The organism is uncultured Aquimarina sp., from assembly GCF_947500065.1.
In the GTDB taxonomy this organism is placed as follows: Bacteria; Bacteroidota; Bacteroidia; order Flavobacteriales; family Flavobacteriaceae; genus Aquimarina.
Genome location: NZ_CANMQT010000005.1, coordinates 57,316 through 114,986 on the forward strand (window position 1 = coordinate 57,316; position 57,671 = coordinate 114,986).

Consider the following 57,671-nt stretch of genomic DNA (forward strand, 5'->3'; position numbering starts at 1 on the left):
TAATTGATAATACTACAATTATAAAAGTTAATTTTTTTGTCCATTGTTCATTTAACTTGAATTTTGGAAAATGAAATTTAACCGCGTAAAACGAGAACGCGCAAGCGTATGGAATGGCAATAAAAAACAGGTATTCTTCTAAAGGAAGCTTATTTATATATATGCCTGAATTATACATTGGGTTAAAAAACCAACATCCAATATGTGTAAAGATAATATCCCAAGTAACAAAAACCACCATCGTTATTAAGATTGCAGGAAGCAGATATTTCCAACGCTTATATAGTTTAAGATTTTTTTCGAAACTCAAAGCTAGAGGTCCAGCAAGTGAAATAATAAGTATAATTAAATAGAGTGACATAGTTCGTGATTTTCTGGTGTTCTATGCCAGTTTAAGCTTCTTACTGATGTAAATAGAGCCTAATGACCATATCTTAACTCTATTAGGAATTCGAATTCGCTCATTAAGTAATTTCTCGACAGGAGTACTCTCTATCTTTGTTGTAAGTTTAGTGTAATAAAGATAGGCTGCATACACTCCTTTTTTTGAATTATCAGGCAATTCTTTGATTCCTAATAAAGCAACTCTGAAATCTTCGTTAATATCATTAATGATTTTGTTCTTGATATTTTCAGTTAGTTTATTATCCCTCAAGATTGGGAAGTAGATGCGATGTAACTCATTGGTATCATCATTGATATCACGCAAGAAATTTACTTTCTGAAAAGCAGAACCTAAACGCATAGCAGCAGGTTTTAAATCCTGATAACGTTCTTCATCTCCATTAACAAAAACCTTAAGGCACATTAGCCCCACTACATCAGCCGATCCATATATATACGCTTTAATCTCATTATCATCGAACTCTTTCTTTGATAAATCACTGCGCATGCTTTTTAAGAAAGCTTGTATTAATTCATCATCAATATTGTATTTACGAACCGTTATTTGAAATGAATTGAGTATTGGATTCAGGCTTATACCTTGGTCATAGGCGCGATAGTAATCTTCTTCAAAATTTGAAAATAAAGTGGCTTTATCGTAATCGTGAAATGTATCAACAATCTCATCCGCAAAACGCACAAAGCCATAAATACTATAGATGCAATCTCTTATTGATTTATCAAACAGTTTAATACCCATTGAAAATGAAGTACTATAATTTTGTGTAACAATTTTACTACACTTAAATGATACATCATCAAATAATTCCTTCATTTACTCCTTTTTAAATTTTTCTAATGCAATTTGATGATAATACAATATCATAATCATCACTACTTAAAAACATTACTTCAATCTATTCACCTGTATAAGAGGTATATGTCTGAAGAGCTAGTTACGCATTAAAACTATTTAATTCTTCTTACTTAGTATGTTGACAAGTTAATATCGTTTGCAAAAGTAATCATCTTTTTCAAACTCGCCTACTTTTTAAATAGGCAATTACACTATCCTATAAACCTCTCTTAGTGTGGTTTGGTCATCTTTATAGTTTAATCATAAAATGTTGGAATTACTTATTGTAAAAAATATTCCTCTAGGCATAAATAACATTTTATGACAAAACATAGCTATCCTTTAAGTCCACGAGGTTTGTTATATTTAATGCATGCTATAAAAATAACTTCATAAGAATAATTGAAATAAAAGGTTTCTCACAAAAAAAACAATAAATTGAACTTGACTATTAAAAAGTAATATAATGAAAACTAAAATAACTGAACTGTTTGGTATTGAACATCCTATCATGCAAGGAGGAATGCACTATGTAGGGTTTGCTGAATTGGCTGCAGCTGTTTCTAATGCAGGTGGTATTGGAACAATAACAGGATTAACCCAAAAAACTCCAGCTGATTTAGCAAATGAAATTGCAAAATGTAAAGACCTGACCGATAAACCTTTTGCAGTAAATCTAACATTTTTACCGACCGTTAATGCACCTGATTATCCTGGTTATGTAAAAGCCATTATTGAAGGAGGTGTAACAGTTGTAGAAACTGCAGGACGTAATCCTCAAGAGGTTCTGCCATATCTAAAAGGTGCAGGAATTAAGATCATTCATAAATGCACTTCTGTAAGACATGCCCTAAAAGCTCAGTCTATTGGTTGTGATGCTGTCTCAGTTGATGGTTTCGAGTGTGGTGGTCATCCAGGAGAAGATGATATTCCGAATATGATTTTACTACCACGTGCTCAAGAAGAATTAGAAATTCCATTTTTGGCTTCCGGTGGAATGGCAGATGCTCGCTCTTTGGTAGCTTCTTTAGCTATGGGTGCTGAAGGTATAAATATGGGAACCCGCTTTATGGCGACTCAAGAAGCACCTATCCATGAAAATGTAAAACAAGCCATTTTGGACGCCACTGAATTGGATACACGTTTAGTTATGCGACCGTTAAGAAATACAGAACGAGTAATGAACAATGCAGCCGTGCAGCGATTGCTAGAAAAAGAAAAAAAATTAGGAAAGAACATCCAATTTGAAGATATCATTGAGGAAGTAGCAGGCGTATATCCCAAAATTATGATTGACGGAGATATGGAGATTGGAGCATGGTCTTGCGGGATGGTAGTAGGGCTGATTCATGATATACCAACCTGTAAAGAGCTAATTGACCGTATTATGGAAGAAACAAACAACCTAATTACCAAAAGATTGAACGGTTTACTTTGAGTTAAATAAAACATACATCTGAATTGGAGGTAAATTTATTTTTTTCGAGAATCTAACATTGAATTTGGACATAAAAAAACAAACTTATAAACACTAATTATTAAATTATGCTAATCGATATTAACCCGAAATTACCAATGCGTAACAAAAGTGTTACCAGGGAATATTATATAAATAAGTTGGGGTTTCAAGAATTTGGGAGTGCTGACTTTGATGGTTATTTGATGATGGAAAAAGATCAAATTCAAATTCACTTCTTTGAATTTAAAGAACTGGATCCTAAAGAAAATTATGGCCAAGTATATATTAGAACTGATAACATTGACAACTTTTACCAATTATTATTAGACCATAAAACGAGTATTCACCCAAATGGTAAATTGGAAATCAAACCTTGGGGACAAAAGGAGTTTTCTGTTCTTGACCCGGATAGTAATCTATTGACATTCGGACAAAGTCTTTAGAAATAAAAAACGAATCACTGATACGCTTTATAATTAATTGTTTCTGTAATTCATTATAGAAATCACTTGCTAATGAACATTTCTTAAGGAACACTAAATAAATATGACAAACTATAAATTAATCATAATAGTATTTAGCTTTTTATATTTAGGAAGTTGTGGCATCCATAATAAATCCTATTCAAAAAATAAAAATTGGCTTGAGGGTACATGGACCGGAATAGCATTTCAAATTGACCTCTCTGAAGACAATCAATGGACAATTGAATTAGATATAGACATAGAAAAAGAAACTTACAACATCTCATATCCCAGCTTGAACTGTTCAGGGAATTGGAAACTGATAAAATATTCAGAAGACCAAGCTACATTTATGGAAGTAATTAAAAACAACACATCAGTTTGTATCGAACACGGTATCATAATTCTTTCCAAAATTGATAATGAGCGAGTTTTATATAGTTATTTTTACAATGATGGGGTTAATAGTGATGGCAAAAAAGCTACTGCTTTTTCTACATTAGAAAAAAACAAATAGTAGCTAACAACACCATATAAATAATAGTGTCTATGAGATACCTCTCTTTATAGCTATCCATTGCGTAATATCAATCACCCAAACATTTTTAAGTATTTTTTATCATTCGAATAATACCCAAACATGAAAAAACTAATTTTGCTAGTATTAGGTATAGTGCTAACATCCTGTTTAACTGCTCAAAGCACTACAATTAAAGCCCCTAAACTAAGTCCATTTCAAAAAACTCAAACAAAAATTGGTATTGTCGATGTTTCTTTAGAGTACTCTCGTCCATCCATGAGAGGAAGAAAAATATTTGGTGACCTTGAACCTTTTGACAAGATCTGGCGAACTGGTGCAAATAAAAACACTAAAATAACTTTTTCTGATTATGTAGTAATTGAAAACGTACAATTAACGCCAGGCACATACACTATTTTCACAAAGCCCAATCCGGATACATGGGATATTTATTTTCATACTGAATTGGATGAATACGGTGTGCCGGATATCGTTAAACCTGAAAATATTGTTGCGAAAGTTACTGTTCCTACCTTTAAATTAAATAAAGACGTAGAAACTCTGTCAATAACATTTGATAACATGACTGGAAACTCAGCTATGTTGGGAATTGCATGGGAAAGAACGTATGTTTCCGTATTGATACAAATACCAACAGATAAAATATTAAAAAAAATATTAAAAGAAGATAAGATTTCTCTCGCTAAAAAATATGCTACATCCGCATACATTTATTTTGACTTAGAAAAAGATAATAAAAAAGCTCTGGAAGCTATTAATAATTCAATAAGTATTCGTGAAAATGGTATAACCTTTGAAGAGTTATTAAAAACTGCTGACCTGCGAGATAAAGGATTACTTGCTAACTATTCTATGAAATCAGAAATACTTATAGATTTAAATAAGAAGGAAGAAGCGCTCAAATATGCCAACAGATCATTAATAATCGCTAATAAAATTAGTAATGAATGGTGGATAAAACACAACACTAAAAACATAAAGGATTGGAGTAATGATTAAAATGATATACAACAATTTGTTTTTAGGGGATTTCAGCGAAAAAACCAAGAAACATGTAACAATCCAAAAGATTAGAAACTAATTTAGTGTATTATCCAATCTTTAAAATTGTGTAAATTACTTTCATTAACAAATATTAAAAAAGAATAAAACCTATGAAAGTCCACATAGAAACAGAGAGATTAATTATAAGAGAGCTAGAAGAATATGATACGAAAGGGATTTTTGAGCTCGATTCAGATCCGGATGTTCATGAATATTTAGGAAAAAAGCCCATAAAGACAATGGAAGAGGCAAAACAAGCGATTGACTTTATAAGGAATCAATATCTTGAGAATGGAATTGGACGTTGGGCTATTATTGATAAAAAAACAGAAGATTTCATTGGTTGGACTGGATTAAAATATAAACAAAGATTAAGAAAAGATTTTAGTTACTATGACTTAGGTTATAGACTCAGGAAAAAATATTGGGGAAATGGAATTGCTACCGAAACAGCGATCGAATCTCTTAAATATGGATTCGAGAAATTTAATTTGAAAGAAATTGGTGCAGCAGCAGATGTTAATCATGTAGCCTCGAACAAAATTCTAAAAAAAATTGGTCTAAAATTTATTGATACTTTTGACTATGAAAGTGTGACTCATAATTGGTATAATATTAAAAAATCTGAGTTTGTTTAAAAGAATTTATCAAATCATTGCCAACCTGAAGGTCATCAAAAAACTTTTATACTTGATGAAGATGGACTTGTGATTGAATTAATTGATTTAATCGTTCAAGATGCTATTTATAAAAAACATGTAAATTGATTGGCTCAAACACAGTTAACCTACTCATAAGCAACAAGTTATAACTCTTCATAATTAGAGAAGTTAAAATTTATAAGAATTACAAAAAATACACAAGATAAAATATGTATATCAAGAAAATTTTAATAATATTTTTAATCTCATTATTAATATTGAACTGTAAAAAGGATGAAGATCTACTAAATGTTCCAACAGCACAGTACGCTCATTTTTCGGTTGATGATGTCATATCTGCATTACAAGATGTATCAAACGAAAATTATGAAAGTATATTCGATCATCCTTTTTTTTCTGTTTGGAAGGGTCTTCACGATAATTACGGAGCTACAGTTACATTTAATTTATTCTATTCTAAACAAGGATTTGATTTATCTCAAATGACAGAAAAATTTAAAGCTCAATTTATGGAAAATAGTTATTGGTTAAAATTTTCATTTCATGCAGGAGATGTTAATGAAAATTATAACTCTTCTGAAAATAATGCAAATGCCATAATTCATTATAACAATACATATTCTCAAATTATTAGGTTTGCTGGCCAGGAATCTCTTGAAACATTTTGTAGGCTTCACTTTTTTAGTGGAAATAAAGACTTATTTATATCTCTTAAACAGACAGTATATGGGTTAAATGGTATTCATACAGCAGACGATTTTAGAGAATTAAATTCTGGTTTGACGCAACAAGAATTGGACAGTATAAATAAGCATAATAAATATTATGATGCTATAAATAAGCTTTATTATATTCGTTCAGAACGGAGATTAGATAGAGAAACAATAACCGAAGTCACTCAATCATTTCAAGATAATATCAGTAGTACTTCAGATTCCAAAATTTATAATTACTTTCTTCACGAAGCCACGGCAGTTAATCAATCTCCTGTTTTGGATAGCTTATGTAAATTGATAGTAGCTGAAGGTATAAAATTTGACTTTCCAAGTAATAACATACCATAACGATGTATAAAAATAAATGGATTGCCTAATTTTAAAAACCCTAATAACATAATTCTTCACAACAATATCATTTTCTAGGGTTTTCTAATTTAAACAAAGTGGATATAGACAATGAAATAATAATTCGTGAAGTGAATGTAAATATTAAGAGAAAAAGTGGCTTGAAAAGAAACATTGAAAAATCAAAAAACAACGAAGATTCACTATTGAACATGTTGAATAAATCAAAAAAAAACCAGATAAGAAACAAACGCATAATACTATATATTTCATTTAACAAATAGTTTATCTTTACTATCACTACGTGAAAACAATCACAAAACTGAACATGTATTTAACATTTTTCATCATTCTATAAATATGCTAATCAAAAAATATACATCTAATTGGATTACAGAATTTGAAGATTTAAAGCAGCAAATTAGAAGTGGTTTAAGCGGAATTAAGTACCAAATCGAACATGTAGGAAGTACATCTGTTCCAAATTTGGACTCAAAACCTATAATTGATATTGATATTATCTATGAAACTGAATTAGAGTTTAAAGAAATTAAAGCAGGATTGATTAAAATCGGATATTATCATAACGGAAATCAAGGAATTGAGCAACGAGAGGTTTTCAAAAGAACAGGTGAGGCTTTAACAAACAAAATGTTAGATAATATAACTCATCATCTTTACGTGTGTCCAATCGAGAGTAAAGCATTGGAAAGACATATCCTATCCAGGAATTTTTTGAAAAAAAATGATAGGGCTAGATTGGAATATCAAAAAATGAAATATGAATTAGCAGAAAAAGCCAATCAGGATAAAAAACGATATGCAGCATTAAAAGAATTGAATGTTAATGATTTTATCGATGCAATTATTGAGAAAGAAAAAGCGAACATTCAGCATCAAGCATAATATCATAGCAATCAGTAAATAACTACTACATCTAATATAGCATCTGTGTTAAAGTCTACATCCGTTTTTATAAGTTTAATCTTAATGAGTTTGATAGGTTGTTCAGATCAAAAAACTGAATATATTGAATTAGATTTTGAAAATGATTTAATCCCTGAAGGAATTGCTATAGACAGTAGGACAAAAAAAGTATATCTAAATAGTTTAAAAAACAACAAAATAGTATTCAGTGATCTTGATGGTGATAATCCTAGTACATTTCTTAAATCCAAAGAGCATGGCTATTTATCAGGTTTTGGGATGACGATCAAAGGTGATACCTTATATGCTCTTAGTAACAAACTTACCGGACAAAGTAATACATCAGTCTTACTACTTCTGCAGCTCTCTACAAAAACGCTTATTGATTCATATACCATTACAGATAATGATTTTCGTTATTTAAATGATTTAACAATTAGTACCAAAAATGAAATTTTTATAACTGACTCTGAAAGCAACAAAGTATACAAAATAAAAAGACCTTCTAAAAAGATAGAGATTTATCTCGATTCTGAAGAAATAGCCAATTCAAATGGCATAACCATTTCGAGTAATGATAAATACCTTTATTTGGCATCGACCAAAGGAATACGAATTGTAGAAATAGATACTAAAAAAGTATTGAACGAAGTGAACAAGGAGTTTTTAGGCATAGACGGATTAAAATTTTATAACAACAATCTTTATGGTATCGTTAATGTACATTCAAGAGATACATCCAAAAATGGCCTTTTCAAATACAACCTCAACAATAATGGAACGGGAATCCTAGAGAGTAAAAAAATAGTTGAATTCAGAGAAAATTTTAATATTCCCACAACCCTTGACATATGTGATGGATACATCTATTTTGTAATCAATACTCAATTGGACAATTTTGACGGAAATACGAATAAAGTTCTAGATTTGAAAAAATTAGAATCTTATAAACTTATGAAAATCAAAGCGCAATAAAACATAAAACACATAACAAGATATATCTGATCATCGTTGATTAGTGATTGATCTAATGGTTGTTGCATTTTTATAAGGCATAATACTTACTTTGAAAGAAAAATTAGCAACCAATTCGCAAATAAACCGAAAAGCATGGTAACATTTTGCAATGTTACGACACATATATCAAACGTTATAATAAATTAAGACCCTAAAAAACAATGAAAAATCATTACCTACTTACAATTTTATTATTCTCAATTGTACTCAATCTATTCGGTCAGGAAAAAAAGTTTTTAGCAGATATAAATGGAGATCAAAAAGATGATTTCATAACTATATCTAAGGAAGAAGGTGAATTAGTAATACGACAAAACTATATAGGAAGTAGTGATTATGTTTTTACTTTTCTAAGTGAAATAGTGTTTAGTCCTTCCATCAATTTTGACTCTTTCACTGTTGCTGATATCAATGGAGATAATAGAGCTAATTTAATCTTAATAAAAAATACACCCGCTGGTAAGGACTTATGGTATTTTGAAATATTACCCGAACAATTCCCATATATTGAACATACTTTTATTCCCATTTCTGAAAGTAATAACACCAAACAAGTATTTGCAGACATCAATAATGACAATAAAGAAGAGTTAATCCTAATCAAGAACTCTGGTTTAGATAAAGAACTCTGGACATATAATTATAGTAATGGAGAATTTTTATATCAGGACAACTCGTATACCAAATTTACTGACGCTTATTTTAAAAAGGAATATTTTGCTGATATAACAGGAGATGATAAAAAAGATTTAATATTTGTACAACATTATAATAATGATCAACGTGTTTGGGTTTATAAATCTGACGGAGTTAAGTTTGATTACTTAGCTTATACCAATTTAGTTGGTCAAAAAGGAAAGGAAATCTTTTTTCTAAATTCAAATACAATTAAAGATAATTTTTCAGATTTAATTTTAGCTGGTAACACACCTGAAGGTAAAAAGCTTTGGCTCTACGAATCTGATGGAGCTAGATTTAACTATGAAATAACGAATACACTTGCAAATCATAATGATAAGCTTCTCTCATTTGGAGACTTAAATAATAATGGAACAGACGATTTAATAGTCAATGAGGGCACAAACGTTTGGGCTTACCATAATTACGGAAATGTTTTTACTTATGAAGAACCTTCTTATTTGAACTTTAAATCTATCCCTCCGAATAGAGAAAATGAGGAGTTTTCGATATCAGAATGGAAAAATGCAGGTTACCAATCTAATATTATTCCGATCCCTGAAGATACTTGTTCAAATTGCATTGTTAAGATGCCTGATCCAGTATTGCATTCAAATCAGAATGATTTAAACCTTAAGGAAAAATTGATTGAAGCTGCAAATCTTAAGATTCAATATCCTAACGAATATATTACAGTACAATTTCAAAAAGGAACATACCATCTTTCTGACACAATAAATCTAGGAGATGAAGTCAAAATTGATAACAATCAGTATAATCTTTCAAAGATTATTTTAAAAGGTAAAGGCACTGTAGCGGACAATAATTCAAGCTATACCGAAATTATTTTTGATATTAATGTGGATTCATCTGGTATACCTAATAATAACAATTACGTCCAAATAACTAATGGCTCAGAAGTAGGTGTAGAAAATTTATCTATCAAATATGAGCCATCAAATACTATAGAATGTTATGTAAACTTAAAAGGATTTAGATTAATGGAATTTAGAAAATCCAACAATTGTTGGGTAAAGAATGTTGAGTTATCTGGGGTTTATAATGTTGGGATAAGCCTTGCTTGTTCAAATAATATCGAAATTAGGGATAGCTTTTTTCATGATGCTTCATGCTTTGGTGGCGGTGGACAAGGGTATGGTGTTGCTATTTCTGGAAAGGATTGCACAGATAATTTAGGAGGAAAGTATAATAAAATAGAAAATAATATTTTTAAAAAATTCAGACACTCAATGCTATTAAACCACAATGCAAAATATAATGTTTTTGGATATAACTATTCAAGAGAAAAATCTGGTAATGACTTAGGTGACCTAATTTTACATGGAGGTAATCCAAATGCCAATTTATTTGAAGGAAACTATGTTGAGTACATTGTTTCTGATTATCAAAGTGGAGAAAACAGAAATGGGGAAAATAATACGATTTTCAGAAATTATGTATATAAAGAATCTGATGACTTAGGTAATATCTACTTAGATCATACTGAAAAAACAAACATAGTTGGTAATGAATATAAAAATGTCATCTTAGTCGATTCTCTCTCTGAAAATACTGCTTATATAATGTATGATAATAACTACAAATTATTTAATGGGGATGGAACAATATTAAAAACATACAATTTTTTAGCAGATCGGTCATTATACTTGAATGAAAAACCTAGCTTCTTTAGCGGTTACAATGAAGTTTCATGGCCTGCTATAGGTCCTATGACAATTGATCAAATAACCGTTAACCAAAATATACCCGCAAAGCTTAAATGGGAAAATTATTACAGTTCCAAAACGAAAAAAATAATTCAAAATAATTCTTCAAGTTTATTATCCGATACAATTGACTTTATAGTTTCACCAAACCCCAGTAATAGCGGTATTTTTTATTTAGAAATGAATAGTAAAGAAATAACTCAAGTAACACTAGAAGTTAGGTCCTTATTAGGAGAGCTTATAATTGATAATAAACATAGAATAGATAAATCAAAACCTAATTTGATAAAAATAGATATAAGTAATAACCAAAATGGAATTTACATTCTAAAGGTAAATAGTGGAAATAATAGCTATTACAAAAAAATTGCTAAGAAATAAGAACTTGCTATAACACAAATGTATGAAGCCATAATGCCTTAACAGGGCATTAAGCTTCATATACTAAACGCTGTGTGTAACTATATCTAACTCATTAAAATTACTCTTTTTCTAATTTTGCAAAACCAACTGTTTTTCTATACGCATCAGGTGAAACACCTACTTTCTTTTTAAAAAATCGACTAAAGTAAAACTCATCCTGATACCCAAGAGCAGCCGCTATCTGTTTTACAGGTTTAGAAGTTAAATAAAGTTCACGTTTCGCTTCTATTACAATTCTATTGGTGATTAATGAAGTGGGAGTTTGGTTTAAATATTTTTTCACTATTCCTGCTAATGTTTTTGAACTAATACATAAAATATTAGCGTACTCCTGTGGCGAATGTATTTTGGAATAATTACTTTCAATAGTATCCACCAGATTTTGCAAAACTTCTGATTGACTATTTGTGAATTTTAATACTGCATCTTTATCAAACTGTTTTTTTTGCCTAACCGCTTCTATTAAAAAGACCTTTAAAAAAGCTACCAAAACTTCATGTTGAGCAATCGAATTTCTATTCATCTCATTAGAAATTTGATGTATAAGGTTAAAAAACAATTTTTCCTCAAATATTTTGAAAAAAGGGAGTCCATGAAAATTACTAAAGAGCACACCTTCAGTTTCGATCTCATTCTGATGTCTATAGGTACAGAAAAAATCCGGATGAAAATTTAATAAATATCCAGAGCAAGCTTTTTCAGAAGTTAACATAAATGGCTGATAAGGAGATAAACAAATCATGTGATTTCCTTCTAATTGATACTTTGAAAAATCTACTGTTACATTAAGATCACTACAACTTAACAATAGTATTGAATAGTAATTTTTTCGCTGTAAATGATCAAACTGATTGAGATCTTTTAATTCCTCTAGTCTAAATGCTAGTTCACCATTTTGCTTATCAATAATAATTTGGGCCATAATTTACTTATTATTGGTTCTTAATTTTTAAATAATTTAGAATCGAAAAGAAAAGAGTGCTATAATATTATAACACTCTTTTCTAAAGGTAAGAATTATTTTGAAGCTAAAATGTCAATTTTTTGGATTGCAGAAGGCTGAAAACCTTCTAGGATAATCGGAGCATTTTCCATAAGAGCAGCGGCTATTTTTCCTGTAAGGTGCGTATCTCTTCCTTTATCTTCTCTAAAAGTATCGAATATAGCATAGGTAGATTTATCTAATTGGATAGCATACCAAGATAGCGTTTCAGGCTCGTCGCTTACCAACTGTTTACCAGCTTGAAGAAAATTCTCTACTGCCGCAGATTTTCCTTCTTTAGCTTTCAAGAGCACTAATAATCCTTTGTTTTGCTCTCCATTTTTATGATTAGAAGCAATGAGATTAGACGGTTGTATACTCACTTTAACATCGAAATCTTCTAACAAATCATCTGCATTTGCTAATAAAGCTTTCGCTACTTCACCTGTTAAATGCGCTTGCCTGCCTTCATCATTTTCAAAAGTGTCAAATATTCCGAAAGTACGATCGTCTATTTGAAATGCAAACCAAGATTCTGTTTGGGGTTCGTTGTTAACTAATGCTAATCCTCCTTGTAAAAAATCTTTAACTGCTTGCTCTTTTCCTGATTTAGCTTTTAAAATTACTAGTAATCCGATGTTTTCTTTTGCCTTGTCTTTCATGTTATTATTTTTAGATTTAGAAAATACTTGAGTAGAAAACCCTAGAAGTATTGCTAGGATTATTAATTTTAATGGAACTGTAGTTTTCATGATTTCTTGAATTTTGTTACAGTGCAATATTAGAGAGATATAAGAGGCCAAGGAATGGACATTCTTAACTAAGGCATGGACAATTTTCTAAAGTGATAAAAGCTACATCTTTAAACTTAACCTATCGTATGTATTCAAGGTATATTACTCTATAATTTCTTAAAAGAGATTGTATATAATTAAAAAAGTATACCGGAACAAAATAGTGAAAGTGTATGATATCGTAATTATGGAATTAATAGGAAAGATGATTGACCATAAACAAAACCAATGTAGTGGCTATAAGGAATTTGATAAACTTATAGATAACCCTAAAGTAATTTAAAAAATTGTATACAAGGTAGTTACTATAACACCTCTACCATTATTTAAAACAACAGACAGTACTTGTTTTTCTTCTTTGACTTTAAAATTAAATGGTGGAGCCAATATGTCCAAACCGCTTTGTTTTTTAAGTCTAATTCCTTGTCCCGAAATGATATCCTTATTAGGTACAAAATCCCCTTCAGGTATATGTTCTGTCAAAATAATGTATTTAAAATTTGTCAATTTACTTAGTACATTCTGTACTTCATTATTGGATAAATGCTGAAGTACTTGTCGCACTATAGCACAATCTCCAGAAGGCAAATCATCCATTGCAATATCCAAACAGTAAAATTCTAAATTTGCTTCTTTAAATTTTTCTTTATTATGAGTTATAAGGTCTGTTACTATATCAACCCCAACATACTTCTTAGTATGTCTTACCAATTGTTTTCCCACGTTAAAATCTCCACAGCCCAAATCGCATACCACAAGAGAGCTTGTAAAAGACGTTAAGAATGATGATAAAACATCGATATATGGACGTACTATCTCTGGATGGTGAGACCCTGAACCTGAATAAAAATCAGAATTATTACTACCCCAAAGTTTCTTTTCATACACCTGCTCCATAGCATCTTTAGTTGGCCAAGGTTCTTTTTTTCTTTTAGCGTTGCTTTCTTTATTTTTCATACACTTATGTGCCAATAACATACAATTACAGGGAATTCAAATTTATTCTTAAAGCAAACCTACAAATTATATACAATAACATACATATAGTAGAATTGTATGATGTAATTTATTCTTATTTTAGAGTATAAGAAACTGAACAAATACTTTCCTGTTCTGGATATGAAATTCTTTAGATTTCTTCAGTACGAAACTTAGATATATTGTTATCAATCATTATGAAAAGATTGATTTAAATACTTTTTATTGAACTAAAATCTTCTAAATAAAATATGAAACATACACCTGAAGATGGTTTCCCATATTATTTTGACTTAGTAAAGGATACAGATTGTATTCCACTTTTTTCTTCTTTATCAACTATTTCATTTCTTAATTCCATCAATGAAGAAAAAGCTACATATCGCTATGCAGCGGATAAATGGAACATAAAGCAAATTATCGGACACATTACTGATCATGAAAGAATAAAGATATTTCGTGCATTTTTACTAAGTAGAAATGAATTAGTGCAACTCTGGGGCTACGATCAAAACTTCTTAGTAGATAATAGTCGTTTTGAAGAGTTAACTTTTATACAATTAATAACAGATTTTATAAATGTAAGGAAAGCATCTATTAGTTTTATTGAGGCATTGTCACAAAATCAATTGAATACAAAAGGAATGGCTCAGCAATATGAAATCACACTCGAAAGCTTTCTTAAGTCTATTGTTGGTCATGAAATGCATCATATAAACATTATCAAAGAAAGATATTTCTCATAAATACTAAGAGTACGTTTTTCCTCTTATTTGGGCTATAATGCTAGATAATGAATTAGATAGATTTTTTTTTAAATTTGAAGAAACCAATGATTATATGATATTTGAAACACATCAACTGACTCCTCCAATTGGCGATTACATTGAATCTATATTTCATTTTAAAGATTTTATACCTGATCATTCTATCGAACGAGTTGTGCCAACAGGACATGTATTTATCATATTCGAATTAGATGATATTCTTAGAAATACATTTGACAACTCCACATTAAAACCTAAGAACACCTTCACAAAAGCATGGATATCTGGTATCCATAAAAACTACATATCCATATCTGCGCATCAAAAATCAGAGATGTTTGTGATTCAATTTAAATCATTCGGAACATATCCCTTTTTTCATTTCCCTTCGGAAGATTTGAGCGAAAAAATTCTTTCTGCAGAGGAAGTTTTTGGAGAAGAACTCATACAACTAAGAGAAAACTTATTAAAACAAAAAACATCTCAAAAAAAATTTAGTGTGGCTGAAAAATGGCTAACAAAAAGGTATAATGAATCCAAAACTCCATCTAAAGAATTACTTTCTATAATAGAGAGACTACAAAAAGAGCCGGTAACAAATTTTAATAAAGTAATTGAAAGTTATCCTTATACTCAAAAGCATCTCATAGATCAGTTTAAAAAATACGTAGGAGTAACCCCTAAATATTACCAACGTATTTTACGTTTCAACGAAATTCTACAGCAAGTTCGACAAAAAGAAAATATATCCTGGTCCCAGATTGCTTATCAATGTGGGTATGCTGATCAATCTCACTTTATCAAAGAGTTTAATCACTTTTCTGGTTTTAATCCACAAGAATTTATCAAACAAGAATTCGACAAAGATGAGCCCAATTTTTTTCCTTTAGATAGAGAAGGTTAATTTTTTACTATCCAGCAAAAAAGTATTTTCCTAAAATTGTTCTTTTAAAACAGACACATGGATATAGCAGCTACTTTTGGAGCAATTAATTGGATATCGGTAATAATAGCCACATTATCAACTTTTTTATTAGGAGGCATTTGGTATGGCCCTCTATTCGGACGCACTTGGATGACTTTGTTCAACTTTACAGAAGATGATCTTAAAAAGCGAAGCATCCCTAAAACATCTGGAATTTCATTACTACTAGCTTTTATTGCTACTATCATTTTGGAAATGTTTATTGGTAAAGAAGCCACAGCTATATTCGGGACATTAGCAGGTTTTTTTGCAGGATTTGGTTGGGTTGCTACATTTTTAGGGATTTTATACATTTTCGAAATGCAATCTTTAAAAGCATATCTAATCAATGCCGGATATTGCGTATTATCATTAACTTTAATGGGTGCTATTTTAGGCACTTGGTAAAATCAACTATATGGATCAAGCACTACAAACAATGATTAATAACATGCCTGAAAAAACAGGTAAATCTTTAGATGAATGGAAACAAATTTTAAAGAAAAAATCATTTGGAAAACATGGAGAAGCAGTGAAATTCTTAAAAGAAACACATGGAGTCACTCATGGTTTTGCCAATACTATTGTTACCCTATCCAAAGAATCAAATGATACTCCTGATGATTTAGTAACAAATCAATACAAAGGCAAAGAAAACCTAATTTCTATTTATGAAAAATTGCTAACTATTGTAGACTCCTTGGGTAGTGATGTTATTAAAACTCCTAAAAAAACAAGTGTAAGTATTATTAGAAAAAAACAATTTGCATTGATTAAACCAGCGACTAAGACAAGAATTGATTTGGGTTTAAAACTAAAGGACAAGCCCACAACAGAACGACTTCAAAACTCTGGCCCTTTTGGAACTATGTGTACCCATAGAGTACAGTTACAATCGATTGACCAAGTAGATACAGAGTTAACAGAATGGTTAAGAGAAGCTTATAAAATGGCCGAATAGTATATCTATTCCACACTCATGTTATAGTTAATGTATTCATCTATTGTTTTACATAAATAGCAGTAAAAGGTTGTTTTAAACTTTATATTTTATTTATGATATAATTCATCTCATAATATGAATTAATCAAGATATTGCCACTGATTATTTATATTCTTAAAACAAAATTCACATGAACATTACATTAGAACAAGCAGAAAAAATTATTACTGCTGCCAAAGAAAAATCGATTGCCTTAAATACTAAAATGAATATCTCTGTAGTTGATTCTGGAGCAAATCTAGTCGCTTTTGCTCGTATGGATGGAGCTTGGTTAGGTTCACTGGATATTTCATTAAAAAAAGCAAAAACCGCTCGCTTCTTTGATATGAATACTGGTATCATTGGAGAACTATCTCAGCCTGGAGGTTCTTTATATAATATAGAACATTCTAACGGAGGCTTGATAACCTTTCCAGGTGGAGTTCCTATTAAAAACGAAAACGATGAAATTATAGGTGCAATCGGAGTAAGTGGTAGTACTGTAGAAAATGATCATGCTGTAGCAGAAGCTGGTGCCACTGCATTATAACAATCTAAAAAAATACGTGTAGGTTATCATCTAGAATTAAATTTTGATAATCTACGCGTTTTTAATTGTAGTACTCATCTCATTACTTGTTATTCTTAACATAAGCAGTATGAACAAAACCGCTAGCGATACCCAGTCAATTTCCAAAGAAATTCATTCCGAAATTAACGGAACGTTGAAAATTACCTGGATACATGGAAAAAAAGTTTTGAATAGTGAAACTGCGAATTACTCTTACGGTTCATTACAGCGAGTTTTAGATTATGCGTTATCCAATATCTACTTTGATAGTAAAGCAAATATCCTCTTACTAGGAATGGGCGGAGGAAGTGTTATAGATACCTTAATAAATCGATATAATCATAGAGGCTCTATTACTGCCGTAGAAATTGATCCTGTTGTTATTGAGCTAGCAGAAAAAGAATTCGATATTAAAGAAAATAAAGATCTGATTATTATCTCTGAAGATGCAATGGATTATGTGGCTAATTGTCAGAAAACCTATGATTTAATCATTATAGATCTTTTTATTGATCTAAAAGTGCCTAGTAAATTTTATAAAATTTTATTTTGGGATCAACTCATCAAATTAATAAAACCAAAAGGAAATGTTCTTTTTAACGCAGGAGTTAACTTAAAAGAGCGTAGTAAAATTGATAGTATTCAAAACCATTATCAAGATGAAATAGGATTTATCCAATATGATAATGTACAAGGAACCAATACTATAGTTATTGGACACAAAACATAAACATTTGATATCCCCAAAACTGTTGGGAGCAAAAAATCTTTTGAGAAGATAAATTATTTATATAATTTAGCATTATAAGAATTATAGTAATCTCATTCTGATTACCAACTTATCTCCTATCGTAAGGAAGACATTGGGGAAATAAGTTTGATTCTTTTACAGAAAACCTCTGTATACCTTAACTAACTTTTTGTTGGTGTGGTGTACAGAGGTTTTTTTATACATCTATCCTAAAATTATAAAAAACATACGTATGAAAAAATTTGTAATTATTTTGGTAGTACTCATCCTGTCTTTATTAGCAACTGCAGTGCTCTTTCCTTCTTTATTATTTAGTACAGCAATTGGTCAAAAAATAATGTTATCTATTGAAGGGGATCAGGTTGCGAGGTTTTATTTCAAGGAAAACCAAACCACAAAGGACACCGTTTACATGACTGGTGTTATTTACGCTAATACATTAAGAGATATTAAAGAAACATTAGATACCAATCCTTCACTAACCACAATAGTGATGGAAGAAGTTCCTGGTTCTGTTGACGATCATATTAATCTTTTAGCGTCTTTAGAAATAAAAAAACACGGAATCAACACCTATATACCCAAGAACGGAATGGTAGCCTCTGGTGGAACTGATATGTTTCTAGCCGGAAAAAAAAGAGAAGCACATCATAGCGCAAAACTAGGAGTTCATTCTTGGGCAGGTGAGGATTCTGTAGCCTTAGATTACCCAAGAGATCATGAAGAACACAATAAATATCTAAACTACTATAAACAAATAAGTATTCCTGAAAGTTTTTATTGGTACACCCTAGAAGCAGCGCCTGCAGATGACATCCACTGGATGACAACAACAGAAATAAACAAATATCAAATATTTACATCTACTCTAGAAAATATCGATTTATTAGAAATACAAAAAAAACTAGCTTCCGATAATTTTAAAGGAAGAGGAACTGGTTCAAATACTGAAACACAAGAACTCATTAAAAATTATTACGACGCTATCAATCTTAAAAAATTTAATGATAGTTATAGCATTCCTTTCATTTTTAATGATGAAAAAACAAAAAAAGAAAGACAAGCTACCAATATCATTGGATATATACCTGGCAAAATCCATAAAGATAAATATATCGTCATTGGAGCTCATTATGATCATTTAGGTATCATCAATGACACAATTTATAATGGAGCTGATGATAATGCTTCAGGAACTGCAGCTTTACTCTGCCTTGCGAAATACTACACTGACAATCCACCTAATCATTCTATAATATTTGCTGCTTTTGATGCTGAAGAACAAGGGTTATTTGGTTCCAAACACTTTGTAAATAACCCTCCTATTCCTATTGAAAATATTAAGCTAAATATAAATTTTGACATGATTAGTCGTAATGACAAAAACGAGATTTATGTAGTAGGTACTTTTCCATATCCACAGTTTAAACCTATTATTAAAAAAGTAGCTTCAACCAGTGACTTAAAAGTTTCATATGGTCATGACGATCCTGAAGATAAGACAAAAGATTACTGGATGTATTCATCAGATAACGGATCTTTTTTTGATAAAGGAATCCCAAATATTACATTCAGTGAAGAAGATCATCCTGATTACCATAAAGAGACAGATGATTTTGAAAATATAAACCCAGAATTCTATACAAACGTCTATCATCTCATACAAAATTGTATAACCGAGATAGACAAAAACTTTCCTGTTTCTGAAAAATGATACACGTTAAAGATATAGAAAAAGCTTATCAGAATATCAAACACGATGTTTATAAAACACCGATGATATTCTCTCCAGAATTAAGTAACATTTCTGGCGCAAAGGTGTATTTAAAAATGGAACAGTTACAGCATACAGGATCTTTTAAAATACGAGGTGTATTAAACAAAATGTATCACATTGATAAAGAAAATTTCAACAAACCATTTGTTGCTGCTTCCACAGGTAATCATGCTGCAGCATTTTGTTACGCTTCAGAAAAACACGCATTTAGAGGTACATTGTTTTTACCCGAGAAAACCAATGAATCCAAAATAAAAGCTCTAGAAAACTACAAGAACATTGAGAAAGTTTTTTATGGTAAAAACAGCATGGAAACGGAAAGAAAAGCTACCACTTATGCTAAAGAAATAGAAGGAATACTTGTACATCCATACAATGATATTGCTATTATATCTGGGCAAGGAACCATTGGATTAGAAATTATCAATCAATTGCCGAATGTAAATACAATCTTAGTTCCTATTGGTGGAGGTGGTTTAATTTCTGGTATTGCATCTTATTTTAAGACTAATGATAACGTTGATGTTATTGGCTGTCAGCCCACAAATGCCTCAGAAATGTATCTTTCTGTAAAACAAGGCCGTATTGTATCTCCAAGTACTCTCGAAACAATTTCTGATGCTACGGCAGGTGGTATTGAAGAAGATGCTATTACATACACTATCTGCAAAAAACTAATTACACATTTTGAACTTTCAGAAGAAGAAGCTATAAAAAAAGCTGTCGCATTTATGATAAAGTATCATCAAACAATCATTGAACCAGCCGGTGCTTTGCCAGTTTCTATACTATTGAATACTAAAAAATTTGCTAACAAAAATGTGGTTTTGGTGCTTACAGGAAAAAAAATAAATACTCTTTTATTAACAGAAATTTTAAATAGCTATGGCAACTATTATTAATATCCAAGATATCAAATCAATAATCAAAGATATTGATATCGTTACAGCAATCGAACAAGGTTTTATTCAATATAGCAATGGTAATACTGTTGTACCTCCTGTTGGAGAATTACTTTTTGAAAAACCCAAAGGTGAAGCCCATATAAAATATGGATACATCAAAAATGATGACTACTATGTCATTAAAATTGCTTCTGGTTTTTATGATAATCCAAAATTAGGTATTCCTTCCAGTCAAGGATTAATGTTATTGTTTAATCAAAAGACTGGTCAATCAGTAGCTGTGTTACTAGATGAAGGGTATCTAACGGATATTAGAACAGCGGCTGCAGGAGCTGTAGTGGCAAAATATTTTGCTCCAAAAAACATAAAAGCAATAGGTATCATAGGAACAGGTATTCAGGCAAGATTACAATTACAATATTTACAACAGTATACTTCTTGTAAAACCGTATGGGTTTGGGGAAGAAATACAGAAAAAGTGCATACATATATCTCGGAAATGGATAAACAATACGATTTTCATATTGCCGTAGATCCGAAAGAAGTTGCTAAAAACTGTAATCTTATTATCACTACTACACCTAGTGCATCTCCCCTTCTTATGACACAAGATATTCAACGAGGTACTCATATCACAGCTGTAGGTTCTGATACTGAAGATAAACAAGAACTGGATAGTGAATTACTAAGAAATGCTGATGTAATTATTGCCGATAGTATCTCACAAAGCAAAACAAGAGGAGAAATATATCAAGCAAGAAAAGCTGGTGCAATTACTAATGAAGAAATTCTTGAATTTGGTTTAGCCATTCAGGACTCCTCTTTACAACGAACTAATGACAAACAAATTACCGTTGCAGATCTAACCGGAGTAGCAGTACAAGATATTATGATCGCAAAAGCGGTATACACGAACTATATTAAAAAATAAACAATCATGAATATTCCAATTTTTGAACTAGAAAGAGTGCAATCATTATTTGAAAACACTGTAGACTATAATCTAACCGAAAGTGGCTTTCATCCATATACTCTTAACGAATTATTAGATAAAGATCAAATCAATACACTTACAAATACAGTTTTAGGTTATGGTCAAACCAATGGTTCTATACCCTTAAGGCAAAGAATCAGTGCTTTATATAATGGAGCTAATGAAGAAAACGTATTAGTAACTAACGGATCTTCTGAAGCTAATTTTATTGCTTGTCATACTTTGCTAGAAAAAGGAGATGAAGTGCTAATGATGGTTCCTAATTACATGCAAATATGGGGAATCGCAGAAGAAATGGGATGTATTCCAAAAGCATTTCATTTAAAAGAAGAAAATCAATGGAAACCGGATTTGATAGAATTAAAATCTTTAGTAACTCCACAAACCAAAATGATTGCAATATGCAATCCTAATAATCCAACAGGTTATATATTAACTAACACCGAAATGCAAGAAATTGTAGCTATTGCAAAAAGTGTAGATGCATGGGTATATTGTGATGAAGTGTATAGAGGTGCCGAACTTGACGGAAATACCATAGAAAGTTTCGTTGGGATGTATGACAAAGTAATGGTTAATGGCGGCTTATCAAAAGCCTATGCCTTACCAGGATTACGATTAGGGTGGCTTATTGGTCCAGAAAAACTAATTGCAGATACTTGGGCATACCATGATTACACTTCCATTACAGCTGGAATTATGAGTCATTATATTGGTGAAATCGCATTACGTCCAAAAAAACGGCAAGAAATCTTAACCAGAAATAGAACCATGCTCAATGAAAATCTAGTTGTTGTAAAAGAATGGTTAGATCAATATGGAGATTTATTCGAATATGTTGCTCCAAAAGGTGGTGGAATGCTATTTATTAAATACAATTTAGCTATTAATTCTACCGAATTAGCAGAATGGCTTCGCACAGAAAAAAGCGTTTTTATTTTAGCAGGTGATTGCTATGGAATAGATCATCATTTTAGAATAGGTATTGGTGAACGCAAAAAATATATTCTGGAGGGATTAGAAAGAATAAAACAAGCTCTTAAAGAACGTTTTAACGTATAAGAATAATTCTAACTCTTTTCTGCAAATGAGTAATTTTTATGTCTTCTAGTAGTTTATAATTTCTGTATTCATTAAACCTGATAGGTTATTAGTACCCTATTAGGTTTTTTTATGTTCATTATTAAGAATCTAATTTATATGCATTGTTTTTCAAAATTATAAACAAATAAGTTATTTTTAAACTTTGGAAACCCATCCTAACTATGACCGCACAAGATCTCACTGATTGTCACGAAAAAATCAAACCATACATTCATAGAACTCCTGTTTTAACTTCACGTCTTCTTAATCAAATTTCAGGAGCAGAGCTATTTTTTAAATGTGAGAATTTTCAGCGAATGGGAGCTTTCAAAATGCGTGGCGCTACTCATGCAATTTTACAATTATCCGATGAACAAAAATCAAAAGGAGTGGTTACACACTCTTCTGGTAATTTTGCTCAAGCCTTATCACTTGCTGCTCAAAGTTTAGGAATCAAAGCATATATCGTAATGCCTTCTAACGCTCCACAAGTAAAAAAAGATGCAGTTAAAGATTATGGGGGACACATTATAGAATGCCCTCCTACTCATAAAGATCGGGAAGAAACTGCGAATAGAATTCAGGCTGAAAAAGGCGCTACTTTTTTGCATCCATATAATGATCACAATGTTATATTAGGACAAGGAACTGCTGCTTTAGAGTTACTTGAAGATTATTCTGATTTAGAATACATATTTTCTCCTGTCGGTGGTGGCGGACTAATTTCTGGAACAGCTCTAGCCGCAAACTTCTATGGTAGAAACTGTAAAGTAATCGGCGGAGAACCTTTTGAAGTAGACGATGCTTATCGTGCATTACAAAGTGGCAAACTAGAAATTAATGAAACCACTCATACAGCTGCAGATGGATTAAAAATGCCTTTGGGCGATCTTACTTTTCCAATAATTCAGAAGTATATTTCAGAAATTATCAGAGTAGATGAAGACGAAATTATATCCTCCATGCGATTGATTTGGGAACGTATGAAAATCATTATAGAACCTTCCTGCGCAGTTCCATTAGCTGCTTTGCTTAGAGAAAAAGAACGATTTCAGAATAAAAAAATTGGAATTATTCTATCTGGAGGGAACGTTGATTTGGGTAATTTACCTTTCTAATAATATTTTAATACATTTTTAACAACCTTTGATAACTACTATAAAACAATAGGTTACGCGCCTATTCTCCTAATCAATTAGTTAAACTACTAACTAATTAGTTGCGTAACTAATCAATTAGTAGTAGGTTTGCTATATCAAATTTCAAGATCATGCAAAAGTTAGCCAAAAGAGAAGAACAGATTATGCAGAGTTTATGGAAACTAGAGAAAGCTTTTATAAAAGAAATTATCGAAGAACTACCAGATCCTAAACCTCATTATAATACAACTGCGACTATTGTGAAAATTTTAGAAGAAAAGGGGTTTATAAGTCATAAAGCGTTCGGAAATAGTTTTCAGTACTATCCTTTGATATCAAAAAATGATTATCAGAAAGACGTTTTAGGAGAGGTAGTCAATAATTACTTTGACAACTCACCACTAGCTTTGGTTAAATTCTTTGCCAAAGAAGAAAAGATAAATACCGAAGAATTAGAAGAAATTATTAAACTCATTAAAAACAATAAGTAATGGCATATATCATCTACAGTTCAGCACTTATAGGGTTATCGTATCTTATATACATGTTATTCCTTTCTAAAGAAACTTTTTATAACCTAAACAGATGGATCTTATTAGGTTTAATCGTTGTATCATTTTCTCTGCCTTTTGTTTCAGTACCAGAAAACATTTCTTTCAGAACCACTATTTTCCAGAAACCGGACGTTGAAGTTACAACAACCGAAACTGCTGAAATACCTATTGTTAGAAATGAGGTAAAAAATTCCACATCTAAAGATATAACATCTCCCGCTTCAGAAAGCGTTGCAAGTACTATTACTCCTTCTATAATTTCTTTAGATTGGAAATCAATAATTATCTATGTCTATATTTTAGGGATTATGGCCTTTGGGGTTAATTTTTTAATCCAATTAAGTGTGTTGTTGTATAGAATGATGCATTATCCAAGCATGGAAGTGGATACTTATAAAATAGTGGAAACAGATACCAATCATGCGCCTTACTCTTTCTGGAATAGAATATTTATAAATCCTAATCAATATAATCCAGATACTTATTTACAGATCTTGAAACATGAACAAATGCATATTGCTGGCAAGCATAGTCTGGATATGTTACTGGTAGAATTATTAGTTACTATGCAATGGTTCAATCCCTTTGCCTGGTTATATCGAAAAGCCATTGATAATAATCTCGAATATCTCACTGATAACGGCATGTTAACCAGAGGAGAGAACAAAGAAATCTATCAAATGAATTTACTAAAAGTATCAACCCCAGATATGCCAACAGGTTTGGCAACAAGTTACAATCAATCATTTCTCAAAAAACGAATAATTATGATGAATTCTAAAAAATCGACTGCAAAATCAGGATGGAAATACCTAATCATTATTCCATTACTGGCTGTAACCGCATTATCCTTTAATCCGGTTAGTGTTAATCCATCAATTCCAGAAATTGATGAATCTTATTCCAATGAATTGGAAACTCCTTCTGATGAACATTTTAAAGAATCTAAATTTAAAAATGATTTCACAAAAGGGGTTTGGGATGCAGAAGTTGGAGGAGGAAAACTATGTGTTATGTACAGAAGTGCAGAACCTCTAAAACGAAGTTTTTGGTCAATAACACGATGTTATGATCCATCTTACTTTGCTAGTTTCCCTGCTGGTGATAAGCAAAAGCTTGAAATCACAAGAGATGCAGGAAGTATGACTTATACAGGAGAATTCCAAAATGGAATCGGAGATGGAAGATACACTTTTGTTCCTAATTCAAGTTTTAGTAGTGCCTTATCAAAACAAGGATTTACGGTAGATAATGAAGAACTTGTTCATTGCTTTCTTACTGATTTTGACAATCAATATTTAGCATATTTAAAGAAAGAGAATCTTTCCTTAAGTCAGGATGATTTTGAAAACATCATTCATAAAGGGCTTTCTCTTGAAAAACTAAAAATGTATCGAAAAGAGCTTTCTGCATTAGGATACAATGACTATACAATGAAAGAAGTAAGTAAGCTAAATTTATTTGATGTTGATGTTTCTTATATCAAATTCATTAATAAAGTTAACGGACAAAAAACCACATTAAGAGAGATTACCAAAGCCAAAATCCATAATCTATCCCCAGAATTTATTAAATCATATTCAGATAATGGTTATAAAAAGATGTCTTTAGATGATTATATGAGATTAAAGATTCATAATGTTTCCCCAGATTTTATCGCCAACTTCAAAAAAAGTGGGTACACAAACATTTCTGTCAAAGAAGCACAAAATCTAAAGATTCATAATGTGACACCCAAATATATTCAATCTTATCAAGATATTGGATACAAGAACATTACATTAAAAGAGGCTAAAAACTTAAAAATTCATAATGTATCACCAGAATATATTAATAGTTTTAAAAAGGCTGGATATCCTAACATTACATTAAAAGAGGCCAAAAACCTAAAAATACATAATGTAACTTCAGACCTTATACAATCTTATAAGGATGCTGGACAGACCAATATTTCTTTAAAAGAAGCTATTAAATTAAAAATACATAATATCTCTCCTGCTCAGGCAAAAGCAGCTAATCATAGCCATAACAGTCAATCTAGTTCTACAAGTAGTTCGGGAAAAGCATATCAGGATGTTCAGGGAACACCTGGTGATTTTATAAAACAATTTAAATCACTTGGCTATGAAAATGCCTCTGTAGATGACATCATTTCTCTTAAGATTCATAATGTTACTCCAGATTTCATAAAAAAGTATCATCAGGCAGGATATAAAGATATTCCTTTGGATAAAGTTGTTGCTTTAAAAATTCATAACGTAAGTCCAGAATTTATTGAGACATTCAAAAAAGCTGGTTATAAGAATATTTCATTAGAAGAAGCGATGTCTTTAAAAATTCATAATGTATCTCCTGATGCAGCTTCAGAATATGTGAAAATTGGATATAACAATCTTAGTATCGATGACCTTATGTCTTTCAAAATCCATAATGTATCACCAGAATATATAAAAGAGTTTAAGAAAACTAGATTCGGAAATCTTCCTCTGGATGATATTATGGCATTCAAAATTCATAACGTAACCCCAGGATTCGTAAAATCTTTCGAAGATTTAGGATATACAAATATCACTGCAGATCAAGCATTGAGTCTTAAAATTCATAACGTAACTCCCAAATTTGTGAAATCATTGAAAGATGAGGATCCTAATATATCGCTTGAGCAAGCAACCAGAATAAAAATTCATTTTTAAGTGTTTATTATAAACTAGCCAACAACTAAGTACTTAAATTAAGTACATTCATCAATCACTAAAAAGCTACTAGTTTAATTAAATTAGTAGCTTTTTTACAAATATAAAAGATCCATAAAAACACCTATACTATAAACTTATTAAAATGAAGCGTCTATATACGATACTACTAGTTTTAGCAATGATCTTTAGCTGTCAAACTAAAAAGAAAGAAATTAAAAATGATACCCAAAAAGTCTTGTCCGAAAAATCGATAAAAAGATTTGTTAAAGGCCATACATTAGTCTCTAACAAATTACCAGAAGTTGAAATTAGCATCAACAGCGAATTTAAATTTATTGGCAAATTTGATTTCGAAATAATAGCCTCTTCTGATGAATATTCAGAAGATATGCAAGGAAAATCAATAGCGGCTGGTGAACGATATGTATTTGCTTCAATGGATGAAAAAAAATCGATAAACAAGCTTTTTATTGTTCAGTTTGAAGGTTTTTTAGCTGAAAATAATCTGATCTATAACTATGATTTCAGTACTGCTGACTTTATCGGAGAGAATAAATATCGTTACAACACTTGGTTTTATGATAGTAAAAAATCAGCTCAGGAAAACCCAAACGGAGAAGGCGCTAAAACAAGAGCTTTTTTAGAAGAGAAAGGTTATGTATTAGAAGATCAATTTATGATGTCTCGTTTTGTAGGGTTAGCAAGTAAGGACAGAAAAAATGAAATTATTATTTTTTACCAAGAAATGCTCAATAAAACTACTGGATATTCCTTAGAAAAGTATGAGAATTCTATAAGTGATGAAGAAGCTAAGTTCATCCGAGATTCATTTATTGAACGCTCGAAAAATAGTTTTAATATCACTAGAGGATAAAAAACTACACTAATCGTTCTGAAAGTTATTTGATGTTAGCATTAAAAAACTGCATTTACTCTAAATAGTTATGTAAACCTATTTGTCTATGTATTCTGAGTGAATTATCTTTTTCTCTACGCCAATATGAAATCCCATTTCCTGTAGTACTCCCAGAAAATCCTGGGACTGTCCAATCTACATAAAATCCACCGTATTTGATGTAACCATTTTCTACTTTATCATATGCGTACGTCATCAACTCAAGAGAATCTATTTTCGCTGGATTATGATAATATGCTTTATAGTGATCTAACAAAACAGATTTTCCTGTTTTAATAGTATCAGCAAACGGCAAATACATTGTATCATCTGTATATGAATCAGCAGTTTTCTCCGGAACTCTATCTATTACATTATTTTTCCCCAAAACAATATATGCTTCTAATTCTCTTGGTATTGTAATGGCTTTGGGGATAGAAGTAGTAGCTTCTGGAACTAAGAATACCGTAGGGTCATCAATATGTCGTAAATATCCAAATGATTCTGCACGTAATTTTATTTTTCCATGTGTATCCTTTTTCCAGACATTAAAATATTTACCTTCTAACTGTTGGGAGTTTTCAAAAATCTTGGTAAATAACCCTATCTCAATAATTCTGTTAGTAAATTCTAAAACATCTATTGTTTGCCTATGATATTCTTTAATATTCTGTCTAGCGAATACGGTATCATAGTATATTTTAATATTGTTATTATTTACTATTAAAGGATTGTAATCCGTCATTAGCAAAGACTCTTTATCATATAAATCGCTTATTACTTCAAACGATCCTGTCTTTGTAGCATTAATTATTTTTTGATTGTATTCTTGTAAAAGATTTTCAACTGTTATTGCCTGTTTAGATTCTTCTTGCTTTTTCTTTTTGGAATCTTCACACGCTAATGATAGCAATAATGCAAGCGTTATAACTATATATTTTCTCATTGTTTTGATTTTTATATCTGCTTTAGTTTTTAATCAATATTACCTATTCAACTGGATTTTGCTTAAGAATCCATATTAAAAATCACTTTCCAGATTTTTAAAGAATTATCTTTTATTCTTCGAAAAACAAATAGATTTTTAGTCTTAAAACTATTTGTTATATTCTGGTTAAAGGGGTAAAAAAATCCAGTCACCTTGCCATGCATTACAACTATTCGATCATAAGAATGTATCTCGATTATTTCATGTTTCATGTCCACACAACCAAAACGTTTTTCATTTTCAATATGCTGAACCAATGAGTTTTTGTCAGTAATTATTGTATGATTTGGAGCCATATGCACTAAATCATCCACCCATACATCCATTTTATCTTCAGTAGATATACTAACATCATCCAATGTTTCTAAAATATACCGTATAGTTTTATAATCTTGTTCTTTAGAAAAACATTTAGTACTGTCATTATTTTTACATTGTATAAATGGTACTAAAACTATCATTCCAATCAATAAGTGTTTACATTTCATTTTCTGTTTTATTTAGATGGTAAACGTATAAACGTACCTCCATAAAATGATCCCGTTGGTTGATCTTTACTATTATATTGTGTCGATTTCAAGATATACTCATTTTCAGAAATCCACGTATATGTATATAATCGATAGGTGTTTTTTGCTTCTCCTTCAAAAAACACTTTAATATGTGCATTACCATTATTTTCTATAGTTCCTTCTCCTACTCCACTTCTGGATGGATAAAAACTTGATAATTGTTGTAATTGATTTTTCTCCTGATTATATACCCAAAGTATATGCCCTCTTGCACTCGTTGCATCTACCAACCATAATAAGCTGTTATTCGTGTTAATAACAGTACATTTAGAATAATGATTTGGAATTTTGAGTTGTTGAATCCCAATGTTATCATCCGATTGTTGCCAAGTATCATTTTTTAATGTCCATTCTCCAATAAATTTCTTAAACGGATTCTCTTTATGCTTTTCATATCTAAAAAAATGCTTTACAATATTTTTCTTTCCTAGTTTTAGTTCTAATTTTCTAGCTTCACCTTGCTCCCATTCTACTTCGTTAAGAACATATTTAAAATAGACATTTGTATCTTTTTCTAATTCAAAAATGATGGATGTAGTATATATACCATCTCCATCTGCATCTTTTAGTTTGACCCCTTTTACCCAAGTTAAAGGTGCTATACTTCCACGAATACCAATGTTAAGTATTGCATCTTCTTGCTTAAGAATAGAATCAGTTGAAACCTGAAAAGTAATCGTAGTTTTCTTCTGAGAAAAGCAAACTAAACTAATCAACATACTGAAAAAAAGTAATTTAAACTTTACAGATTGTTTCATAATACGGCTCAATAGGTTATGTTAATAATTATAATCATATGTAGCTATTTGTCTAACAATCTTAAGAGATCCATTAGATTGTCTTCTCCATATTTTGATGCCTTTTCCTGTACTTATTCCAGAATAATCATCATTTCGCCAATTGGCTATATGGCTAGCGTAATTGACGATATAAGTACCTAAATCATCAATATGATTGTTTCTAATATCTAATTTTTCGAAAATGGGAAGTTCTGCAACGTGGTATTTCAGAAATGTGTCTAATGACTCTTTATCTAGATACATAGGTTTATAACTAAACATGGATATGACATCGTTTGTATATAATTGTGACCATAATTTATGATCTCCTTGCGATATAAACTCTTCCATGAATCGATTCAATGCTGCCAATTCAAAACGTATATCATTGTTAATAGGTAGATGTTCTTGATATGCTAATACAGTACCTGGAACATTATTAAATTTTAGATGCTCCGTAAAGTCTGTATGATGATTATAATTCCATATCTCAGAAATCAAAGAAAATTTTCCTTCTTCCTTTTCCCAAATATCCATGTATTTCCCTTTGAGTTCTTTTATCTGTTTTGTGCTCTTTAATTGAATTTTCATAGTAAAAGTACCTAACACAGAAAATTGAGATCCCAAATCCAGTATTTCTAGGTTTTCTCTTTTATATTTCAAAATATTAAATCGTTCAAAAAATGCTTTATGATAAATCGATGCATTTTCTTTACCCAAAAGTGTTTTTTGAAAAGCAGGCATCAAACGTATATCTTCAGAATAATAACTAACTATGATTTCGGGATTAGCTGTCAGCATTCCTTTAGTACAATCTATAATGAACTTATTCATATAATCATTAATACTTTCTTCATTTATAGGTACTGTTTTAGCGATTACATTAGGAAAATTTACAAAAAGTAAAAACGTGCAAAAAAAGATATTTCTGATGTATCTCATCTAATATTAATTTTAAAGATTTCGGCTAAAATATTTTGAAAACAAACACAATAACAACTGTAATTGACAAAACGCTAGTAGCTATTGACAACCTACAGAATTTGAAGGTTTACTGCTATAATTCACTATATAACTCAATCAAAATACTTTCGTCAATTATTTGAATACGTTCATCAATAAATCAGAGCCTCTGTATGTGTTTAAAAACTATTTTCTTATTTTACTACATTTTAAGTTAAGTTTCATGCGTGTAGAATTGGACACTATCAAGAATTCTAAAATACTAATCGGTTTATACCGCTATAAAATACACCACCTCTTATTTTGGTTTGTGTATCACTATATGTGGTGGGCAATTGGTATTGGCAGTGCTAAGGAAGCTGCGTATAATATTTTCTTTTCACCATATACCACTAAGTTTCTTTTCTATTTCATTTTTCAGGCTGCGGCAGTTTATTTCAATTTGTATTACTTGATTCCAAAATTTTTAGAAAAAAGAAAATATCTAGAATATCTATTTCTTTTTGCGCTAACCACATTTATTACAGTTATAATCATCACTTTTGGATATTTTGTTACCGCATACGTATCCCCTTCTTCATTTACAGAATTATTCGGAGATCAGACTTTTGTCAAATTATTAAAATCAAGCCCGTTGTCCTCTACATTAGCGAGTATGACATTAGCTATGAGTATTAAACTGGCAAAAAACTGGATTAAGTCACAACAACGCCAACTACTGCTGGAAAAAGAAAAAACAGAAACTGAACTCAAATTTCTAAAATCACAATTCAATCCGCACTTCTTATTTAATACGATCAATTCTATTTTTGTATTGATTCATAAAAACCCAGACATGGCTTCTGAATCTCTTGCTAATTTTTCAGATCTAATGCGATATCAACTCTATGAATGTAACGAAGCAAAAATACCTCTAGATAAAGAAGTAAATTACCTTAAGAATTTTATTGAATTAGGAAAGCTACGACTTGATAACACCGTTTCTGTTACAGTAAATATTGAAGATACCATCTATGGAAATGTATCTATAGCGCCTTTTATTTTAATGCCTTTTGTAGAAAATGCTTTTAAACATTGTTCTCAAGGTGATTATCAAAGGAATTGGATCATTATACATCTTCACTTCTTTGAAAAAAATATCTTACTAGAAGTTGAGAATACGATAATTACAGATAATCAACAAAACTCTAATATTATATTGGAAAACAGCGGAATAGGATTAAAAAATGTAAAGAGACGATTGGATTTAATATATCAGGATCGGTATGAAATGTCCACAAAAAAAACTAAAGAAACTTATAAAGTAAAACTTGATCTACAATTGAGTACTACTCTCATTACATCAGAACAACCTATTATACCTATAACATCATTACAATCTTAAAAAAAATATCATGATTTTAAAATGTATTGTAATAGACGATGAGCCTTTGGCAAGAGAATGTATTTCTAATTATATCAATGAGGTAGACTTTTTAGAACTACAAGGGTCTTGTAATAATCCTTTAGAAATTACCAAGATAAAGAGTTCACATGAAGCTGATCTTCTTTTTCTTGACATACAAATGCCCAGAATGAATGGAATAGAGTTTTTGAAATCTATGAAAACCAAACCAATGGTAATCATTACTACTGCTTTTCCTAACTATGCATTAGAGGGGTTTGATTTGGATGTTATGGATTATCTATTAAAGCCTGTTACATTTACCCGTTTTTTTAAAGCAGTTTGTAAAGTAAAAGAACAATATCTTTTGATACAAAATAAGACCGACATAACTAAAAACAAGGAAAATCCGAACCCTGATCATATCTTTATCAAATGTGATAGTTCTTATAAAAAAATTCGTTTTGATAACATTCTGTTTATTAAAGCTATGCAAAACTATGTAGCGTTTCATACTACCGATGGAAAAAAACATCTCTCATTAATTCCTTTAAAAGAAGTAGTAAAACAACTTGATTCTGATATTTTCATGCAAGTCCATAAATCGTTTATTGTTTGTATTCACAAAATAGAAGCAATTGAAAAAGAAGGAATTACAATTGGCTCTCATTATATTCCGTTAGGCAGGAATTATAGAGGATCCATTATGGAGAAGATAGTAAATGATAGAATATTGAAGAAATAATGTTTTTCTCAAGTTTCCTCTGAAAATAAAAAAACTGCTAATCACATTTGATTAGCAGTTTTTAATACGTCTTTGATATTATTAGCATTTTATAACATCAGAAGAATTAATACAATCGATAGCCCCAATTGATTGCTCTTCTATCATCACTAGACCAACCAGGTGTTGAACTTAATCTCCAGTTGCATACATATACACTACTTTTCATGACAGAACCACAGTTATTAGCTCTATGATATGATGCACCTCTTGTACCTGGTATCAATTCTCCTTCAGTTTGATCTGAATGCAAATAACCAAGGTTATGGCCTAATTCATGTATTAACAGAGCCATAGTAGACTCTCCAGAAGAACCTTCGTGATCCTTAGCCGTATTTATATTTAACCATGAACCTACATTTCCTCTACCATCTGGTAATGCAGCTCGTGCCCAAGCATTAGTATTAGTCTGATACCAAGCACCAACAAGTATATCTGCCTGTGATCTGGTATAAGTCCTCCTTATATTAATATTAGGACTTATACGGCTCCAATGATAAGCAGCCCAAGAAAATTCGTATTCAAACTGTCTTGGAAAGTTTCTTTCAATGTAATAAGTAATATCTCTTGAATTACTATAATAAACTCCATTACCTATACGATACCATTGGTTTTTTGCATCGGTAGGTCGGTTTTTATCCAGATTACCCTTAAGTTCAAAAGGAAATGCCATATCATCACCATAGATAAACGATTTTTGTTCAAAATCTGGTGTCAGGTTTTCAGAAGAATACCCCTGTTCTACTAAGAAATCTAAAGTGGATTTTGCTTCTTTAGACAATGCCTGCTCTTCTTGATATAAATCTTCTTGATTTAAATCTTCATTTTGGCAACTAAAAGATAATAAGACAGTTACCAAAACTAAAATGAGTTTGAATTTGTGTTGTAACATAATGTTAGTTTTTAAGTTATTGGAAAATTACCTAATAATTTAAGGTGCAATCAATACCATATTAGCAGATCATAATACAAAATATACCTAATTGATAGATTAACTATGAAATAGTTAAATAGTTAGTAATTAATCAATATTATTGACCAATTATTAAATATAAGCTAACTACTTACAAACTTATTTAGTATTATGAAAAATACACTTACACTACTATTTTGTATTCTTTTTTCGGTAACAGCATTTACACAAGACAGAAACTGTGCTGTTATGGAAGATTTAGAAAATAGGATGAAACTCGACAAAGGCCTATCAGAACGCATGGCAAAAATTGAAGCTTTTACTCAAGAAAAGGTAAAAGAACTAGAAACATCTAAAAGTATTCAGGGAGATATCATCACCATCCCTGTTGTGATACATATACTTTATAGAAACGCAACAGAGAATATTAGCGATGCTCAAATACAATCACAAATTGAAGTTTTAAATGAGGATTTTAGACGTACAAATAGTGATGCAAATAATGTCTGGTCACAAGCATCAGATACACAAATCGAATTTTGTTTAGCTACCATAGATCCTAATGGAAATAGTACAAACGGAATTACCAGAAAACAAGTTACCCGAGAAGATTGGGGATCAGGTGCCAATAACGACATGAAGAAATTATCTTCTGGAGGGGTTAATCCTTGGGATACTACACAATATCTAAATATGTGGGTATGTCCAAAACTTTCTGCACCTGGTTTTAATAATCTTTTAGGTTTTGCACAATTTCCTGGAGGTAATGCTGCAACAGATGGTGTAGTTATGGGGTATAAATATTTTGGTAAAATAGGTACAGCTACAGCACCTTTTAACTTAGGACGTACAACAACACATGAAATAGGTCATTTCCTAAATCTTCGTCATATATGGGGCGATGGTGGTTGCGGAGTGGATGATTTTGTAAGTGATACACCAGAATCTGATGCTTCTAATACAGGTTGTAATACTACTCATAATTCTTGTGGATCATTGGATATGGTACAAAATTACATGGATTATAGTGATGACTCTTGTATGAACTTATTTACTCAAGGTCAAAAAAATAGAATGAGATCAGTACTACTCTCAGGAGGTGTTAGATCAAGTTTAGCTCTTTCGGATAAGTGCGGAGCCGTAACACAACCAACTTGTGATGATGGTATTCAAAATGGAGATGAAACAGGAATAGATTGTGGAGGTTCATCTTGTACACCTTGTCAAACAGGAAATCAATACTGTGATTCATCAGGAAACAGAGTGCAATATGAATGGATTGCTGGAGTACAAGCTGGTGGTTTAAATAATACTTCAGGAGCACAAACATATTCGGATTTTACTGCTCAGACTATAACACTTACAAGAGGTCAAAGCAATGCTATTACTTTAACTCCAGGGCACTCAGGAACTGCTTATGATGAATACTTTAGAATATGGATTGATTATAATCAAGATGGTGATTTTAGCGATTCAGGCGAATTAGCATTCGATGCTGGTACAGCTTCTAATACTACTGTAAATGGAACAATAACACCTCCGACTTCAGTAACATTAGGAACTACACGTTTGAGAGTATCTATGAAATATAACGCAGCTCCAGATCCTTGTGGAAACATAGGTGATGGTGAGGTAGAAGATTATACCGTAAATATACAAACTGGAAATCCGCCAACACCAACCTGCTCAGATGGTATTCAGAATGGCGATGAAACAGGAATAGATTGCGGTGGTTCATCTTGTACTCCTTGCTCAACAGGAGGTGATAGATGCGCTGGAGTTGCTGCTTATGATAGCTCTGCTACATATGTTGCTGGTGATAAAGTAGTTTATCAAAATTCTTTATACGAAAGGAGAGCTAATGGAGGATGGACTAATTTGGGACCTTGTGGATCCGCAAGAATTACAAAAGAACTAAATAACTTTGACGTTCGTATATATCCAAATCCATCCAAAGGAAACACCCTTAACGTATCATTAAATAGCATTAATGAGATTACATATTCAATCACAAATATGATAGGGCAAGTTGTTAAAAAAGGAACCTTAAGCAATTCTAATAAAATAAATATTCAAACGCTAGAAAGCGGATTATATATGGTTCAATTTAATACTGATAATCAAACGATTATCAAGAAATTCTTGAAGAGATAATTATTCGCCAAATTTAAATTAATTGTTAAAAAGGCTGTTAATCACAAGTGATTAACAGCCTTTTCTATGTAACACTTATAGTAAATTAAACTCTTGGCAAATCTCCTTCTCCTTTAAGTGGTAAATTAGAGCTTCCCATTAAATAGGTATCTATATGATAAGCAGCTTGTCTACCTTCTGCAATGGCCCAAACAATTAATGATTGTCCTCTACGAGTATCACCAGCAGCAAAAACACCTTTTACATTAGTTGCGTAGTTATCTTCAGTCGCTTCGATATTTGTTCTTAGATCCATATTAACACCTAATTGCTCAGCAATTGTTGGTTCTGATCCAGTGAATCCCATAGCCAATAAAGCAAGTTCACATTTCCATTCTTTTTCGGTTCCTGGAATTTCTTTTAATGTAAAACGTCCATTTTCTTTTACCCACTCTACTTCAGAGGTTATTAATCCTTTAAGGTTGCCTTCGGTATCTCCTAAAAACTCTTTAGTTGAAATACTCCAATTACGCTTTGCTCCTTCTTGATGAGAAGAACTTGTACGTAATCTCATTGGCCAGAATGGCCAAGGTTGATTAGCAGGTCGCTCTAATGTTCCCTTACCCATAATTTCGAAATTAGTAACGGATGTTGCTCCATGACGAATCGAAGTTCCAATACAATCAGATCCGGTATCTCCTCCTCCAATTACAATTACATCTTTTTTGGTAGCTAATATCTCTTCTCCTAATTCTGTAATTCCATCGACACGTTTGTTATTCTGTTTTAGAAAATCCATTGCCTGTACCACTCCATGAAGATCAGATCCTTTTACTGGTAAATTACGACGAACCGTGGCTCCGGTGCATAATACCACTGCATCAAAATCTTCTTTTAATGCATCCGCAGTAATATCTTTTCCTATATGAGTATTTGTTTTAAAAACAATTCCTTCTTCTTCAAGAACTTCAATTCTACGATCAATTACATTTTTTTCCATTTTGAAATCAGGAATACCATAACGTAACAACCCTCCTACTTTTTCATCTCTTTCAAAAACTGTAACCAGATGTCCTGCACGATTCAATTGCTGGGCAGTTGCCAAACCAGCAGGTCCCGATCCTATAACAGCAACTGTCTTTCCTGTTCGTTCTTTTGGAGGATTAGCTTTGATCCATCCATTTTTAAAAGCTTCTTCTACTATATTTTTTTCTATATTCTCTATGGTTACAGGATCTTCATTGATCCCGAGTACACAAGCTTCTTCGCAAGGTGCAGGACACAATCGTCCTGTAAATTCAGGGAAGTTATTTGTCGAATGTAAAATTCGGCTTGCTTTATCCCATTTTCCTCTATACACAGCATCATTAAAATCAGGAATCAGGTTTCCTAGAGGACATCCACTATGACAAAATGGAATACCACAATCCATGCATCTTGCTCCTTGACTTTTTAGTTTACTTTCTTCCATTGGAACGGTAAACTCTTTATACCCTTTTATACGATCTTTAACAGGCTGGTACTGTTCAATCTCTCTTTCAAATTCTAAAAATCCAGTTATCTTTCCCATGTTCAATATCGTTTATGCTTGTGCTAATTTTTCTTCTTCTAATCGTTTTAAGGCCTGCTTATACTCTTCTGGGAAGATCTTGATGAACTTTGGTAATTCCTGTTCCCAATTCTCCAGAATTCTTTGTGCTAACGGACTTAGAGTAGCGTTATAATGTGATTCTATTAAACCTTTTAACTCGATTACATCTTCAGATATTTCGACAGGATCTAAGTTTAGCGATTCTTTGTTACAATGCGCTTCGAATGTCTTTTTATCATCATAGATATAAGCGATTCCACCAGACATACCTGCTCCAAAGTTTCTTCCTACTTCTCCAAGAATCACAGCAACTCCTCCTGTCATATATTCACATCCGTGATCTCCGATACCTTCTACAACAGCTTTAGCTCCAGAGTTACGAACACAGAAACGTTCTCCTGCTTTACCATTGATAAATACTTCTCCATCAGTTGCTCCGTATAAAGTAACATTACCAGTAATCACATTCTCTTCCGGCACCAAAGTAGCTTCGTCTGGCACTTTAATGATTAACTTAGCTCCGGATAATCCTTTACCTAGATAATCATTGGTATTTCCATTTACTACCATCGTTAATCCCTTTGTTGCAAAAGCTCCAAAACTTTGACCAGCAGCTCCGGTAAAATTCAATTTTAATGTACTTTCTGGTAAACCTTGCGCTCCATATATTTTAGAAATTTCATTACTAAGAATTGCACCAACCGCTCTATCTGTGTTCGTAATATCAAAATCTAAGGTTGTTTTTTCCTTTCTAAATAATGCTTGATGCGCTTGTTCTATGATCTCAAAGTCTATGGATTTTCCTAGACCATGATCTTGTGTTTCTGAATTATATACGGCTACTCCTTCTGGTGATTCTACCTTATGCAATATTGGAGAAAGATCCACACCAGCTGTTTTATAATGCTCAATAGCCTGTTTGCGATCTAACTTATCCACTTGTCCAACCATTTCGTTTATCGAACGGAAACCAAGTTGTGCCATAATCTCTCTTAATTCCTGAGCTACGAAATACATATAATTTACTACATGTTCTGGTTTTCCTTTGAACTTCTTACGTAATTCAGGATTCTGAGTTGCAATACCAACCGGACAGGTGTTTAAGTGACATACACGCATCATCACACATCCCGATGCTACTAAAGGAGCTGTAGCAAAACCAAATTCTTCTGCTCCCAGTAAACAGGCTACTGCTACATCTCTACCTGTTTTCAGCTGTCCATCACATTCTAAGACAATTCTACTTCTAAGGTTATTACCTACTAAAGTTTGTTGCGCTTCAGCAATTCCTAATTCCCAAGGCAAACCAGCATGCTTTAATGAAGTTAATGGAGATGCTCCTGTTCCTCCATCAAATCCAGAAATTAATACAACATCTGCCTTTGCTTTGGCTACACCTGCAGCAACTGTTCCCACTCCTACTTCTGATACTAATTTTACATTTATTCTTGCGCTTCTATTGGCCGATTTTAGATCATAAATTAACTGAGATAAATCTTCAATAGAATAAATATCATGATGTGGAGGTGGTGAAATCAATCCTACATATGGAGTAGAATTACGAGTCTTGGCTATTTCCGGATTTACTTTAGGCCCTGGTAATTGTCCTCCTTCTCCAGGTTTTGCTCCTTGCGCCATTTTAATCTGTATCTCGGCAGCATTTGTCAAATAATTTGAAGAAACTCCAAATCGACCAGAAGCTACTTGCTTAATTGCACTGTTTTTCCAGTCACCATTTACATCTTTATAAAAACGCAATGGATTCTCTCCTCCTTCTCCAGAGTTACTCTTCCCTCCAATACGGTTCATCGCTATAGCAAGATTCTCGTGAGCTTCCTTACTAATAGATCCGTAAGACATCGCTCCTGTTTTGAAACGTTTTACTATTTCTGTCCAAGGTTCTACCTCATCTAAAGGAATTGGATCGTAATTAGAAAATTCTAATAATCCACGTATTGTCATTAGATTTTTAGACTGTTCATTGATCAAATTCGCATATTCCTTATACGTCTTAGGATCATTATCCCGTACAGATTTCTGAAGTTTAGCTACCGATAAAGGATTAAACTGATGCTTCTCTCCATTACGTCTCCATCTATATTGACCTCCTATTTCGAGATCTAATGTCGCATCCACTTCTCTTTCTATATAGGCTCTTTTATGACGTTTTCCTATCTCTTTTTCTATTTCATACAAGCCAATACCTTGAATACGAGTTGCTGTGTTAGGAAAATACTTATCCACTACCTTGGTATTAATACCAATACATTCGAAAAGTTGAGAGCTACGGTATGAATTCAAAGTAGAGATTCCTATTTTATTCATTACCTTAAGAACTCCTTTACCAACAGCCTTATTATAATTATTTACAGCCTCTAATGCTTCTAAGTCTGTAATATTCTCATCTTCAATTTGTTCTTTTATAATCTCATTTACCATATATGGATTAATGGCACTTGCTCCATATCCGAATAATAATGCAAAATGATGTACTTCTCTTGGTTCTGCTGATTCTATAATAATACTTACTTGAGATCGTTTTCCTAGTTTCTGCAATCCACTGTTGACAAAAGAACACGCTAATAATGCTGGAATCGGAGCTCTGTGCTTACTTACATTTCTATCGGAAAGAATAATAATATTACTTCCTTCATCAATTGCTTCTGAAACTTTGTTTAAAGTGTCTTCCAAAGCATCTTCTAATCCATTAAGTCCTCTATTGATATTATATAACATAGAAACAGAAGTAACCTTAAAACCTTTATCTGCATATGTTTTTATTTTATCCAAATCCTCTTTTGAAATAACAGGGTTTTGAATTTTTAATTTATTACAGTGCTTCTCATTAATATCAAAAATATTATGATCTGCTCCTAAAGTAAGGCTGATATCTGTAATTAATTCCTCTCGAATTCCATCTAAAGGAGGGTTTGTAACTTGTGCAAATAATTGTTTAAAATAATTATAGATTAATTGAGATCTCTCAGACAGCACAGCAATTGGCGTATCTGATCCCATAGAACCAATTGGTTCCTTTGCCAACTGACTCATAGGTACGATGATTGTATCTATATCTTCCTGGGTATACCCAAATACTTCTTTACGTTTATCAATTGTTTCTTCTCCTAAAAACAAAGGGCAATCGTTATAAGGAATATCCTTTAGATGCACTAAATTATTGTCTATCCATTCTCTATACGGATGTTTAGCTGCTATCTCCTCTTTAATTTCTTCATCATTGATAATTCTTCCTTCGCTCATATCAACCAAGAACATTTTTCCTGGTTCTAACCTACCATGAAACTCCAAATTACTTGGTTCAATATCAACAACTCCAGTTTCAGAAGACATAATTACATATCCATCCTTTGTTACTGTATAACGAGAAGGTCTTAATCCATTTCTATCTAACACAGCTCCTATATAATTACCATCGGTAAAAGGAATTGACGCAGGACCATCCCAAGGTTCCATAGCACAAGAGTTATATTCATAGAATGCTTTCTTGGCTTCAGACATTTCAGGATTCTTTTCCCAGGCTTCAGGAACCATCATCATCATAACTTCTGGTAAAGATCTACCAGTCATTAACAATAATTCTACCACCATATCCATAGATGCAGAATCTGATTTTCCTTTTAGTACTACAGGTAGTACTTTTTTAATATCTTCTCCAAACCAATTACTTTCTAATAATTCCTCTCTAGAACGCATTCTAGTAACATTACCTCTTAATGTATTGATCTCACCATTATGGCACATGTACCTAAAAGGTTGTGCTAAATCCCAAGTAGGAAACGTATTAGTAGAAAAACGTTGATGTACCAATGCTAACCTGGTTACTACCTTAGGATCCATAAGATCTGTATAGTACAACTTAATATCTTCTGGCATTAGGAGTCCTTTAAATATAAGTGTCTTTGTAGATAAACTTGGTAAATAGAAAAACTTGCTTTCGGATAATTTAGAACTATATATGGTATGCTCTGTAACTTTGCGGGCAGTAAATAATTTTAGATTAAAGTCAAAATAACTTTGCTCTACACTATTCTTACCTATAAATATTTGTTTTATAAAAGGTTCTGTAGTTGCGGCAATGTCACCTAAATGAACCGTATCCACTGGAACATCTCTCCATCCTAAAAGAACAAGTCCCTGATCGATAATATTTCTTTCAAAAGTATCAATACAATACTGTCTTTGATTTTCCTTTTTTGGTAAGAATACATTACTTACCGCATATTCTCCTGCTTCGGGTAAATCAAAAGTACAGTTCTCTACAAAAAAATCATGCGGGATATCTATAAGTATTCCTGCTCCATCCCCTGTCTTACCATCAGAGCTTACTGCTCCACGATGTTCTAATTTTTCAAGAATTTCAAGTGCTTTATGAATAATATCATTAGACTTTTTCCCTTCCAAGCTACAAATAAATCCGGCTCCACATGCGTCGTGTTCAAATTCCGGTAGATACATTCCTTGTTTCTTCATATTTTTTCCGATCTAAAGTGTTTCAAGTTGTTGAAATTAACAAAACCTTAAGGAAGGGAAAAGAAAAACAGCCTATCGAACATCACTTTTCTGAGCTCGATAAAAAAAGTACTATTTAAGTAGTATAATCCTAAAATAATGACTTCTAATTACGAATTTAATAACGTGATTTTAGCCAAAAAACTCAAATAACATAAGGGATAACAACAATTTTATCCTTGACAACATCTATGAAAACGTTTTCGTAAAAAAACAAAAACACCTAACTGCGAAATCCTCATTTATTTGTGATAAAAATATACACCCCTAATTTTTTAGGGGGTAAATATTTTAAAATCATAAAAATAACACGATTACCCTTCAAAATTTGGAGGTTAAAAAGTAATTCACATATTTTTGACACAGATTTAACATTAATTTTAACTTTTTAGTCTTTATGAAGAAAATAGAAGCAATCATCAGGAGATCGAAATATCGTGTTGTAAAAGAGGCTTTACACGATAAAGGCATAACATTCTTTTCTTATTGGGATGTTACTGGTGTAGGTAATGAGCAAAAAGGACACGTATATCGTGGAATTTCTTACAGTACAACAGATATACAGAGACGTTTTTTATCGATCGTTGTAAATGATGAATTCGAGGAAGCTGCTATCTCTGCAATTCTGGATGCGGGAAAAACCGGTGAAGTTGGAGACGGAAAAGTTTTCGTATCTGACATTAAAGAAGCTTATAGAATTCGTACTTCCGAAAAAGGAGGTTCTACGCTATCCTAACCACCACTAGCACAAATTACCAACTGAAAACAAAAAATAACTTTTAATAGTCAATTATATAATGGAAATGTTAACTATAAACAATGTATGGATGATGGTGTGTACTGCACTAGTATTTTTCATGCACTTAGGTTTCTCTTTTTTAGAAATTGGATTAACTCGTCAAAAAAACACAATTAATATTCTTTTCAAAAACGTCTTTATCATATGTGTAGGTTTATTACTATACTGTTTGGTAGGGTTCAATTTAATGTACCCAGGATTTGAAGAAGGTGCTGCAGGATTCTTAGGGTTTGCAGGTTTTGGGTTAAGCTCCCCTGTTGTTGAAGGAGCTTTGGACTTAACATATAATGAAGGGTATACATACTGGACAGATTTCTTATTCCAGGGAATGTTTGCCGCTACAGCTGCTACTATTGTTTCTGGAGCGGTTGCAGAAAGAATTAAGATTGGAGCATTTATGATTTTTACGATCATATATGTAGGAGTAGTATATCCAATTGTAGGTTCTTGGCAATGGGGAGGTGGATTTTTATCATCGTTCCAGATTGGTGAAGCTGAAGGTTTTTATGATTTTGCAGGTTCTACCTTAGTACACTCTGTAGGAGGATGGGCTGCATTAGTAGCTGTATGGCTATTAGGGTCTAGAATTGGTAAATTCAGTTCTGAAGGTAAACCTCAGGCAATTCCCGGTCACAATATACCATTAGCCGCTGCTGGAGTATTAATTCTTTGGTTAGGATGGTTTGGTTTTAATGGTGGTTCTGTACTTTCTGCAGATGCTGCTGGTACATCTCTTACTTTAGTAACTACATCTCTTGCTGCTGCAGCTGGTGGAGTTGTTGCATTCTTAGTTTCTACATTATTATATAAGAATTATGATTTAACAATGTTCTTAAATGGTATTCTTGGAGGATTAGTAGGTATTACTGCAGGTGCGGATCAGATGACCCCTACAGATGCAGTATTAATCGGAGCTATTGCTGGAGCTATTATTGTATTTGGTGTAGCACTAATTGACAAATTGAAACTAGACGATCCTGTAGGAGCTATTGCAGTACATTTAATCTGCGGTATCTGGGGAACACTAGCTGTAGGTATCTTTGGAGCTAAAGCTGGTTTTGATCAATTCTTAGTACAAGGAGTTGGAGTATTAGCCGCTGGTGGATTCTGTGTGCTAACCTCATTCATAATTATTTTTACATTGAAGAAAACTATAGGAATTAGAGTCTCTGAAAAAGAAGAAATTGATGGTCTTGATAGTCATGAGCATGGAATGGATGCATATCCAGATTTTAGACTTAACCAACACTAGAATTAAATTTAATTCTTGATATATATATAAAAGGGCGATTTATAATCGCCCTTTTTTTTTATTGATTATTTTATAATCTCCATTGATAATGGATACGATGGTTCTTCGCCATTACTAGCTTTGATTGCATTAATTATAGGGAATACTAAGCATAATATAGCTATAACAATTAATCCTAAAACTCCTAATCCAAATAATAATATTAATGGGATACATACTATCGCATAGATAAACATACTTATTTGAAAATTCATAATTGATTTTCCGTGATTATCCATTGCTAAAACTTGCTCTCTTTGCGTTAACCATAGTATTAATGGAACGATAAACCCACCAAAACCAGTTACTAAGTCTAATAACTGTGATAAGTGGGTAATAACTAATAATGATCTGTCTTGTCTCATAATTTCTTGGTTTTTTGATTGATGATTGATGATTACTCAAAGGATTGCTAATAAAATTAGCACTCTTTATATATATGACGAAATTATTTGCAAAATGTTACAATAAAAAATAATAAATCACTAAAAAATAAAAGCATTCTAAGAGAATCCTTAGAATGCTTTTAAAACTAAATTTAATATCTATATCTATTATTTGTTATTATTAATTAAGTATCAGTTTCTGAGTAAATGATTTCTCACCACTCTCTATTCGGACTAAATAAATACCTTGCCCTAATGATAAATTCTTAGCAGAAATAGTATTTTCTCCTGGTTGTAATTTAATTTCAGCGTGTTTTTTACCTAAAATAGAGAATACTGTAGCTTTAGCATTTTTAGCATACTGATCAAGGTATATAGAAAAGTTATTTGTTGCAGGGTTAGGCGCTATTTTTACACCAGAAAAAACACCTTCTGGCTCATCTCCTAATATTGCCTCTGCAGACTCCAAACTAGCAATTACACTTTCTGCGCTAGCAGATTGCCCACAAGATCCTTCATAAATTTTTACATTAGAGAAAATCGAGTTGTTACTACTACCAGCGTCATTATCATTAATAAACACTAATCTATCCATAGAACCGGTATAAAAATTACCTACAGGAATAACATAAGTTGTAGTTCCACTAGAATAATTATCAAAATTAGTAACGCCATAGTTCTGAGAACCGTGCACTTTAAAGTATCGATTAGAAGTTAACGTATTGTCATCTTCAAACCCAACTCCATGAATTTCTCCTTGACTAGTACTGCTAAAATCAAATTCAATAACTGTACTTGGTGTTACATTATAATTAAGCGCTATAAACTTCCAAGTATTATTTTGCATGGATATTCCAGATCCTCCATTTACAATAGAGAAATTACCTGCAGAATCTTGATTAGAAAAACCATTGATTGCAAAATCATTAAAATCCAATGTATCGCATACAGGTGGTGGTGGCGTTGTACCATTTGTGATACTAAGACCATCAATATTAATATCTCCTTGCCAGCTAGTGCCGGTTACAACATTTAATCGTAATTGCACACTTCCATTCCCAGCATAAGCAGAAAGATCTACACTTGCAGCATTCCAATCGGTACCTTGAGCTCCTGATCTACTAAATACACTACTCCAATTACCAGTATTATTAGTTCTAGCCTCTACATTTAAGGTCCCAACAGCATTTCCAGTCATATGATACTGGAAATTAAGAGTTGGAGATGATACACCTCCAAAATCTAAACAAGGTGCATTTAAAATTGCTTGTTTGTTAGGATATCCGGTTCCGTTACCAGATGCTTCTACATAAATATATGAATTACCATCAATTGCTCCGCTAGGTCCTGTTCCGTTAGAAGGTGTACCTCCAGAATTCACTGTCCAATTGATATCATCACTAGATGACTGTGACCAAGCTCCTATAGATCCTTCAAAACTTTCGTTATATGGAAAAGAAGACACATTTCCTGAACATTCTTCAGTTGGTGGCGGTGGTGGTGTTCCTAATCCCATTGCATCCCAAAAAGCAGGTATTGTAGCTCTTTCACCTGAGTTAGACCCTCCAGATCCCGAACAACCTCCATAAGCGTGAACCCCAACAGCATTTCCCGTTGCAGTATCAATAATTGGACTTCCAGAATTTCCTCCTGTTGTGTCTGTTCTATACCTAACAAAAGTATTCGTCGTAGAACTAAGTGGTCCTGTATGGATTTGTTGCGTTTGGTTATCAATTCCCGTATCAGTTCCGAAACCAGTTATAGTAATATTAGCTCCAGGTGCATCCTGCACTACGTTATATGACGCTCCTTGTCCTTGAATTGGTGTTAAACCTGTTTGAGAGTTAGCAAAACCTTCAAAAACTGCCCAGTCATTAGCCTGACTTGCGTTACCAGGATACGGAGAAACAAAATTCCCTATTGGGTACTGATCTTCTGGACCTGGATGAACAATAGTTCTATCTGGATTTGATTTAGGAACATTAAATTCGATTACCTCGGCTCTACTACCAACGCAGTGTCCAGCAGTAACCAATTTACCATTAGTAATGATCCAGCCTGTACAACCAATAGGAACTATTCTACCTATTGCATCATCAGCAGAATCAACCCTATCATCGTTAGAACCACATTGTGATTTTATAGTAGGATCAAGTTCCCCAACACTTAATTCTGTAATATTGATTCCAACAGATGTATCATTTGAAGCTACGTTTAGCGTAACTGTAACTGCATCTCCGTTAAAGTAAGCACTAGAATTATTCCAATCTTGTATCGTTTTGGAATTCAAAGTTTGAGTCGCTCCATCTAATTTTGAAGTAATAGTTACGGTACTATTACTACCTAGGTTTACATCCTTAAAAAACAAACGTAACCAAGTTGCTCCTGTTTCTGATATTTCTTCAGTAACTACATTAATGCCATTCTTACTAATAGCATCACCTGACTTTAGTGTTAGATTGTAAGAAGTTTCGTGTCTTGCTAAATTCTGCGTTTGTGCATAATTAATAAAAGGAAATAGCATAAATACTGCACAGACAGCCGCAATAATCCTGTGTTTAAATAACAGCATTCTGTTATTAATTGAGTTCGTGTTGTGAAAATTCATGAGAATAAAAGTTTTAGTATATAGAAATTAAATTTAGTTACTAAATCGATCATTAAAGGTTAGTTAAGCCTTAAACGAATATTCCTTATAAAATCTATTCAATAATACAATTGAACAAATTTTCAACTATTTCCTTTTATTCTTCAGTAGTTTTCTACTACTTAGAATTATTGAAGTTTTCTTACCCAAGGTTAAAAGTAAGGAAGAAAACATTGTTTACAAAAAAGTTTGAAGTCTAAATTAAAAAGCAAACTTATATAATGTCTATTTTTGCACTTTCATTATTAAAAGTATGATTTCACAAGATACGATAGTTGCTTTGGCTACTCCTGCTGGTGCTGGTGCTATAGCTGTCATAAGAGTTTCTGGAAAGGATGCCATCAGCATATGTGCCCCTTTATTTCGTTCGATTAAAGCAAAGAATCTGGAAAAACAAAAAAGTCATACAATCCATCTTGGTCATATCATTGATGGTGAACGTGTATTAGATGAAGTACTGGTATCACTTTTTAAAGGAACTAACTCATACACTGGCGAACCAACAGTCGAAATATCTTGCCATGGATCTAGCTACATCCAACAAGAAATTATTCAACTATTACTGCGCAGCGGATGTAGAATTGCTAATGCTGGTGAGTTTACACTAAGAGCCTTTATCAACGGAAAATTAGACCTATCTCAGGCAGAAGCTGTGGCAGATCTTATTGCCTCTGATTCTGAAGCTTCACATCAGATTGCTATGCAACAAATGCGAGGTGGTTTTAGTAATGAAATTAAAAAATTACGAGATGAACTTCTCAATTTTGCATCTCTCATAGAATTAGAACTTGATTTTGCAGAGGAAGATGTGGAATTTGCCAATAGAACTCAATTTCAGGATTTAATTTCTCGAATCACTAAAGTCCTAAAGCGATTGATTGATTCTTTTGCAGTAGGAAATGTTATTAAAAACGGTATTCCTGTTGCTATTGTGGGAGAACCTAATGTTGGTAAATCTACTTTGCTAAATGCTTTATTGAATGAAGAACGAGCTATTGTTTCTGACATTGCAGGAACTACTCGTGATACTATCGAAGATGAAATTAACATTGGAGGTATTGGTTTTCGTTTTATTGATACTGCAGGTATTAGGGATACTAAAGATGTGGTTGAAAGTATTGGGATCAAAAAAACATTTGAAAAAATTGAACAAGCTCAGGTGGTTATTTATCTGATTGATAGTTCTGCATTGACTCCTGATAGCTTGAAACAATTAAAAATTGAAATTGGTAAGATAAAAAATCAATATCCTCAAAAACCGTTGATTGTTGTAGCCAACAAAGTAGATAAGCTTGATGAATCTCAGGTTTCTTCATTAACTTCTGAAATTGAAAACATCCATCTATTATCTGCTAAACAAAATATCGGTGTAGAAGAATTGCAAAATAAACTCTTGGAATTTGTTAATACAGGAGCCTTACGTAATAATGAAACGATAGTGACTAATTCTCGTCATTATGATGCTTTATTGAAAGCATTAGAAGAAATCCAAAAAGTACAATATGGTATTGATAGCGGTTTATCTGGAGATTTGATGGCCATTGATATTCGTCAGGCACTATATCATTTTGGTGAAATCACAGGTGAAATAACATCCGATGATTTACTAGGTAATATTTTTGCTAATTTCTGTATTGGGAAGTAAATTCCCCTTAAATATCGTATATCTTTTTTCTTTTCTTTTGTTCTTCTTTTATGAAGTAAATTAGAAATAGAATAAATATACTAATCTATAGCATTTTCAACCTAAGTAATTTTAATAGCATAAACATCTTGTTATCACAGCTGTTATATATAGAAAAAAGTTATCATTCGGATATACTTTGCCTAGCTGCAATAGTTAACAAAAATTTCAAAATAAGAAGTAAATTGTTTTTACAGTTATCTTAACAAAACGCAAAAATAACAATGAAATTCGATTTTATGGTCTGGTAAGTTTATCTTTAAGTATAGCTTTCGAAAAATATGATGACCAAATTATTAATAGCAATCATAAGTGGCATTGGACTCGGAATAAGTTTATTCTTTGGGATTTTTTTACTTAGAATGAAAAAAATCCAGAATACCCTATTAGGAGTATTACTTATCATGCTAACTTTAAGGATTACCAAATCCGTTTTTTATAATTATGTGGAGCTTCCTGTTTTTATTAAGAATCTTGGTCTAGCAGCCAATTTAGCAGTAGGTCCTTTATTATATCTCTACGGATATTCACTCTTCACAAAACCGAAAATTCAATTGAAATCGGTAATATTTCACTTTATTCCTGGATCCATTTACGTAATTTTTTGTGATTATATCCCTAATGATATTAATAGCAGTTTTTGGAAATTGAGTTATAGTTTCATCTTAATGCATTCATTTTCTTATGTAATCGCAAGTCTATTTATTTCTCAGAAAAGACAAATTACAGTTAACAAAAAAGTGAGAGAATGGTATATTTTATTGGTTTTGGCCCTTTGCCTAGTATGGATAGTCTACACATTGATATTTATTAAGTTAATCCCTGTCTATTCTGCTGGTGTAGTAGCATTCTCAATTCTAATGTTTATAACGCTATTTTTAGCTTACGATAGAAAAGGAATATTTGACAAAAACGATAAAGAAAAATATCTTAACACTACTATTACTATAGAAGATGGTGAAGCCCATCTAAGTCAAATAAAAAAATTAATAATGGAAGATCATCTGTATTTAGATCCTAATTTAAAATTAGTGTCTTTATCTTCCAGACTTAATTTATCTCCTAGAGATATTTCTATGATAATAAATAGACATGCCAACAAGAATTTTTCAAATTTTATAAATGAATATAGAATTAAAAAAGCTAAAGAACTCCTTAGCTCTAGTCATCCAGATACAAAAATTTTAGCTATTGCATTAGATTCAGGTTTCAATAGCCTGTCTTCTTTTAATGTAGCATTCAAGTTATTTACAAAATGTACTCCATCTGAATATCGATTAAAAAATAGTCCTCGAATAGTTTCTTAATATTTAAATATTAAATCTCTATTGGATTCGTGAATCCGATAGATAGTATGCCAAATTTTTAGTTGATTTAGATAAACTTTAAAATTATGGATACAACTAACAGAAGACAATGGTTAAAAAATTCTTTGGCAGCCTCTGCTACTTTAAGTCTATTTCCTTTGAATGCTTTTTCCGAAATTAATGAAGATTATTATAGAGAACATAATAATAAAAGTACTGTAAGAAGATTACTTTACAATGAGAATCATCTCGGTCCAAGCAAAAATGTAGAAAATATAATTAAGCAAGTAATATTTCGTAGCAATCGATACTCAACTTTCTATGAATACGATGCTAAAGCCTTAAAACAATTGATAGCAAAGCAAGAGGGGTTGAAACCCGAAAATGTGCTACTCGGTCATGGATCTTTTGAACCTTTAATATGGACAGCAACTCATTTCGGAAGTAAAGGAGAACAAATAATTGTTCCCAGTCCAACATTTGACGTAATTGGACTTTTTGCCAGAAAGCTTGGAGCTAATGTCACACCTGTAGAAGTAGATTCAGATTTCAGAATGAATTTGACAGAAATGGAATCCAAAATTAGTTCTAAAACGAGTCTTTTAACGCTCTGTAATCCTAATAACCCAACAGGAACTGCTATAGAGACTGAGAGGTTAAAATCATTTTGCAGGCTTGTATCCGATAAGACTACTGTACTTGTTGATGAAGCATATATTCATTTTATGGATTCCTGGCGAAATAAATCTATGGCACCTCTTATTGCAGAAGGAAAAAATGTTCTCGTTACTCGTACTTTCTCTAAGATATACGGTTTAGCAGGTTTACGAATTGGTTTTATGTTAGGACCAGAATCGCTTATAGCTGAAATGGAGGACAAATTTACCTTAGGATTTCCTGGTAATATGCCTAATTCACTTAGTGTTGCATCCGCAATTATTTCCCTAAAAGATGATGCCTTTTTGGAAACATCAAAGAATAACAATATCAAAATACGAAATGCATTTTACAATGAACTTGATAAACTTGGTCTTAATTATATTCGCAGTGAAGCTAACTTCATATACTTTGATGTTAAAAACTTTAAAGCTTACAAAGAGCTTATGCTGAAGAATAAAATTTTACTTGCCGGTGGTTGGCCAACAAAATCGAATTGGGCACGAGTAACTATGGGGTCCGAGGATGACATCGGTTTTTTGTTTGATAAAATGAAAGGAAAGAAATGGCTATGACCATTTCTTTCCTTTCTATTTTTTTTTAAGTAATATCCAATATACTTGCTTTCAATATTTCTAATAATTCAAAATATCTCAAAGTCTTTTTTTTATACCTCAGACCCAAATAACATCACATTAAAAGAAAATAAGATCTAGTACCTCCAACTCCCTTACTTCTTTTATTTACAAGGGTTTGCTACATATTGTATAGAAAAATAATGTAATAGAACCTTAATTCTGCATTAAAATGTAATATTTCTATGAAATGACTTTACAATTATTGCCTTATTATTCTTTGCGTTTTATAAAATGAACAATAGAGTGCTCTATTTTAATACCTATTGTCAATTCCATAGTCTAAATTTGGTTAAAACTTTTCTATTTCATTTTAACCTACAATATGAAAAGTAGTATCACTTCAATTCAATAATAATCCCAAATCTTATAAGAATTATGAAAAGAAAATTACTGGTACTTACATTATTATTTTTTCAAATAGCGATATCACAGACTAAATTCCTGTATGGCTCAAAAACTGGTCTTAGAGAAGGAAATTCTGACGGCGAAGATATAAAGACCATCTTGAATCAAATTAGTGGTATAAGTGACTTCGAATATTATGGCAATACATTATATTGGATTAATAATGGAGGTGTATTTTATTTAGACAATGATAAGGTTGAATTAATAACGGATAATATTGGTGGGAATGAATTATTTATACACGATGATTTAATCTATTTCTCTAGAGATAATATAATTTCTAGCTACAATCTAACGAATCAAGTAATAGAAACTATTTATCAATTACCTGATTCGGATTCCTTTAGAAAAATTGAATTTAATCGTCAAAACCAAAAGATCTACTTCCAGAATGAATTTTCTAATAATTTACTTAGTTTAGATTTAGATGGTTCTAACTTAAATGTGGTAATTCCTTTGGTACATGATTTTGCGATTAGTGATACCAATATTTATTGGGCACCTAGTGATGGAGATGTTAGCGTACTACTAAAAAAGTCTAATTTATTTGGTTCTCAAACTCAGGATATACAATCATTTTTATATAATAGAAATTATTTTCGAGAAATGAGTGCTTCGACATTGGGGAATACGGATTACCTACATTTTACTTTTAAATCCGCAAGTACAAACCCAATTACATTGAATAGATTTAATGTCAGCTCTTCTTCCATATCTACTATTGAAACGCAGTCACAGTCGCAAGGCATTGTTAATTTCCCAAAAATTCATTCAGTTAATGGTACCGTTTACTATTACACCTTAAAAAGTGATAAAAATAATGAAATTAGGAATGGAGGTATAGTAATTGCATCAGGCGCTATTAATTTTAATTCCAATTTGGATTTTACAGATTCTAATATTTTAGTTTCAGGTGAGAAACACATAAAAGTGTATGATTTTGAAGGAAATTTCGAAAGAATTTTATTAGATAGAAGTGATTCGCGTGGAAGCATAGAATATTTCGCATACAATGAAAATAACAATACGGTCTTTTTTATTCAGGATGATGTAATTTTCAGATATCCATTAGATGGTAGAAGAATCTATACTATTTATAGAATACCAGATCAGGTTACTATAACTGATTTTTTCCTGGCTAGAGGAAATTTGTATTGGCAAGAAATAGATCAAAGAAGTACTACTGTTTTTAACATTAAACACATCGATCAATCAACAACAAATGATTCTTCAGCAATTACCGATTTTACCAGTATAGATGTTTTCAGTTATGACTTGTTTTTTTATAATGTTGATTTTTATGGAATTTATGATGGAGTTTTTAAATATAATTTCGCAACAAATAGTGAAGAATATATAGAATTTGATTCAAATATTTTTTACAGAGAATTATCGATTTATGATGATAAAATATATCTTATAGAATCGACTTCTATTTTCGAAATGGGTCTGGATGGCTCAAACAAAAATATTGTATTCAATAATTCTTTAATAGTTTCCAGTAATGGAACTGGCAATTATCCGGGTTTATTTACTTTTGAGGGTACTACTGATACTACACCAGATCCTCCATCGAACAATAATTGTGATTCAGCAATCAGTTTAAATGTTGGTAGTAGTTTTGAAGAAAGCGCAATTATCGCTTCTAATAATAATGCAGCACCTTCTTTAGAGAATTCTTGCAGCTCTTTTACTACAGCTAATGATATATGGTATAGTGTTACAATTCCTAATACCGGTCATATATTTTTAGAGACCAGGTCCAATTCTGATATTGTTGATGACACTAATATCATAGTGTACGAAGGTAGTTGTACTTCACTTACATCTATAGTCTGTAATTCTAATTCAGGAAAAGGTAATTTTTCTAAAGTAACTATACAAGATGATCCAGGAAAAACATTGTATATAAGAAGTATTGATAATGGTAATACCGCTGGTAGTTATCAACTATCTGCTTACACAAGTATAACAGGGCCTTTAGGAGATATACCTAGTAATCCAATTAATTTAATTACTGGAGGGAATTTCGAAGCTCAACAGAAATTTATTTCCATGATATCCTACACAGCTTCAGGAGTTTCTGCGCCTCAAACTTGCGGAAATTCTACAGTTGATAGAGATGTATGGTTTGAAGCAAAGATACCGAGTAACGAAGAGATTGATATTGAAACAGGTTTCATAAGCAATATATCTGGAATCATTCCCGTTATTTCTATATATACTGGCGATTCTAGTAATTTAAATTATGTTGGTTGTACCGATAATCAAAAGATCACTTTACAAGGATCTGCGGAGACAAAATTGTTAATTAGAGTACACGATTTTTCTAATGATAATATAACTGGTGCTTTTAGTATATCTGCTTATCATGAAAGTATCTTAAGTACGAATGATTATTCTATAAACGATACTAGTTTTGGATTATATCCTAATCCCATGCCTATAGGTCAAAACATTATAACAATCACAAAAAGTAATGTAACTAACTGCGAAATTTCTATTTATGACTTTGCCGGTAAACAAATAAAAGCACAAGTAGTTAATAGCGCTAATGAAATAATCGATATCGATATTAATGAATTAAGTACAGGAATATATTTTATGGTACTTAAAGATGAAAATGGGACTTATTCTAAACGGTTTATAAAAAACTAATTGCCTTTCTGAGTTAAAAAAAAACGATAAATCTTTCAAGATTCAAAACTTGAAAGATTTATCATTTTTAATCATTTTGTACAAACTCATATTTCTTCTACTGAATTGAGCTCTCTGGAGTACACAGAAGTATTCTTATCAGTGCTGTATTATTATCTAAGCTGAAAGTTGAAAACACATCCATAACACTTTCATTATCTATATCTACAACATAAACGAAGTAACTTAGATATATTTTTAAAGGTATATCGATACCTATACTTTCATGAAACATTACTTAGATATGTATACAAAAATAGTATATAAAGGCTATTATACTAGGTGTGATTTTTTATTAAACAATGGTTCATGAAGGTAAAAAACAAACACTTAAACTGAAAAAAAACACATTTTATCGGTGTTTTATCTGTTTATTTTATAAAATGCAAAATAGATTTTCTTATTTTGATCACTATTGTCAATTCTATAATATAACTTTGATAATTACTATTCAAATTAATAATAACTCCCAAGTTTAAAACTTATGAAAAAAATCTTAACCTTATTTATTTTATCTACATTCTTGATTTCTTGTTCTGGTGACGATGATACAGTGCAAGAAGAAATGATGACTTTTCCTACTAACTTAACTTTTGCTGAACAATCTATAAATATAGGAGAAGTTCTGACTATAAATGGTAATGGTTTTTCAACCAATGAAACCTATGAAGTAACTTTTACAGGAAACGTTGCTGGCACTATTAATGAAATCAATACGAACTTCCTTAAAGTCGAAGTCCCGCAAAATGCAGAATCAGGTGATGTCACCTTGAAATTTAATAACACCACTCAGGTTATTGGTAATTTAGTTGTCGAAAATAACAACAACGCTTCTGAAGAAGTATACATCTACCAGGAATCTGTCGGAGCTTTGGCCAAATTAAATATAGAAACAGGAGGTATTACTTATGTTGGAGGAGATTTAGTGCCCAACGGAACATCAGCAGGTGCTGTCTATCATCCCCAGAATAATGAATATATCGTTTTCAGAAATAATACAGATCCAAACTTCGCAAGGGTGAATCTAACAACAGGAGATATCACTTACGAAGTCATAGACCCGTCAGTAATTGCTGGAGACGGTTCTGATGTTTTTAGTGCTCCAATTGTTGATGATAATGGAAATGTTTATATATATCATGAATCTGCTAGTTCATTGGCTAAACTAGATATCGAAACTGGAGGAATTACCTATGTTACTGATGGAATTCTTAGCGGAACAATTGCAGGTGCAATATATCATCCTCAGAATAATGAATATATCATTTTCGAAAACAATACGGATCCAAATTATGCAAGAATAAATTTAACAACAGGTAATAGAATCTATGAAGTTATAGACCCATCTGTGATTGCGGGTGATGGTTCTGATGTATTTAGTTCCCCAGTTATTGATGATAATGGAAATGTGTATATATATCACGAATCTGCTAATTTATTAGCCAAACTAGATGTTGAAACTGGAGGGATCACTTATGTTACGGATGGATTACTTAGTGGAACAATTGCAGGTGCGATATATCATTCTCAGAACAATGAATATATAATGTTCGAAAATAATGCAGATCCAAATTATGTAAGGGTAAATTTAACTACAACTAATAGAATCTATGAAATTATAGATCCATCACAGGTTTTTGGTGATGGCACTGACCTTTTTAGTGGTCCAGTAAGCGCTGTTTCTCAATAAAACATTCATTTTTGATATATTCGAAAACAAAAAGGAAGACCATAAAAAACCTAAATTACTGCTGTAGTTTAGGTTTTTTTTTGTGGAATAAAACTATCTATTTGTATACATTACTACATCAAACAATTATTATTCAAAAGGCTTTACGATGTTTGTTACTTACCTAAAATTTTAATTATATAACATCAAATGAAATAAATTCCTGTTTTATTCGAAAAACGTAAAATAACATAATAGAATATCCATGTGTTAATAATAAAAAAACTATATTCAATTAAAAAAATTAAGCCCGTTGCATTTCACAAAATACCTAATGAGAAAATTTTCTGTTTTTCTTTTATTATTTATTCTAAAGTTTCAATTCTCTTTTTCTCAAAACACTCAAGAAAATTCACAAGAAATTGCAGAAGATAGTTTTGACCTTATTGAAGAAAAGTATAATACTTACAGGCAGAAAGACATTAAAAAAGCTCAATTTTATGGAAAATCTTTTTTAGAAAAAGCAAAAAAAATAAAAGATACCGCTAACATAGGACGTGGTTATTTTTTACTAGCAAATGTGTTTTACAAGGATACTGCTTTTGTATACGCGGATTCTGCCATTGCAATTACTAAACATAAAATAGATTTCTCTCAGCCAGCACAATCATACTTATTAAAAGCAACTCTTATTGCTATTGCCGGAAACCATAAAAAGGCTTTTGATGAATTAGAAAATGCTAATAAATATGCAAATATTAGTGGTAACATAGAAC

48 protein-coding genes (2 of these 48 only partly in view) are annotated in these 57,671 nt (G+C 31.7%); 34 read left to right on the forward strand and 14 right to left on the reverse strand.

What is annotated here, in order from left to right; all coding sequences use genetic code 11:
- On the reverse strand, positions 1 to 361 hold the 5' portion of the coding sequence (locus tag Q0975_RS15720; protein ID WP_299438355.1) for a lycopene cyclase domain-containing protein. 338 nt of this gene lie to the left of the window's left edge; only the first 361 of its 699 coding nucleotides appear in the window; its start codon is at positions 359 to 361; the stop codon falls past the left edge of the window.
- Between the two features lie 21 nt (positions 362 to 382).
- Entirely contained in the window at positions 383 to 1,219 is an 837-nt protein-coding gene (locus tag Q0975_RS15725; protein WP_299438357.1) for a phytoene/squalene synthase family protein, read from the reverse strand.
- 487 nt (positions 1,220 to 1,706) lie between these two features.
- Between Q0975_RS15725 and Q0975_RS15730 the strand changes: the two genes are divergently transcribed.
- From Q0975_RS15730 to Q0975_RS15770, 9 genes are all read left to right on the forward strand, one after another.
- Positions 1,707 to 2,678 (forward strand): nitronate monooxygenase family protein, encoded by a 972-nt coding sequence (locus Q0975_RS15730; RefSeq protein WP_299438359.1) that lies wholly within the window; start codon positions 1,707 to 1,709, stop codon positions 2,676 to 2,678.
- Positions 2,679 to 2,785: 107 nt separating this feature from the next.
- The gene (locus tag Q0975_RS15735) at positions 2,786 to 3,142 is read left to right on the forward strand and encodes a VOC family protein (protein WP_299438361.1); all 357 of its coding nucleotides are present in this window, start codon (positions 2,786 to 2,788) and stop codon (positions 3,140 to 3,142) included.
- Between the two features lie 103 nt (positions 3,143 to 3,245).
- Positions 3,246 to 3,680 carry a hypothetical protein gene (locus Q0975_RS15740; RefSeq protein WP_299438363.1) on the forward strand — a complete coding sequence of 145 codons (435 nt, stop codon included), beginning with the start codon at positions 3,246 to 3,248 and terminating at the stop codon, positions 3,678 to 3,680.
- Positions 3,681 to 3,803: 123 nt separating this feature from the next.
- Complete coding sequence (locus tag Q0975_RS15745; protein WP_299438365.1) at positions 3,804 to 4,703, forward strand: DUF2911 domain-containing protein; 900 nt, start codon at positions 3,804 to 3,806, stop codon at positions 4,701 to 4,703.
- Positions 4,704 to 4,858: 155 nt separating this feature from the next.
- Positions 4,859 to 5,386: a GNAT family N-acetyltransferase gene (locus Q0975_RS15750; protein ID WP_299438367.1), complete on the forward strand. Its 528-nt coding sequence runs from the start codon at positions 4,859 to 4,861 to the stop codon at positions 5,384 to 5,386.
- Positions 5,387 to 5,667: 281 nt separating this feature from the next.
- Entirely contained in the window at positions 5,668 to 6,474 is an 807-nt protein-coding gene (locus tag Q0975_RS15755) for a hypothetical protein (RefSeq protein ID WP_299438369.1), read from the forward strand.
- 360 nt (positions 6,475 to 6,834) lie between these two features.
- A complete protein-coding gene (locus tag Q0975_RS15760; RefSeq protein ID WP_299438371.1) occupies positions 6,835 to 7,380 on the forward strand; it encodes a GrpB family protein in 546 nt (181 codons plus the stop codon).
- 84 nt (positions 7,381 to 7,464) lie between these two features.
- A complete protein-coding gene (locus tag Q0975_RS15765) occupies positions 7,465 to 8,376 on the forward strand; it encodes an SMP-30/gluconolactonase/LRE family protein (RefSeq protein ID WP_299438373.1) in 912 nt (303 codons plus the stop codon).
- A gap of 203 nt (positions 8,377 to 8,579) precedes the next feature.
- Complete coding sequence (locus Q0975_RS15770; protein ID WP_299438375.1) at positions 8,580 to 11,204, forward strand: T9SS type A sorting domain-containing protein; 2,625 nt, start codon at positions 8,580 to 8,582, stop codon at positions 11,202 to 11,204.
- Positions 11,205 to 11,304: 100 nt separating this feature from the next.
- Here Q0975_RS15770 and Q0975_RS15775 read toward each other — a convergent pair whose 3' ends face one another.
- From Q0975_RS15775 to Q0975_RS15785, 3 genes are all read right to left on the reverse strand, one after another.
- The gene (locus Q0975_RS15775) at positions 11,305 to 12,168 is read right to left on the reverse strand and encodes a helix-turn-helix domain-containing protein (RefSeq protein WP_299438377.1); all 864 of its coding nucleotides are present in this window, start codon (positions 12,166 to 12,168) and stop codon (positions 11,305 to 11,307) included.
- A gap of 95 nt (positions 12,169 to 12,263) precedes the next feature.
- On the reverse strand, positions 12,264 to 12,980 hold the full coding sequence (locus tag Q0975_RS15780) for a hypothetical protein (RefSeq protein WP_299438378.1): 717 nt from the start codon (positions 12,978 to 12,980) through the stop codon (positions 12,264 to 12,266).
- Positions 12,981 to 13,301: 321 nt separating this feature from the next.
- Positions 13,302 to 13,979 carry a class I SAM-dependent methyltransferase gene (locus tag Q0975_RS15785; protein ID WP_299438380.1) on the reverse strand — a complete coding sequence of 226 codons (678 nt, stop codon included), beginning with the start codon at positions 13,977 to 13,979 and terminating at the stop codon, positions 13,302 to 13,304.
- A 272-nt stretch (positions 13,980 to 14,251) separates the two neighbouring features.
- Between Q0975_RS15785 and Q0975_RS15790 the strand changes: the two genes are divergently transcribed.
- The 14 genes from Q0975_RS15790 to Q0975_RS15855 all read left to right on the forward strand — a co-directional run bounded on the left by Q0975_RS15790 (position 14,252) and on the right by Q0975_RS15855 (position 28,057).
- Entirely contained in the window at positions 14,252 to 14,746 is a 495-nt protein-coding gene (locus Q0975_RS15790; RefSeq protein WP_299438382.1) for a DinB family protein, read from the forward strand.
- Between the two features lie 94 nt (positions 14,747 to 14,840).
- Positions 14,841 to 15,671, forward strand: coding sequence for an AraC family transcriptional regulator (locus Q0975_RS15795; protein ID WP_299438384.1), 831 nt, complete (start codon positions 14,841 to 14,843; stop codon positions 15,669 to 15,671).
- Between the two features lie 57 nt (positions 15,672 to 15,728).
- Positions 15,729 to 16,139 (forward strand): DUF1761 domain-containing protein, encoded by a 411-nt coding sequence (locus Q0975_RS15800; protein WP_299438386.1) that lies wholly within the window; start codon positions 15,729 to 15,731, stop codon positions 16,137 to 16,139.
- Positions 16,140 to 16,149: 10 nt separating this feature from the next.
- Entirely contained in the window at positions 16,150 to 16,692 is a 543-nt protein-coding gene (locus Q0975_RS15805) for a DUF4287 domain-containing protein (protein WP_299438388.1), read from the forward strand.
- Between the two features lie 172 nt (positions 16,693 to 16,864).
- On the forward strand, positions 16,865 to 17,263 hold the full coding sequence (locus Q0975_RS15810) for a heme-binding protein (RefSeq protein ID WP_299438390.1): 399 nt from the start codon (positions 16,865 to 16,867) through the stop codon (positions 17,261 to 17,263).
- A 109-nt stretch (positions 17,264 to 17,372) separates the two neighbouring features.
- Positions 17,373 to 18,014, forward strand: a complete 642-nt coding sequence (locus tag Q0975_RS15815; RefSeq protein WP_299438391.1) for a spermidine synthase — start codon at positions 17,373 to 17,375, stop codon at positions 18,012 to 18,014.
- Between the two features lie 253 nt (positions 18,015 to 18,267).
- The gene (locus Q0975_RS15820) at positions 18,268 to 19,749 is read left to right on the forward strand and encodes a M28 family peptidase (RefSeq protein ID WP_299438392.1); all 1,482 of its coding nucleotides are present in this window, start codon (positions 18,268 to 18,270) and stop codon (positions 19,747 to 19,749) included.
- Entirely contained in the window at positions 19,746 to 20,714 is a 969-nt protein-coding gene (locus Q0975_RS15825; RefSeq protein WP_299438393.1) for a pyridoxal-phosphate dependent enzyme, read from the forward strand. The genes Q0975_RS15820 and Q0975_RS15825 overlap by 4 nt, the downstream gene beginning before the upstream one ends.
- Entirely contained in the window at positions 20,698 to 21,648 is a 951-nt protein-coding gene (locus Q0975_RS15830; RefSeq protein WP_299438394.1) for a hypothetical protein, read from the forward strand. The genes Q0975_RS15825 and Q0975_RS15830 overlap by 17 nt, the downstream gene beginning before the upstream one ends.
- A gap of 6 nt (positions 21,649 to 21,654) precedes the next feature.
- Positions 21,655 to 22,773, forward strand: coding sequence for an aminotransferase class I/II-fold pyridoxal phosphate-dependent enzyme (locus tag Q0975_RS15835; protein ID WP_299438396.1), 1,119 nt, complete (start codon positions 21,655 to 21,657; stop codon positions 22,771 to 22,773).
- 203 nt (positions 22,774 to 22,976) lie between these two features.
- Entirely contained in the window at positions 22,977 to 23,912 is a 936-nt protein-coding gene (locus Q0975_RS15840) for a pyridoxal-phosphate dependent enzyme (protein ID WP_299438398.1), read from the forward strand.
- 152 nt (positions 23,913 to 24,064) lie between these two features.
- A complete protein-coding gene (locus Q0975_RS15845) occupies positions 24,065 to 24,424 on the forward strand; it encodes a BlaI/MecI/CopY family transcriptional regulator (protein WP_280936580.1) in 360 nt (119 codons plus the stop codon).
- A complete protein-coding gene (locus Q0975_RS15850) occupies positions 24,424 to 27,180 on the forward strand; it encodes a M56 family metallopeptidase (RefSeq protein WP_299438402.1) in 2,757 nt (918 codons plus the stop codon). The genes Q0975_RS15845 and Q0975_RS15850 overlap by 1 nt, the downstream gene beginning before the upstream one ends.
- A gap of 145 nt (positions 27,181 to 27,325) precedes the next feature.
- Entirely contained in the window at positions 27,326 to 28,057 is a 732-nt protein-coding gene (locus Q0975_RS15855; RefSeq protein ID WP_299438404.1) for a hypothetical protein, read from the forward strand.
- Between the two features lie 55 nt (positions 28,058 to 28,112).
- On the opposite strand, the gene Q0975_RS15860 is transcribed toward Q0975_RS15855, so the two are convergent.
- From Q0975_RS15860 to Q0975_RS15875, 4 genes are all read right to left on the reverse strand, one after another.
- Complete coding sequence (locus tag Q0975_RS15860) at positions 28,113 to 29,024, reverse strand: hypothetical protein (RefSeq protein WP_299438406.1); 912 nt, start codon at positions 29,022 to 29,024, stop codon at positions 28,113 to 28,115.
- 62 nt (positions 29,025 to 29,086) lie between these two features.
- On the reverse strand, positions 29,087 to 29,554 hold the full coding sequence (locus tag Q0975_RS15865; RefSeq protein WP_299438408.1) for a hypothetical protein: 468 nt from the start codon (positions 29,552 to 29,554) through the stop codon (positions 29,087 to 29,089).
- An 8-nt stretch (positions 29,555 to 29,562) separates the two neighbouring features.
- Positions 29,563 to 30,396: a hypothetical protein gene (locus tag Q0975_RS15870; protein WP_299438410.1), complete on the reverse strand. Its 834-nt coding sequence runs from the start codon at positions 30,394 to 30,396 to the stop codon at positions 29,563 to 29,565.
- A 21-nt stretch (positions 30,397 to 30,417) separates the two neighbouring features.
- Positions 30,418 to 31,359 (reverse strand): nuclear transport factor 2 family protein, encoded by a 942-nt coding sequence (locus tag Q0975_RS15875; protein ID WP_299438412.1) that lies wholly within the window; start codon positions 31,357 to 31,359, stop codon positions 30,418 to 30,420.
- Between the two features lie 244 nt (positions 31,360 to 31,603).
- Between Q0975_RS15875 and Q0975_RS15880 the strand changes: the two genes are divergently transcribed.
- Both Q0975_RS15880 and Q0975_RS15885 read left to right on the forward strand, forming a co-directional pair.
- The gene (locus tag Q0975_RS15880) at positions 31,604 to 32,764 is read left to right on the forward strand and encodes a histidine kinase (protein ID WP_299438414.1); all 1,161 of its coding nucleotides are present in this window, start codon (positions 31,604 to 31,606) and stop codon (positions 32,762 to 32,764) included.
- A gap of 10 nt (positions 32,765 to 32,774) precedes the next feature.
- Complete coding sequence (locus Q0975_RS15885; RefSeq protein WP_299438415.1) at positions 32,775 to 33,509, forward strand: LytTR family DNA-binding domain-containing protein; 735 nt, start codon at positions 32,775 to 32,777, stop codon at positions 33,507 to 33,509.
- 106 nt (positions 33,510 to 33,615) lie between these two features.
- Here Q0975_RS15885 and Q0975_RS15890 read toward each other — a convergent pair whose 3' ends face one another.
- Complete coding sequence (locus Q0975_RS15890; protein WP_299438417.1) at positions 33,616 to 34,440, reverse strand: hypothetical protein; 825 nt, start codon at positions 34,438 to 34,440, stop codon at positions 33,616 to 33,618.
- Positions 34,441 to 34,632: 192 nt separating this feature from the next.
- Between Q0975_RS15890 and Q0975_RS15895 the strand changes: the two genes are divergently transcribed.
- Positions 34,633 to 36,615 carry a GEVED domain-containing protein gene (locus Q0975_RS15895; RefSeq protein WP_299438419.1) on the forward strand — a complete coding sequence of 661 codons (1,983 nt, stop codon included), beginning with the start codon at positions 34,633 to 34,635 and terminating at the stop codon, positions 36,613 to 36,615.
- Between the two features lie 85 nt (positions 36,616 to 36,700).
- On the opposite strand, the gene Q0975_RS15900 is transcribed toward Q0975_RS15895, so the two are convergent.
- Both Q0975_RS15900 and gltB read right to left on the reverse strand, forming a co-directional pair.
- The gene (locus Q0975_RS15900) at positions 36,701 to 38,164 is read right to left on the reverse strand and encodes a glutamate synthase subunit beta (RefSeq protein WP_299438421.1); all 1,464 of its coding nucleotides are present in this window, start codon (positions 38,162 to 38,164) and stop codon (positions 36,701 to 36,703) included.
- 12 nt (positions 38,165 to 38,176) lie between these two features.
- Positions 38,177 to 42,676: a glutamate synthase large subunit gene (gene gltB / locus Q0975_RS15905; RefSeq protein WP_299438423.1), complete on the reverse strand. Its 4,500-nt coding sequence runs from the start codon at positions 42,674 to 42,676 to the stop codon at positions 38,177 to 38,179.
- 436 nt (positions 42,677 to 43,112) lie between these two features.
- Between gltB and Q0975_RS15910 the strand changes: the two genes are divergently transcribed.
- Together Q0975_RS15910 and amt are read left to right on the forward strand one after the other, a co-directional pair.
- The gene (locus Q0975_RS15910) at positions 43,113 to 43,451 is read left to right on the forward strand and encodes a P-II family nitrogen regulator (protein WP_299438425.1); all 339 of its coding nucleotides are present in this window, start codon (positions 43,113 to 43,115) and stop codon (positions 43,449 to 43,451) included.
- 61 nt (positions 43,452 to 43,512) lie between these two features.
- Positions 43,513 to 44,766: an ammonium transporter gene (gene amt, locus Q0975_RS15915; protein ID WP_299438427.1), complete on the forward strand. Its 1,254-nt coding sequence runs from the start codon at positions 43,513 to 43,515 to the stop codon at positions 44,764 to 44,766.
- 65 nt (positions 44,767 to 44,831) lie between these two features.
- Here the strand turns inward: amt and Q0975_RS15920 are convergent, their stop codons facing one another.
- Positions 44,832 to 45,170: a DUF4870 domain-containing protein gene (locus tag Q0975_RS15920; protein WP_299438429.1), complete on the reverse strand. Its 339-nt coding sequence runs from the start codon at positions 45,168 to 45,170 to the stop codon at positions 44,832 to 44,834.
- Positions 45,171 to 45,372: 202 nt separating this feature from the next.
- Entirely contained in the window at positions 45,373 to 47,799 is a 2,427-nt protein-coding gene (locus tag Q0975_RS15925) for a T9SS type A sorting domain-containing protein (RefSeq protein WP_299438431.1), read from the reverse strand.
- A 292-nt stretch (positions 47,800 to 48,091) separates the two neighbouring features.
- Between Q0975_RS15925 and mnmE the strand changes: the two genes are divergently transcribed.
- From mnmE to Q0975_RS15955, 6 genes are all read left to right on the forward strand, one after another.
- Positions 48,092 to 49,483, forward strand: coding sequence for a tRNA uridine-5-carboxymethylaminomethyl(34) synthesis GTPase MnmE (mnmE, locus tag Q0975_RS15930; protein WP_299438433.1), 1,392 nt, complete (start codon positions 48,092 to 48,094; stop codon positions 49,481 to 49,483).
- A gap of 320 nt (positions 49,484 to 49,803) precedes the next feature.
- Positions 49,804 to 50,829 (forward strand): helix-turn-helix domain-containing protein, encoded by a 1,026-nt coding sequence (locus tag Q0975_RS15935; RefSeq protein WP_299438435.1) that lies wholly within the window; start codon positions 49,804 to 49,806, stop codon positions 50,827 to 50,829.
- Between the two features lie 86 nt (positions 50,830 to 50,915).
- Positions 50,916 to 52,061, forward strand: coding sequence for a histidinol-phosphate transaminase (locus Q0975_RS15940; protein ID WP_299438437.1), 1,146 nt, complete (start codon positions 50,916 to 50,918; stop codon positions 52,059 to 52,061).
- A 438-nt stretch (positions 52,062 to 52,499) separates the two neighbouring features.
- On the forward strand, positions 52,500 to 55,187 hold the full coding sequence (locus tag Q0975_RS15945; protein ID WP_299438439.1) for a T9SS type A sorting domain-containing protein: 2,688 nt from the start codon (positions 52,500 to 52,502) through the stop codon (positions 55,185 to 55,187).
- A gap of 523 nt (positions 55,188 to 55,710) precedes the next feature.
- Entirely contained in the window at positions 55,711 to 56,916 is a 1,206-nt protein-coding gene (locus Q0975_RS15950; RefSeq protein ID WP_299438441.1) for an IPT/TIG domain-containing protein, read from the forward strand.
- Between the two features lie 313 nt (positions 56,917 to 57,229).
- A protein-coding gene (locus tag Q0975_RS15955) for a helix-turn-helix transcriptional regulator (RefSeq protein ID WP_299438443.1) crosses the window boundary here: on the forward strand, positions 57,230 to 57,671 show its 5' end (the start). Its footprint extends 1,226 nt past the window's final position; 442 of the gene's 1,668 nt are visible here — the first part of the coding sequence; it begins with the start codon at positions 57,230 to 57,232; its stop codon lies off the right edge, out of view.

Bases quoted from the DNA above. Each gene is read 5' to 3' on its own strand.
- Q0975_RS15900 (WP_299438421.1), bottom strand. From the start codon at position 38,164: ATGGGAAAGATAACTGGATTTTTAGAATTTGAAAGAGAGATTGAACAG.
- Q0975_RS15950 (WP_299438441.1), top strand. From the start codon at position 55,711: ATGAAAAAAATCTTAACCTTATTTATTTTATCTACATTCTTGATTTCT.
- Q0975_RS15890 (WP_299438417.1), bottom strand. From the start codon at position 34,440: ATGTTACAACACAAATTCAAACTCATTTTAGTTTTGGTAACTGTCTTA.
- Q0975_RS15790 (WP_299438382.1), top strand. From the start codon at position 14,252: ATGAAACATACACCTGAAGATGGTTTCCCATATTATTTTGACTTAGTA.
- Q0975_RS15770 (WP_299438375.1), top strand. From the start codon at position 8,580: ATGAAAAATCATTACCTACTTACAATTTTATTATTCTCAATTGTACTC.
- Q0975_RS15725 (WP_299438357.1), bottom strand. From the start codon at position 1,219: ATGAAGGAATTATTTGATGATGTATCATTTAAGTGTAGTAAAATTGTT.
- mnmE (WP_299438433.1), top strand. From the start codon at position 48,092: ATGATTTCACAAGATACGATAGTTGCTTTGGCTACTCCTGCTGGTGCT.
- Q0975_RS15855 (WP_299438404.1), top strand. From the start codon at position 27,326: ATGAAGCGTCTATATACGATACTACTAGTTTTAGCAATGATCTTTAGC.
- Q0975_RS15815 (WP_299438391.1), top strand. From the start codon at position 17,373: ATGAACAAAACCGCTAGCGATACCCAGTCAATTTCCAAAGAAATTCAT.
- Q0975_RS15850 (WP_299438402.1), top strand. From the start codon at position 24,424: ATGGCATATATCATCTACAGTTCAGCACTTATAGGGTTATCGTATCTT.
- Q0975_RS15860 (WP_299438406.1), bottom strand. From the start codon at position 29,024: ATGAGAAAATATATAGTTATAACGCTTGCATTATTGCTATCATTAGCG.
- Q0975_RS15925 (WP_299438431.1), bottom strand. From the start codon at position 47,799: ATGAATTTTCACAACACGAACTCAATTAATAACAGAATGCTGTTATTT.
- Q0975_RS15870 (WP_299438410.1), bottom strand. From the start codon at position 30,396: ATGAAACAATCTGTAAAGTTTAAATTACTTTTTTTCAGTATGTTGATT.
- Q0975_RS15865 (WP_299438408.1), bottom strand. From the start codon at position 29,554: ATGAAATGTAAACACTTATTGATTGGAATGATAGTTTTAGTACCATTT.
- Q0975_RS15845 (WP_280936580.1), top strand. From the start codon at position 24,065: ATGCAAAAGTTAGCCAAAAGAGAAGAACAGATTATGCAGAGTTTATGG.
- Q0975_RS15835 (WP_299438396.1), top strand. From the start codon at position 21,655: ATGAATATTCCAATTTTTGAACTAGAAAGAGTGCAATCATTATTTGAA.
- Q0975_RS15910 (WP_299438425.1), top strand. From the start codon at position 43,113: ATGAAGAAAATAGAAGCAATCATCAGGAGATCGAAATATCGTGTTGTA.
- Q0975_RS15745 (WP_299438365.1), top strand. From the start codon at position 3,804: ATGAAAAAACTAATTTTGCTAGTATTAGGTATAGTGCTAACATCCTGT.
- amt (WP_299438427.1), top strand. From the start codon at position 43,513: ATGGAAATGTTAACTATAAACAATGTATGGATGATGGTGTGTACTGCA.
- Q0975_RS15795 (WP_299438384.1), top strand. From the start codon at position 14,841: ATGATATTTGAAACACATCAACTGACTCCTCCAATTGGCGATTACATT.
- Q0975_RS15810 (WP_299438390.1), top strand. From the start codon at position 16,865: ATGAACATTACATTAGAACAAGCAGAAAAAATTATTACTGCTGCCAAA.
- Q0975_RS15920 (WP_299438429.1), bottom strand. From the start codon at position 45,170: ATGAGACAAGACAGATCATTATTAGTTATTACCCACTTATCACAGTTA.
- Q0975_RS15825 (WP_299438393.1), top strand. From the start codon at position 19,746: ATGATACACGTTAAAGATATAGAAAAAGCTTATCAGAATATCAAACAC.
- Q0975_RS15800 (WP_299438386.1), top strand. From the start codon at position 15,729: ATGGATATAGCAGCTACTTTTGGAGCAATTAATTGGATATCGGTAATA.
- gltB (WP_299438423.1), bottom strand. From the start codon at position 42,676: ATGAAGAAACAAGGAATGTATCTACCGGAATTTGAACACGACGCATGT.
- Q0975_RS15775 (WP_299438377.1), bottom strand. From the start codon at position 12,168: ATGGCCCAAATTATTATTGATAAGCAAAATGGTGAACTAGCATTTAGA.
- Q0975_RS15830 (WP_299438394.1), top strand. From the start codon at position 20,698: ATGGCAACTATTATTAATATCCAAGATATCAAATCAATAATCAAAGAT.
- Q0975_RS15785 (WP_299438380.1), bottom strand. From the start codon at position 13,979: ATGAAAAATAAAGAAAGCAACGCTAAAAGAAAAAAAGAACCTTGGCCA.
- Q0975_RS15760 (WP_299438371.1), top strand. From the start codon at position 6,835: ATGCTAATCAAAAAATATACATCTAATTGGATTACAGAATTTGAAGAT.
- Q0975_RS15880 (WP_299438414.1), top strand. From the start codon at position 31,604: ATGCGTGTAGAATTGGACACTATCAAGAATTCTAAAATACTAATCGGT.
- Q0975_RS15805 (WP_299438388.1), top strand. From the start codon at position 16,150: ATGGATCAAGCACTACAAACAATGATTAATAACATGCCTGAAAAAACA.
- Q0975_RS15735 (WP_299438361.1), top strand. From the start codon at position 2,786: ATGCTAATCGATATTAACCCGAAATTACCAATGCGTAACAAAAGTGTT.
- Q0975_RS15765 (WP_299438373.1), top strand. From the start codon at position 7,465: ATGAGTTTGATAGGTTGTTCAGATCAAAAAACTGAATATATTGAATTA.
- Q0975_RS15875 (WP_299438412.1), bottom strand. From the start codon at position 31,359: ATGAGATACATCAGAAATATCTTTTTTTGCACGTTTTTACTTTTTGTA.
- Q0975_RS15940 (WP_299438437.1), top strand. From the start codon at position 50,916: ATGGATACAACTAACAGAAGACAATGGTTAAAAAATTCTTTGGCAGCC.
- Q0975_RS15935 (WP_299438435.1), top strand. From the start codon at position 49,804: ATGATGACCAAATTATTAATAGCAATCATAAGTGGCATTGGACTCGGA.
- Q0975_RS15740 (WP_299438363.1), top strand. From the start codon at position 3,246: ATGACAAACTATAAATTAATCATAATAGTATTTAGCTTTTTATATTTA.
- Q0975_RS15840 (WP_299438398.1), top strand. From the start codon at position 22,977: ATGACCGCACAAGATCTCACTGATTGTCACGAAAAAATCAAACCATAC.
- Q0975_RS15820 (WP_299438392.1), top strand. From the start codon at position 18,268: ATGAAAAAATTTGTAATTATTTTGGTAGTACTCATCCTGTCTTTATTA.
- Q0975_RS15945 (WP_299438439.1), top strand. From the start codon at position 52,500: ATGAAAAGAAAATTACTGGTACTTACATTATTATTTTTTCAAATAGCG.
- Q0975_RS15885 (WP_299438415.1), top strand. From the start codon at position 32,775: ATGATTTTAAAATGTATTGTAATAGACGATGAGCCTTTGGCAAGAGAA.
- Q0975_RS15895 (WP_299438419.1), top strand. From the start codon at position 34,633: ATGAAAAATACACTTACACTACTATTTTGTATTCTTTTTTCGGTAACA.
- Q0975_RS15750 (WP_299438367.1), top strand. From the start codon at position 4,859: ATGAAAGTCCACATAGAAACAGAGAGATTAATTATAAGAGAGCTAGAA.
- Q0975_RS15780 (WP_299438378.1), bottom strand. From the start codon at position 12,980: ATGAAAACTACAGTTCCATTAAAATTAATAATCCTAGCAATACTTCTA.
- Q0975_RS15730 (WP_299438359.1), top strand. From the start codon at position 1,707: ATGAAAACTAAAATAACTGAACTGTTTGGTATTGAACATCCTATCATG.